This is a genomic window from Streptomyces sudanensis (assembly GCF_023614315.1).
Taxonomy (GTDB): Bacteria; Actinomycetota; Actinomycetes; order Streptomycetales; family Streptomycetaceae; genus Streptomyces; species Streptomyces sudanensis.
Genome location: NZ_CP095474.1, coordinates 3,416,102 through 3,473,772, shown reverse-complemented (window position 1 = coordinate 3,473,772; position 57,671 = coordinate 3,416,102). Strand labels below are relative to the sequence as shown.

Here is a 57,671-nt window from a genome sequence, read left to right as displayed (position 1 = left end):
CTTGACCTTGGTCTCGATGAAGTCCTCGATGTCGGGGTGGTCGACGTCGAGGATGACCATCTTGGCCGCGCGGCGCGTGGCGCCGCCGGACTTGATCGTCCCCGCGGAGGCGTCGGCACCGCGCATGAAGGAGACCGGGCCGGAGGCGTTGCCGCCGGAGGACAGCAGCTCCTTGGAGGAGCGGATGCGGGAGAGGTTCAGGCCGGCGCCGGAGCCGCCCTTGAAGATCATGCCCTCTTCCTTGTACCAGTCGAGGATCGACTCCATGGAGTCGTCGACGGACAGGATGAAGCAGGCGGAGACCTGCTGGGGCTGCGGCGTGCCCACGTTGAACCACACCGGCGAGTTGAAACTGAAGATCTGGTGCAGCAGGGCGTAGGCGAGTTCGTGCTCGAAGATCTCCGCGTCGGCGGGCGACGGGAAGTAGCCGTGCTCCTCGCCCGCCTTGCGGTAGGTCTTCACGATGCGGTCGATGAGCTGCTTCAGGCTCGTCTCGCGCTGCGGGGTGCCGACGGCACCGCGGAAGTACTTGCTGGTGACGATGTTGACCGCGTTCACCGACCAGAAGTCGGGGAACTCGACGCCACGCTGCTCGAAGTTGACCGAGCCGTCGCGCCAGTTGGTCATGACGACGTCTCGGCGCTCCCAGGCGACCTCGTCGTACGGGTGCACGCCGGGAGTCGTGTGGATGCGCTCGATGCGCAGGCCCTTGCTCGTCTTGGACCCCTTGGCGCGGGAGCCTCGTGCCGGGCCGCTCGTCGTCTCTGTCATGCCGCCTCCCATATATGGGCAAAAACGCCCTTATGTGCCCAAATCTTCCCAGAGCACGGTTTCTGTCTGCCGCCGCGGACGCCGTTCACGGCACCCGCGGCAGGTTCGATCGGCCGCCTCGACGGCCGGCGCCGGACCCCCGGTCCGGCCGGCCGCTCAGTCGGCGGCCGCTGCGGTCACCGGGTTCCCGGAAATCGCACCGGTGCCGCACTCCTCCACGGGGTTCCGCCGCTCGCGCAGCTCCGCGATGGCGGCCTCGAAGTCCTCCAGCGTGTCGAACGCCCGGTACACGGACGCGAAGCGCAGGTACGCGACGAGGTCGAGCTCCTGCAGCGGGCCGAGTATGGCGAGGCCGACGTCGTGCGTGGTGAGTTCCGCGCTGCCGGTCGCCCGGACGGCCTCCTCGACCCGCTGCCCGAGCTGCGCGAGGGCGTCCTCGGTGACGGGCCGCCCCTGGCAGGCCTTGCGCACGCCGTTGATGACCTTGGCCCGGCTGAACGGCTCGGTCACCCCGCTCCGCTTCACGACCATGAGGGAGCAGGTCTCCACCGTGGTGAAGCGGCGGGAGCAGCCGGGGCACTGGCGACGGCGCCGGATGGACGTCCCGTCGTCGGTTGTTCGACTGTCGACGACACGGCTGTCGGGGTGCCTGCAGAAGGGGCAGTGCACGGTCCGAACTCCTCCTTCACGGCACGACGGAACAGCCCCGGAAGGCCTCTTCCGGGCCCCTCGAAGCAGCCCTCAGCATAGGGGATGCCGACCGTCCTGCCGGACAGCGACCACAACCTCTGGGCGGCTGTCACCATACAGCCACTACATGTAGTGCTCGGTTCTCATTCACGGCGGGCCGCGTGTCGCGCCGCGCCCCGCCCTTGCACGCCCGCGGCGAGCCTACGGCACCGCCCGGCCCCGGGNCGCGAGGACCCGCCCCCGGCGGACCGCGCGCCGCGCCGCGCGGCGAGGGCGGGCCCCGCGGGGGCGGCCGCGGGCGGTACGGTGAGGAGCCCCGGCGCCCTCCCGGCGAAAGATCGCACATACACCCAGATGCGCGTACACGTAAGCCATTCTGCGCTTTTTCACTCGAACGTGTGTTTGGCGCAACCTTTCGAAAGCAACTACCGTTGAGCCAGCCAGGGAGACCATTCGAGAGGGGCCGACGTGACCACCACCGCAGACAGCGCCGCCATCACCGCCCAGGACCGCTCCCGGGGCCGATTCGATCCGGTACACGCCATGACCGGGAAGAACCCGGACGAGCCGGGCGCGGGCTCCGAGTCCGCCAAGTCCGCGCGCTCGCTCCCCGGCCGACCTCCCGGCATCCGGGCCGACAGCTCCGGTCTCACGGACCGGCAGCGCCGGGTCATCGAGGTCATCCGCGACTCGGTGCAGCGGCGGGGGTACCCACCGTCCATGCGGGAGATCGGCCAGGCGGTCGGCCTGTCCAGCACGTCGTCGGTGGCCCACCAGCTGATGGCCCTGGAGCGGAAGGGCTTCCTGCGGCGTGACCCGCACCGCCCGCGCGCGTACGAGGTGCGGGGCTCCGACCAGCCGAGCACGCAGCCCCAGGACACGGCCGGCAAGCCCGCGGCGTCGTACGTCCCGCTCGTCGGCCGGATCGCCGCCGGCGGGCCGATCCTGGCCGAGGAGTCGGTCGAGGACGTCTTCCCCCTCCCCCGGCAGCTGGTGGGCGACGGCGAGCTGTTCGTGCTGAAGGTCGTGGGGGACTCCATGATCGAGGCCGCGATCTGCGACGGGGACTGGGTCACGGTCCGCCGCCAGCCGGTCGCGGAGAACGGCGACATCGTGGCCGCCATGCTGGACGGCGAAGCCACGGTCAAGCGCTTCAAGCGGGAGGACGGCCATGTGTGGCTACTGCCGCACAACGCCGCCTACCAGCCCATCCCCGGCGACGAGGCGACCATCCTCGGCAAGGTGGTGGCGGTTCTGCGGCGGATCTGACACCCGCCGCCCCGACCGGGCCCCGGGACCCCTGCGCCGGTCCCGGGGCCCTGCCGCGCCCGCTCAGGCCCGGCCTTCGCCGCCCGGTCGATGGCCGCGAGGGAGCGGCGGACCTGATTGCGGTCCGTCGTGTACCAGAAGTCCGGCATCGAGGCGCGCAGGAAGCTCCCGTACCGGGCGTTCGCCAGGCGCGGGTCCAGGACCGCCACCACGCCGCGGTCGCCCGTCGCCCTCACCAGACGGCCCGCGCCCTGCGCCATGAGCAGCGCCGCATGGGTCGCGGCGACGGCCATGAAGCCGTTGCCGCCGGCCTCCTCCACCGCCTTCTGGCGCGCGCTCGTCAGCGGGTCGTCCGGACGCGGGAAGGGGATCCGGTCCATGACCACCAGCTGGCAGCTGGGCCCCGGGACGTCGACGCCCTGCCACAGGGAGAGCGTCCCGAACAGGCAGGTCTCGGGATCCCCGGCGAACGTCTTGATCAGCTCTCCCAGCGTGTCCTCGCCCTGGAGCAGTACGGGCTTGTCCAGCCGTCCCCGCAGCTCCTCCGCGGCGGCCTGCGCGGCCCGCATGGAGGAGAACAGGCCGAGCGTCCGGCCCCCGGCCGCCTCGATCAGCTCCGCCAGCTCGTCCAGCATGTCCGTGCGGCCGCCCTCCCGCCCCGGTGTCGCCAGATGGCGGGCCACGTAGAGGATGCCCTGCCGGGGGTAGTCGAACGGCGACCCGACGTCGATGCCCTTCCACACCGGGAGGTCCTCGCCCTCGACGCCCTCGGCGGCGAGGCCCAGCGAGGCCCCCACCCCGTTGAAGTCCCCGCCCAGCTTCAGGGTGGCGGACGTCAGGACGACCGACCGGTCCGCGAACAGCTTGTCGCGCAGCAGTCCCGACACGGACAGCGGCGCCACCCGCAGGGACGCGCCGAACCGGTCATGCCGCTCGTACCAGACCACGTCGTACTCGGAGCCGTTCGCGATGCGCTCCGCCACCGCGTGGACGTTCTCCACGGAGGCCATGGCCTGCTTGCGGACGGCGTCCTCGTCCTGGACGGACCGGTCCCGGGTGTTGCCCAGCGCCGTGATCACTGCGCGTGCGGCGTCCCGCAGGGCCATCAGCGCGTACGCGAGGTCCTCGGGAACCTCCTGGATGCGGCCGGGCAGAGCGAGCTCCATCAGCCTCTCGAACCCCTCCGCCGCGGTCTGGAGCCGGTCGGCGACCTTCTCGTCGACGAGCTTGGCCGCCCGCCGAACCGCCCGGTTGACCTGTCCGGGCGTGAGCTCGCCGGTGGCGACACCGGTCACCCGGGACACCAGCTCGTGCGCCTCGTCGACGATCAGCACCTCGTGCTCCGGCAGGACCGGGGCGCCCTCGATGGCGTCGATCGCGAGCAGCGCGTGGTTGGTCACCACCACGTCGGCGAGCTTGGCGCGCTCGCGCGCGGCCTCCGCGAAGCACTCGGCGCCGTACGCGCACCTGCTCGCTCCCAGGCACTCGCGCGACGAGACGGACACCTGTCCCCACGCCCGGTCGGAGACGCCCGGCGTCAGGTCGTCCCGGTCGCCCGTCTCCGTCTCGTCCGACCAGTCCCGCAGGCGCAGCAGGTCCTGCCCGAGCTTGCTGGTCGGGGCGGCCGCCTCGAACGGGTCGAACAGGCCGTCCTCCTCCTCCTCCTCCTGCGGCACGCCCTCGTGGATCCGGTGCAGGCACAGGTAGTTGGAACGGCCCTTGAGCATCGCGAACTCCGGGCGGCGGCGCAGCAGCGGGTGCAGCGCCTCGACCGTGCGGGGCAGGTCCCGTTCGACGAGCTGCCGTTGCAGGGCCAGGGTGGCCGTCGCCACGACGACGCGGTCCCCGTGCGCCAGGACGGGCACCAGGTAGCCGAGGGACTTGCCGGTGCCGGTGCCGGCTTGGACGAGGAGGTGCGTACCGTCGTCGATGGCTTGGGCGACGGCCTCGGCCATGGCGACCTGGCCTGGCCTTTCCACACCGCCGACGGCGGCTACGGCGGCGTGGAGGAGCTCGGGGAGGGATGGCTTCGTCATAGCCCGCCCACCTTACGGTGCCGCGCCGACAGCCGGGTCTCCCTCCGGACACATCCCGCCCGGTTCCGGCCGCCCGCCGGCGCGGCCGGAACCGGGCGGGGGCCGTGCGCCACCCGGGCCGGCGGCGGTGTCCGCGGGGATGCCCCGAGCGCCCCTCGCGCGGGGGAACCGCCGCCCTGCCGCACGCCGTCCCCAAGGGCACCGGCATAGTGGGGGGCCGCGCTCCGGCGCCCGGCACCGCCTTCGAGGGTTGCCGGAGCCGGGGCGTGGAATACGAGGTTCCGCATTCGAGGGCGCTTCCGCGGAGGCGCCCGGCTCACGAAGTCCCAGGGGGATCACTCATATGCGAACGATTCGTCCGCTGCTCGCGTCGGTCGCCGTCGCGGCGGCACTGGCGCTGACCGCCACGGGCTGCGGCCCGGAGGATCCGGCCGCCGCTCCCGGCGCCTCCGCGGCGCAGACACCCGGCGGGAACGGGAAGATCACCATCCCGGACGACCTGAAGAACCGGCTCAAGGAGCACGGGATCGACCTGGACAAGTGGCGGAACGGCGAGTGGCGGAACTGGGACCGGGACAAGTGGCTGCGTGAGGCGCAGGACTTCGTCAACCCGATCATCGAGGACCTCTGGAACCCGGACCGCATGCGGGAGGCGGAGCAGCCGGACCGGCCCGTCGAGGAGGCGGACATCCCCGGCGACGAGAGCGTGACGGACCCGACGCCCCGGCGGGTCGAGGCCGAGGAGGTGGAGCCGGAGTACCACGGCAGCGCGCCGGAGGCCGGCAAGCTCCTCTTCGACGGTCCCAAGGGCTCGATGGTGTGCTCCGCGACGGTCGTGAAGGATCCCGCGAACCCCGGCAGGTCGAACCTCGTGTGGACGGCCGGGCACTGCGTCCACGCCGGCAAGGACGGCGGCTGGTACCGGAACATCGCGTTCGTCCCGTCGTACAACGACAAGGGCCTGTCGGCCGCGGAGCTGGAGAACGCCTCCCGCGAGGACCTCGCCCCGTACGGCGTGTGGTGGGGCGACTGGGCCCAGACCTCCGAGCAGTGGATCGACCAGGGCGCGCCGGTGGGCGGCCAGGGGGCGCCGTACGACTTCGCGGTCGTCCACGTGACGCCGGAGAAGGGCAGCGGCGGGAAGTCGCTGGAGGAGACGGTCGGTTCGGCGCTTCCGGTCGAGTTCGGGGCACCCGCCGTACCGAAGATCGCGAGCATGGAGGCGACCGGTTACCCGGCGGCGCCGCCGTACGACGGCCAGCGGATGTTCCGGTGCGCGGACAAGCCGGGCCGGCTGTCGGTGAGGGCCGACCAGCCGACGATGTACCGCATCGGGTGCAGCATGACCGGTGGTTCGTCGGGCGGTGGCTGGGTCGCCGCGGGCGCGGACGGCAAGCCGGCGCTGGTGTCGAACACCTCGATCGGGCCGGTGCAGGCGGGCTGGCTCGCCGGGCCGCGGCTCGGTGCGGAGGCGAAGGGCGTGTTCACCTCGGTCAGTGAGAAGTTCGCGGGCCGGTAGACCGCGGGGCCGCCGCGACGGCGACGAAGCGGGGTCCCCGGCCGGATGCGGCCGGGGACCCCGCTTCGTCGTGCGCGTCAGGCGGTGACGGCGCCGAACGGGACGAGCAGCGCGGCGAGCTCGCTGTGCACCCGCGCCTTGAGCAGCGTGCCCTCCGGGGTGTGCTCCTCGGAGATCACCTCTCCCTCGGCGTGCACCCGCGAGACCAGTCCGCCCTGCGTGTACGGCACGAGCGCGTCGATCTCGACCTCGGGGCGGGGCAGCTCGGCGTCGATCATCGCGAGGAGTTCCGCGATGCCCTGGCCGGTCCGCGCCGAGACGGCGATCGAGTGCTTCTCGACCCGCAGCAGCCGCTGCAGGACCAGCGGGTCGGCCGCGTCCGCCTTGTTGATCACGACGATCTCGGGCACCTTGGTCGCACCCACGTCGCGGATCACCTCGCGCACGGCGGCCAGCTGCTCCTCCGGGGCCGGGTGCGCGCCGTCCACCACGTGCAGGATCAGGTCGGAGTCGCCGACCTCCTCCATGGTGGAGCGGAACGCCTCGACGAGGTGGTGCGGCAGGTGCCGGACGAAGCCGACCGTGTCGGCCAGCGTGTACAGGCGCCCACTGGGCGTCTCGGCCCGGCGGACCGTCGGGTCGAGGGTGGCGAACAGGGCGTTCTCCACCAGCACGCCGGCGCCGGTCAGCCGGTTGAGCAGGGACGACTTGCCCGCGTTGGTGTAGCCGGCGATGGCGACCGACGGCACCTTGTTGCGCCGCCGCTCCTGGCGCTTGATGTCGCGGCCCGTCTTCATCTCCGCGATCTCCCGGCGCATCTTCGCCATCTTCTCGCGGATCCGCCGCCGGTCCGTCTCGATCTTGGTCTCACCGGGGCCTCGGGTGGCCATGCCGCCACCGCCGCCGCCGCCCATCTGCCGGGACAGCGACTGGCCCCAACCGCGCAGACGCGGCAGCATGTACTGCATCTGGGCGAGCGCGACCTGCGCCTTGCCCTCGCGCGACTTGGCGTGCTGGGCGAAGATGTCGAGGATCAGGGCGGTCCGGTCGACCACCTTGACCTTGACGACGTCCTCCAGGTGGATCAGCTGGCCGGGGCTCAGCTCACCGTCGCAGACGACCGTGTCGGCGCCGGTCTCCAGCACGATGTCCCGCAGCTCGTCCGCCTTGCCCGAGCCGATGTACGTGGCCGGGTCGGGCTTGTCGCGGCGCTGGATGACGCCGTCCAGGACGAGCGCGCCCGCCGTCTCGGCGAGGGCGGCCAGCTCGGCCAGGGAGTTCTCGGCGTCCTGCACCGTCCCCGAGGTCCAGACGCCGACCAGCACGACGCGCTCCAGGCGCAGCTGGCGGTACTCGACCTCGGTGACGTCCTCGAGCTCGGTGGAGAGTCCGGCCACGCGGCGGAGCGCGGCACGCTCCTGGCGGTCGAACTGGTCGCCGTCCCGCTCTCCGTCGATCTCGTGGCTCCAGGCGACGTCCTCTTCCATCAGGGCATCGGCCCGAAGGCTCTCGGCGCGGTTCGACTCCACGAAGCTCGGCTTGTCCTGGGAAGGGGATGAAGAGGAGGTCATTGGATCCTTACGTCGGTGGAAAAGTCGATTCGTCAGCCACAACGCCCGCTCTCCCCGGAACATTCCCGGTGGGAGGCCGTGTCTTCCGGCGGTGCCGACACGACGATGGTCGCACGTGCCGGCGGGCCCGTCACGCCGGTTTTCCGCTCGCCGGGTTCCGGCGCCAGTCGGGGTGGCCGGGCATGGGCGGGGTCTTCCGGCCGTGGAGCCACCCGTGCAGGAAGCCCGTGAGGTCGCGGCCCGCGACGTCGGACGCGAGGCGGACGAAGTCGGCGGTGCCGGCGGTCGCGTGCGCGTGGCCGGTCACCCAGCGCCGCTGGAGCTCGCCGAAGGCGGCGGCACCGATCTCCTGGCGCAGGGCGTACAGGACGAGGGCGCTGCCGTCGTAGACGACCGGCCGGAAGAGGCCGGTCTTGTCGTCCGGCGCGGGCGGGCGGGGCGCCGCCGGGGGGCCTCCTTCGGCGCGCCACCGGTCGGACGCGGCGTACGCGGCGCGCATCCGGTCCTCCAGGGAGGCGTGTCCGGTCTCCTCGGCGTACAGCGCCTCGTACCAGGTGGCGTGGCCCTCGTTGATCCACAGGTCGGACCAGGCGCGGGGGGTGACGCTGTTGCCGAACCAGTGGTGGGCCAGCTCGTGGACCATGATCGACTCGATGTACCACGCGGGCAGGTCGGAACGGGTGAACAGCCCGCGCTCGAAGAGGGAGAGGGTCTGGGTCTCCAGTTGGAAGCCGGTGGCCGCGTCGGCGACCAGCAGGCCGTACGTGTCGAAGGGGTAGCGGCCGACCCTGGCCTCCATCCACCGCAGGTGGCCGGGGGTCTTCTCCAGCCAGGGCTCCATCAGCTCCCGGTCGGCGGCCGGGACGACGTCGCGCAGCGGCAGGCCGTGCGGGCCGGTGCGGCGGACCACGGCGGAGCGGCCGACGGAGACCTGGGCCAGCTCGGTCGCCATGGGGTGCGCGCCCCGGTACGTCCAGGTCGCGGCGGGGCCGGCGACGGTGCGGGCGACGGCCCGTCCGTTGGCGACGGCGACGAGGTCCTTCGGCGCGGTGACGCGGAAGGTGAAGCGCGCCTTGTCGGCGGGGTGGTCGTTGCAGGGGAAGACGCGGTGGGCGGCGTCGGCCTGGTTGGCCATGGCGAGGCCGTCGGAGGTGCGCACCCAGCCGCCCTTCGCGCCGGCGGCGACCGGGTCGCTGGTGTGGGCGACGGCGATCTCGAACCGCGCGCCGGCCTCGACGGGCCGGGCCGGTTCAAGGACCAGGTCCTCCCCCGCGCCGGCGAAGTCGGCGGGGCGGCCGTCGACGGTCACGGACCGGACGGTGCCGTGGGCGAAGTCGAGGTTGACGCGCTCCAGCCGGCCGGTGGCCCGTGCGTCGATCCTCGTCAGGGCGTCCAGGGGCTTGCGGTTGTCGCCGGTGTAGGTGAGGGCGATGTCGTACGCGAGGACGTCGTAGCCGGGGTTGCCCAGGTGAGGGAAGAGGGGGTCGCCGATTCCGAGCGGCCGGGGCGCCGGCAGGGCCGCCGCGACGAGCCCCGCGGAAGCGGCGGTGAGGAGGACGGCGCGCAGGCGCGGAGAGGTGAGGGACATGGGGCCACCGCTACCAGCGCGTCCGGCGCGCTCCGGGACGGCGCGCTCCCGCTCCACCCGAACGGGCGGCGTGCCCGGGCGTACGGCGGCCCGCGGGGCCCTACCGGGCGGAGGCGGGGTGCTGCCCGCGGCTCACGTCGTACACGCCGGGCACCTCGCGCATGGCGCGCATCAGGGCGGGCAGGCAGGCCGCGTCGGGGAGCCGCAGCGTGTACGTGTGGCGGACGCGCTGCTCGCTGGGGGGCTCGACGGTGGCCGCGACGATCGCGGCGCCCGTCGCGGCGATCACCTCGGTGAGGTCGGCCAGCAGCCGCGACCGGTCGAACGACTCGGCGACGAGCGTGACCCTGCAGGGCGCGGCGCCGCTCCAGCGCACGGTCACGGGCTGCCTGCCGGTGTTCTCCATCCGCCGTACGGTCGGGCACTCGGAGCGGTGGACGGTGACGACGCCGCCGCGTACGGCGAACCCGGTGACGGTGTCGGGCGGTACGGGCGTGCAGCAGCCGGCCAGGCGGACACCGGTGTGCGGCGCGTCGACGACGGCGTTGGGCGTGGGCCGGCGGCCGGTGACGACGGAGGCGGGCGGACGGGGGTCCGCGGCGGGCGTCCCGCCGTCGTGGGGGTGGGTGCTGAGCCAGTGGCCGATGGCGATGCGCGCGGCGGGGGTGCGGGCGTGCTCCAGCCAGTCGGGGGACGGGCCGGAGCCGGCGTCCTCGGCGAGCAGCGGCTGGACGGTGTCGCCGTCGCGCAGGACGGTGCCGAGGGCGGCGAGACGGCCGTTGACGCGTGCCCCGACACAGGCGTGGGCGGTCGTTCCGTACTGGGCGTACGCGGCGTCCACGCAGGTGGCGCCGGCGGGGAGGGCGAGCGTGCCCCCGTCGGGCAGGAAGACCGTGATCTCACCGTCCTGGGCGAGGTCCGCGCGCAGCGAGGTCCAGAACGTGTCGGGGTCGGGTGCGGACCGCTGCCAGTCGAGGAGGCGGGAGAGCCAGCCGGGGCGGGTGGGGTCGGCGCGCTCCCCGTCGTCGGCCGTGTCGGGGCCGTCGGCGGAGGCGGTGGCGTAGGGGTTGCCGAGGGCCACGACGCCCGCTTCCGCGACCCGGTGCATCCGGTGGGTGCGGATGAGGACTTCCGTGACGGCGCCGTCGGGCGCGGCGACGGCCGTGTGCAGCGACTGGTACAGGTTGAACTTGGGGGCGGCGATGAAGTCCTTGAACTCGGAGACCACCGGGGTGAAGCAGGTGTGCAGCTCGCCCAGCGCGGCGTAGCAGTCCGCGTCCTCCTCGACGAGGACGAGCAGCCGCCCGAAGTCGGTGCCGCGCAGCTCGCCGCGTTTGAGGCCGACCCGGTGCACGGAGACGAAGTGGCGCGGGCGGACGAGGACCTCGGCCGGGATCCCGGCGTCCCGCAAGGCGGCGCGCACGTCGGCGGCGACGGCCGCCAGGGTGTCGCCGGCGTCGGCGTTCTCCGCGATGAGGGCACGGGTCCGCTCGTACTCGGCGGGGTGGAGGATGGCGAAGACCAGGTCCTCGAGTTCGGTCTTGAGCGCCTGGACGCCGAGCCGCTCCGCGAGGGGGATGAGGACGTCGCGGGTGACCTTCGCGATGCGCGCCTGCTTCTCCGGGCGCATGACGCCGAGGGTGCGCATGTTGTGCAGCCGGTCCGCGAGCTTGATGGACATGACGCGGACGTCGTCGCCGGTGGCGACGAGCATCTTGCGGAACGTCTCGGACTCGGCGGCGGCGCCGTAGTCGACCTTCTCCAGCTTGGTGACGCCGTCGACCAGGTAGGCGACCTCCTCGCCGAACTGCTCGCGGACCTCGTCGAGGGTCACCTCGGTGTCCTCGACGGTGTCGTGGAGGAGGGAGGCGGTCAGGGTCGTGGTCTCCGCGCCGAGTTCGGCGAGGATCAGGGTGACGGCGAGGGGGTGGGTGATGTACGGCTCCCCGCTCTTGCGGAACTGGCCCCGGTGGGACGACTCCGCCAGTTCGTACGCCCGGCGCAGGACGTCCAGGTCGGCGTCGGGATGGTGGGCGCGGTGGGCGTCCGCGACGTGCCCGATGGCGTCGGGCAGCCGGTCCCGGCCGGCGGGGCCGAGCAGCGCGGCGCGGCCGAGTCTGCGCAGGTCGATCCTGGGACGGCCGCGCCTGCGGCCGGTGGTACTGGGATTGGTGGCCTCTGCGCTCATGGGCACCTCCGGCGGCGTCGACCGGCGGTGGACGGATACGGCGCGATCGCCCTGCCGGTGCTTGATGCTACCGAGCCCACCACGTGGCGCAGTCGCCCTCTCGCCCAGCGTGAACGGGATCACCCATTCGAGCGAGGCCGGCGCGCTCGCGGTTTCGCTCCGTGACCGCTTCGGGCGTTCAGACGGCCGCTTCGGAGAGCCAGGCGGGGTCGATGCGGCCCTCGGCGACGATCACGGCCGGGCCGGTCATCTCGATCCGCCCGTCGGGCAGCTCGGTGATCAGCAGCGTGCCGCCGGGGACGTCGACGGTGTACGTGACCGGCGTGCCGGTCACGGCCGGGTCGACGCCGTCGCGCCGGGCCGCGGCCACGGCGACGGCACACGCGCCCGTACCGCACGAGCGGGTCTCGCCGGAGCCGCGCTCGTGGACGCGCATCGCGACGTGCCGGGGGCCGCGGTCGGCGACGAACTCGATGTTGACGCCGTCCGGGTAGACGGCCGCCGGGGCGTGGAGGGGCTCGGTGTACAGGTCGCCCGCGTGGGCGAGGTCGTCGACGAAGGCGACCGCGTGGGGGTTGCCCATGTCGACGTTGCGCGCGGGCCAGCTGCGGCTCCCGACGGTGACCGTGACGCCGGCCTCCGGGAGGAGGGCGCGGCCCATGGAGACGGTGACGTCGCCGTTCTTCGCGAGGTGGGCCTGCTTGACGCCGGCGCGGGTGGCCACGGCGAGGTCGCCGGCCGTGACGTGGCCGGCGTGCTCCAGGTAGCGGGCGAAGACGCGGACGCCGTTGCCGCACATCTCGGCGACCGAGCCGTCGGCGTTGCGGTAGTCCATGAACCATTCGGCCTCGCCGGCCATGTGGCGGGCCTCGGGGTGGGCGGCGCTGCGGACGACGTGCAGCACCCCGTCGCCGCCGATCCCGGCGCGCCGGTCGCACACTCTGGCCACCAGGGCGGCGGGCAGGTCGAGGGCGTTGTCCGGGTCGGGCAGGATCACGAAGTCGTTCTCGGTGCCGTGGCCCTTGAGGAAGGCGAAGGGTGCGGTGCTCACGCGATCAATGGTACGGGGCCGGTGCGGCGGAGGCCGGGCGTCCGGCCGGTGGGCCGCGCCGGGCGGACCTCGTCAGCGGAGGCGGGCGACGCGCCAGACGGCGAGGGCGACCAGGAGGACGACCCCCGCGGCGTACAGGGCGGCCACGCGCCAGTCGGGGCGCTCGCCGGAACCCCGGGGGGGCAGTCCGGGCCAGGTGTAGCCGACGCGGCGGGCGGCCATCATGCCCCAGCCGGCCGTGCAGCCGCAGAGCAGCAGTCCGAGCATCGCGAGGACGGCGCCGCCGTCGCCCGACCCGAAGGCCAGGGGGAAGGCGAACATCAGGGAGCCGAGGGCGCCGAGTCCGACGATCGGGGCGAGCTGCCAGATGCGCAGGCGCCGCTGCGGGCGCAGCTCGACCTCGACCTCGTGGGGGCTGACGTCCTGCGTCCCGTCCTCGGTCAGCTCCGGGCCGTCCGGGCTGAGCCGCGGCGTCTGCGTCCGCGAGTCCTCGCCGTCCGGCGCCCCCGGCCGTTCTCTGTCGCGAGGGCCGGCCTCCATCGCCACGCGCCCTCCCCACTCGGATCCACTGGTCGATCGATGCTCGATGATGGCACGGTCCGGGCCGCCGGGATGACGGGCGGGGCCTCCCGATGCCATCACGTGATCAGGCTGTAACCGCCCGTTCGACGAACGTCAGCGCCCGGCGCGGGAGTTCCCCGAGGTCGGCGGCGGCTCCGCTGAGCCAGTGGACCCGCGGATCGCGGCGGAACCAGGAGTCCTGGCGGCGTGCGAAGCGCTTGGTGGCGCGCACGGTCTCGTCGCGCGCTTCCTGCTGGGTGCACTCCCCGGCGAGGGCGGCGAGAACCTGCTGGTACCCCAGGGCGCGGGAGGCCGTACGGCCCTCGCGCAGCCCCCGTTCCTCCAGCGCGCGCACCTCGTCGACCAGGCCGGCCTCCCACATCCGGTCCACGCGCGCGGTGATGCGCGCGTCCAGTTCGGGACGGTCGACGTCGACGCCGATCTGGATCGTGTCGTAGACCGAGTCGTGGCCCGGGAGGTTGGCGGTGAAGGGCCTGCCGGTGATCTCGATGACCTCCAGGGCCCGTACGACGCGGCGTCCGTTGCCGGGGAGGATGGCGCGTCGTACGGGCNGNGGCGGGGTCGGCGGCGGCGAGCCGGGCGTGCAGGGCGCCGGAGCCCGACTCCTCCAGCTCCGCCTCCAGGCGGGCTCGGACCACGGGGTCGGTGCCGGGGAACTCCAGGGCGTCGATGGCGCCGCGCACGTACAGCCCGGACCCTCCGACGAGGACGGGGGTGCGGCCCTCGGCGAGCAGCCGGTCGATCTCCGCGCGGGCCAGGCGCTGGTACTCGGCGACGCTGGCGGTCTCGGTGACGTCCCAGACGTCGAGGAGGTGGTGGGGGATCCCGCCGCGCTCCTCGTGGGTCAACTTGGCGGTGCCGATGTCCATCCCCTGGTACAACTGCATGGAGTCGGCGTTGACGACCTCGCCGCCGAGTTCCCGTGCCAGGTGGACGCCCAGATCGGACTTTCCGGCTGCGGTGGGGCCGACGACGGCGATGACGCGGGGGGCGGGGGGTGTGCTGCTCACGTCCCCAGTCTCGCAAACGCCGGGGGGTGCACCCGAACGGGTTACGTAACGGGGGGCGTTCGGCGTCGTTCCCAGGTGCGAGGTCTCCGCACGCCGGTTCACGGGCCGGCTCCGCCGGGTGACGCGACGAGGCGCTCCGGGCAGCGCGGGATTTCACCCGCACGAGTACGCTATGGAGTTGATATGGGAGTTTTCGCGTGGTTTCGCCGGAAGGGTGAGAAGACCGCCGAAGCCGCTACCGGGGCGGCGGACACCACGGCGGCGGCCGGGCCGGAGGAACGCACCGGTGAGAGCGCGGAGGCCGGCGGTACGGAGGTCCGGGAGCGTCCCGAGGAGGCCGCTGAGGCGGCGACCGCGGAAACGGCGCCCGGGGAGCCGGACGCCGCGGAGCCGGCGGGGAAGTCCGCCGACGGGGAGGCCTCCGAGGAGTCGGCCGACGGCGTGGAGATCCCGAGGCAGCAGTCGGCTGGGGACGCGGTGGACAACGGGGCCGGCGAGGGCGCCCGCGCGTAGGCGCGGCCGGCGGAAGCGGTCCGCCCGGTGGCGCCCGTACGGACCGGCCGGTTCGAAGGAGGGCGGGCCATGGGGCTCCTGGACGTGTTGAGGACCAAGCTCTCCCCGGCCAGGGAGAAGGTCGCGGACCTCGCCCGGCGACACGGCGGCGGGATCGACCACGGCATTGAGAGCGCCGCGCGGATGGTCGACCGGAGGACCGGGGGCAGGTTCGGCGACAGGATCGAGTCCGGCACGGCCAGGGCCCGGCACGCCGTGGACCGGATCGCCCGCCGGGACGACGACGGCGGCGCCCCGCCGGCGTCGCCGTCCTGACCCGGATCGGAGCGCGCACGGCGGCGGGCGGCAGCGGGACACGGGGTCCCGCTGCCGCCCGCCGTCGTGCTCAGGACCAGGCGGCGACCAGGTAGCCCACGCCGTAGGGGGCGCCCTCGTAGAGCAGCCGGCCCTCCGGGGACGCGGTGTGCGCGGCCCCCGCGAGGACCTGCCACGGCGCGCGGCCGGCCGCCTTCAGCTCCTCCGCGAGGGAGGCGTCCAGCGCCTCCAGGGCGGCGGTGTCGGCGGCCCCCAGGGCGCGGGCGGCCCGCTCGTCGAAACCGGCGGCGCGCTCGTCGAGGTAGCCGGGTGCCCTGACGGTACGGCAGGCGCTGCCGTCGCCCATCACCAGCAGGGCGACCCGCGGGGCCCGCGCGGCGAGTTCCCGGCCGACGGCCGAGCAGCGTTCGGGCGCCAGCCGCCCGGCGACGCCGACGCCCTCCACGGGCGCGGCCGCCCAGCGGGTGCGCCGGAGCAGCCAGGCGGCGACGGCCAGCGACGGCGGCAGCGCACGGGCCGCGGCGGCGTCCTCCGGCCCGCCGTCCCCGAGCCGCACGTCGAGGTCCACGCCGAATCCGCGGAAACCGCCCCCGGAGCCCTCCGGGTACGCCGCGGTGCCGCCCGCGCCGGGATCGGCCTGCGGATCGGGGCCGACGACCACGAGCCGGTCGGGGCGCGCGGCGGCCAGCACGCCGATCGCGTCGAGGCAGGCCGCGCGCACGCCGTCGAGTTCGGGCGCGGCACCGGCGGCGACGGCGGGGACGAGGAGCGGCGGGCAGGGGCAGACGGCTGCGGCGACAAGCATGGGCCGCAGCGTAACGCGGGACGCGCCGGCCGGACCGGGACGGGNCCNGNCCCGGTCCGGCCGCGGTCTCAGCCGGCCGCGCAGCCGTCCGCGGCCGGGGGCAGCGGGGCGGGGACGCCGACCCGGGGCAGGCCGAGCATGACGCCCGCGGGCTTGGGCGCCCCCGCGGCGTTGCGCCTCTCCCAGGCGTCGCCCGCGCGGGTGCGGCGGACCGCCGCGACGGGCCCCTCCGCGAGGAGGTGGTGCGGGGCCGCGTAGGTGATCTCGACGGTCACCACGTCGCCCGGGCGCACCTCCTCGTCCGGCCTGGTGAAGTGGACGAGGCGGTTGTCGGGGGCGCGGCCGGAGAGGCGGCGGGTGGCGTCGTCCTTGCGGCCCTCGCCCTCCGCGACCATGACCTCCAGCGTGCGGCCGACCTGCTTCTTGTTCTCCTCCCAGGAGATCTCCTCCTGGAGCGCGACCAGCCGCTCGTAGCGGGCCTGCACGACCTCCTTGGGAACCTGGCCCTCCATCTCGGCCGCGGGCGTGCCGGGGCGCTTGGAGTACTGGAAGGTGAACGCCTGCGCGAAGCGGGCCTCGCGGACGACGTGCAGCGTCTGCTCGAAGTCCTCCTCGGTCTCGCCGGGGAAGCCCACGATGATGTCGGTGGAGATCGCGGCGTGCGGGATGGCGGCGCGGACCTTCTCGATGATGCCGAGGAAGCGCTCCTGGCGGTACGAGCGGCGCATCGCCTTCAGGACGGTGTCGGAGCCGGACTGGAGCGGCATGTGGAGCTGCGGCATCACGTTGGGCGTCTCGGCCATCGCCGCGATGACGTCGTCGGTGAAGTCGCGCGGGTGCGGCGAGGTGAAGCGGACGCGCTCCAGGCCCTCGATCCCCCCGCAGGCGCGCAGGAGCTTGCCGAACGCCTCGCGGTCGCCGATGTCGGAGCCGTAGGCGTTGACGTTCTGGCCGAGGAGGGTGATCTCCGAGACGCCCTCGGCGACGAGCGCCTCGACCTCGGCGAGGATGTCGCCGGGACGGCGGTCCTTCTCCTTGCCCCGGAGCGCCGGGACGATGCAGAAGGTGCAGGTGTTGTTGCAGCCGACGGAGATCGACACCCACGCGGCGTACGCGGACTCGCGGCGGGTGGGCAGGGTGGAGGGGAACGCCTCCAGCGACTCGGCGATCTCGACCTGCGCCTCCTCGCGGACGCGGGCGCGCTCCAGCAGCACCGGCAGCCTGCCGATGTTGTGGGTGCCGAAGACGACGTCGACCCAGGGCGCCCGCTTGACGATGGTGTCGCGGTCCTTCTGGGCGAGGCAGCCGCCGACGGCGATCTGCATGCCGGGCCTGCGGGCCTTCGCCGGGGCGAGGCGGCCGAGGTTGCCGTAGAGCTTGTTGTCGGCGTTCTCGCGCACCGCGCAGGTGTTGAAGACCACCACGTCGGCCTCGTCGGCGCCTTCGGGGGCGCGTACGTATCCGGCGTCCTCCAGCAGGCCGGAGAGACGCTCGGAGTCGTGGACGTTCATCTGGCACCCGTAGGTGCGAACTGCATAGGTACGCGTGGCGTCCACTGTCTGGCTCCGGTCGCTGCTGGTCATGGGACAAGGGTAGGCGGTGCCAAAGACGCCCCGGTTCCGGGACGGGGTCCCGGGCCCCCTCCGCGCGGGCTCCGTGCGGACCGGTGGGGAGGGCGGTTCCCCCCGGCGGGGCGGGCTGGCAGGATCGCGCCATGTCCTCCCCGCCGTTCCCGCCGTCCCGCCCCCCGCTGCGCCGGGCGGCGCGGGCCGGCGCCGTGCTGCTGGTGGTGTCGGCGGTGCTGGCCTGGTGGCTCTGGCCGGCCGGGGACACCGGACCGCGCGGGAGGGTCACGTTCAGCACGGGCGTGCCGAGCGGCGTCTACCAGCGGTACGGCGAGCTGCTGCGGGAGGCGCTGCGGCGGGACCTGCCCGGGGTGGGCGTGGAGCTGCGCGACAGCGAGGGCTCCCGGCAGAACCTCGCCCGCCTGGCGTCCGGCGAGGCGGACTTCACCGTCGCCACGGCCGACGCCGTCGCGGCGTACGTCCAGGAGAGGCGGCCCGGCTGGGAGCGCCTGCGCGGCTGCGTCCGGCTGTACGACGACTACGTCCAGCTGGTGGTCCCCCGGGGGTCGCCGGTCGGTTCGGTGCGCGACCTGCGCGGCCTGCGCGTGGGCGTCGGGCAGGCCGGATCGGGGGTGCGGCTGCTCGCGGACCGGCTGCTGACCGCGGCGGGGCTGGATCCGGCCACGGGTGTGCGCGCGGTCCCGGCCGGGATCGACACCATGCCGGGGCTGATGGAGAGCGGGCGGCTCGACGCGTTCTTCTGGTCCGGGGGCCTGCCGACCAGCGCCGTCCTGCGGCTCTCGGAGCGGTTCGCGATCCGGCTGGTCCCCCTGGACGCCGCCCTGCTCGACGCGGTGCACGGGGCGGGCACCGGACGCGGCGGGGACGGCCCCGGCAGCCACTACCGCTCCGCCGCGATCCCCGCGGACGCCTATCCCCAGGTCCCCGGCCGCGAGCCGGTGCGGACCGTGGCGGTGGCGAACCTGCTGGTCACCACGGACCGGACGGGCGACGCGCTCACCGAGGCCGTCACCCGGACGGTGATCGGCAACCGGGACCGCATCGGCCGCGTGGTCCACCCGGCGCAGCTGGTGGACCTGCGTACGGCGATCTACACCGATCCGCTGCCCCTCCACGACGGGGCCCGCCGCTACTACGAGTCGGTCAAGCCGTAGCCGGGCCGCCGGCACTCCCTCACCGGGGCGGCTGCGGTCCGGTCCCCTCGGGCGCCGTGCGCGGCAGCGCGAGGGTGACGCGCAGGCCGTGCGGGTCGTTGTGGGCGAAGGTGATCGATCCCCCGCCGGCGGTGAGCAGCGACCGGCAGATGGACAGTCCCAGGCCCGATCCCTTGACGTTCTGGTGGCGGCCGCTGCGCCAGAAGCGGTCGCCGACCCGGTCGAGTTCCTCGTCGGTGAGTCCCGGCCCGCGGTCGGCCACGACGATCGTCGACGTGTCGCCGCTCGCCGCCGCCCCGACGGTCACCGCCTCGCCCGCGGGGGTGAACTTGAGGGCGTTGTCGATCACCGCGTCCAGGGCGCTGGAGAGTGCCACCGGGTCCGCCCAGGCGGTGACGGCGGCGGGCCCGCAGCCGGTCAGGCGCACGCCCCGCTCCTCGGCGAGCGGGCGCCAGGCCGCGACGCGTTCGGCCGCCAGCTCCCCGACGTCCGTCAGCCGCAGGTCCGCGGAGGCGTGTTCGGCCAGGGCCAGGTCCAGCAGGTCGTCGAGGACCCGCGCGAGGCGCTTGCCCTCCGTGCGGACGGAGGCGACCTCCTCGTTCCCCTCGGGAAGCTCCAGCGCGAGGAGCTCGATGCGCAGCAGCAGGGCGGCGAGCGGGTTGCGGAGCTGGTGCGAGGCGTCGGCGACGAACGCGCGCTGCTGCTCCAGCACCTCCTCGACGTGGTCCGCCATCTCGTTGAACGACCGTGCCAGGCGCCGCAGTTCCGGGGGGCCGCCCGACGCGGCGACCCGCGAGGTGAGCCGACCCGTCGCGATGTCGTGGGCGGCGGCGTCCAGGACGCGGACCGGCTTCAGCACCCAGCCGGTGAGCCGGAACGCGAGGCCGACGGCCAGCAGCATCGCCGCGCCCTCCCCCGCCGCGATCAGCAGCCAGCCGTGCAGGATGCGGGAGCGCAGCCGTCCGGTCGGCGAGTCGGTGACCACCACGGCGACCACGTCGCCGTCCCGCACCACGGGCGAGGCGACGGCCAGCCGGGGGTCGTCCTGCCAGGGCCAGACCTGCGGCGGATCGTGCGACCTGCGGCCGAGCAGGGCCTCGCCGAACACCCGGCGCAGTTCCCCCTCCCCCGGCACGGCCCACCTGCCGGGCGCGGCGGCCATGGCCGTGCCGTCGCGGTGGTACACGCCCGCCCGGATGCCGTACACGTCGTGGTAGCGGACGAGTTCGCTCTGGAGGGTCGCCCGCCGCTCGCCGCTGCCGGGGCCGGACTCGGTGACGTACTGGGCCAGGGCGGCGAAGCGCGCCGTGTCGTCGATCCGGTCGACGACCACCGCCTGCTGGCGGGCGGCGGCGAGGCTCCCCGCGAGGGGGAAGCCGAGCGCGAGGAGCACACCCGCCAGGAGCACGATGAGCAGCGGGAGAAGACGCGTACGCACGGGTCGCCGGCCGTTTCGTCGGGCGCCGGCCCTACCGGGCCGCCGCCGGGGCGGCGGGGGCGACCAGGCGGTACCCGACGCCGCGCACGGTCTCGATCAGGGACGGCAGCCCCAGCTTGGCCCGCAGCGACGCGACGTGGACCTCCAGCGTGCGGCCCGTCCCCTCCCAGCTGGTGCGCCACACCTCGCTGATGATCTGCTCGCGGCGGAAGACCACGCCGGGCCGCTGGGCGAGCAGCGCGAGCAGGTCGAACTCCTTGCGGGTGAGCTGTACGGCCGCGCCGTCCATGCTGACCCGGCGGGTGGGCAGCTCGATGACGACCGGGCCCAGCCGCAGGGGTCCCGTCCCCGGACCGGGCAGCGGCGCGGACCCGGTGTCCTCCGGGTCGCCGCCGGCGGCGCGGCGGCTGACGGCGTGGATGCGGGCGAGCAGTTCGCCCGTGTCGTACGGCTTGACGACGTAGTCGTCGGCGCCGAGGTTCAGCCCGTGTATGCGGGAGCGGACGTCCGACCTGGCCGTCACCATGATCACGGGAGTGCAGGTGAGCTTGCGGAGCTTCCCGCAGACCTGGTAGCCGTCCTGGTCGGGGAGGCCGAGATCGAGCAGGATCACACCGAAGGGCGCCCTGCCCGCGTCACCGCGGGGCAGCACCGCCCTGAGGGCCTCCTCGCCGTTCCTGGCGTGCGTGACGGCGAATCCGTGCTTCCTGAGCACGGCGGAGAGGGCCGCTGCGACGTGGTCGTCGTCCTCGACGAGGAGAAGTCTCATGGCCTCCCTCCGGTGGTACGCCGATCACCTCGGCGACATCCTGACGTCATGCATCACGGCATCCATGCCGATGGCGGGCATCTCAGTCAAGGGGGTGGGGGCCGGTACCGCGGTTCCGTTACCCACCCGTACCCGGGCCGGCGACCTCGTTCACGCAGCGTACCGGCCCGCGGCCGGATCGTTATGCTCAATTTCCGCTCAGATGTGCTGACGCTGGTCTCGGGCCGTGGCTAAGGTCCTGCCCAACCGACGAGGACGGAGCATGATGAGCGGAGTGTCAGTGACCAAGGCCAGTGACGGCGCCGCGGCGGCGGCAGACGGCCTGGTGGTGCTGAGCAACGTCAACAAGCACTTCGGCGCGTTGCACGTGCTCCAGGACATCGACCTGACCATCGCGCGAGGCGAGGTCGTGGTCGTCATCGGTCCCTCCGGATCCGGCAAGTCCACCCTGTGCCGCACGATCAACCGGCTGGAGACCATCGACTCCGGCACGATCACGATCGACGGGAAGCCGCTCCCGGCGGAGGGCCGCGAACTCGCCCGGTTGCGTGCCGACGTCGGGATGGTCTTCCAGTCCTTCAACCTGTTCGCGCACAAGACGGTCCTGGAGAACGTCGTGCTCGGCCAGGTGAAGGTCCGCAGGACGGACCGGGAGACGGCGGAGGCGAAGGCCCGGCAGCTGCTCGACCGGGTGGGGGTGGCCACCCAGGCGGACAAGTACCCGGCCCAGCTCTCCGGCGGCCAGCAGCAGCGGGTGGCGATCGCCCGTGCCCTGGCGATGGACCCCAAGGTGATCCTCTTCGACGAGCCGACCTCGGCTCTCGACCCGGAGATGATCAACGAGGTGCTGGAGGTCATGCAGCAGCTCGCCCGCGAGGGGATGACCATGGTCGTCGTCACCCACGAGATGGGCTTCGCCCGGTCGGCCGCCAACCGGGTGGTCTTCATGGCGGACGGCAGGATCGTCGAGGAGGCCACGCCCGACCGGTTCTTCAGCAACCCGCGCAGCGACCGCGCCAAGGACTTCCTCTCGAAGATCCTGCACCACTGACGAGTACGCACCAACGACGTGAGGGATGTTCACATGAAGCTCCGCAAGGTCTCCGCCGCCGCAGCGGCGGCCCTCGTCCTCGCGCTGACCGCCACGGCGTGCGGCGGCAAGGAGGGCTCCGCCGGTGACCCGCAGTCCGTCAAGCCGGGGCAGTCCGGTGCGCCGGAGCTGCCGAAGTACACCGTCGCCCAGGACGTCGCGCTGGACTCGCCGACGTTCCAGAAGGCCAAGCAGCGCGGCAAGCTGATCATCGGGTCGAAGGCGGACCAGCCGTACCTCGGTTTCGAGGACCAGGCCACCAAGAAGCGCTCCGGTTTCGACATCGAGATCGCCAAGATGATCGCCGCGGACCTGGGCTTCGGCGAGGACAAGATCGAGTGGAAGACCGTGGACTCGGGCGTCCGCGAGACGGCGATCTCCAAGGGCCAGGTCGACTACTACGTCGGCACCTACACGATCAACGACAAGCGCAAGCAGCTCGTCGGTTTCGCCGGGCCCTACTACAAGGCCGGCGCCGACCTCCTCGTGCGCAAGGACGAGAAGGCCATCACGGGACCGGAGACCGTCAAGGGCAAGAAGGTCTGCTCCATCGTGGGCTCCACCCCGCTGCAGGAGATCAAGAAGCCCCAGTACGGCGCGCAGACCACCGAGCTGGCCAAGTACTCCGACTGCGTGCAGCAGCTCCTGACCGGCCAGGTGGACGCCGTCACGACGGACGACTCGATCCTCAAGGGGTACGCCGCGGCGAACCCGGGGAAGCTGAAGGTCGTCGGCAAGCCCTTCACCGAGGAGCCCTACGGCATCGGCATGGACAAGGGCGACAAGGCCCTGCGGGACTTCGTCAACGACTCGCTGGAGAAGCGCGTCAAGGACGGCACGTACAAGAAGATCTACGAGGCCACGCTGGGCCTGTCGGGGTCGCCCTTCGTCGAGCCGCCGGCCGTCCAGCGCTACTGATCCCGCCCTCGGCGAGCGCCCCGCACGCGAGACGTGCGGGGCGCGCCGCCCNGCCCTCCCGCCCCTGCCGCCGCCGACGCGGAGACCTCATGAATGTACTGTTCGACCACTTCTCGGCTTTCCGTGCCGGCTTCCTGGGAACGCTGTCGATCACCGTCCTGAGCAGCGTGCTCGCTCTGCTGCTGGGCGTCCTGATCGCCGCGTTCCGCGTCTCGCCGGTGCCTCCCCTGCGGTTCTTCGGCGCAGTGTGGGTGACCCTGCTGCGGAACACGCCGCTGACGCTGCTCTTCCTCGTCTCGTTCTTCGTCGTGCCGGAGATCCTCTTCCCCGGCATGAGCACCTTCCTCCTGGGGACGCTCGCGCTGGGCCTCTACACCTCGGCCTTCGTCGCCGAGGCGGTCAGGTCCGGTGTGAGCACGGTTCCGCTGGGCCAGGCGGAGGCGGCGCGTTCGCTCGGCATGTCGTTCGGCCAGACCCTGCGGCTCGTCATCCTTCCGCAGGCCACCCGGACGGTCCTCCCGCCGCTCAGCTCCATCTTCATCGCGCTGACGAAGAACTCGGCGATCGCCGGAGCGTTCAGCGTCACGGAGCTGTTCGGCTGGCAGAAGCTGCTGAGCGACCAGGGCTACGACATCGTGTCCCTCTTCTTCTGGGTGGCGCTCGGCTACCTGGTCATCACGTTCACCATCAGCGGCGTCTTCCGTCTGCTGGAGCGACGTCTGGAGGTCGCACGATGAGTGCCAGTGTCCTGTACGACGCCCCCGGACCCAAGGCGATCGCACGCAACCGCGTCTACGCCGTGGTCGGCACGCTCGCCGTGCTGGGCGTGATCGGCGTCAGCATCGCCCGCCTCGCGCAGAAGGGGCACTTCGCCCCCGAGATGTGGGACATCTTCAACTACGCGGGCATCCGGCAGAGCATCGCCGAAGGCGTGATCTCGACGCTCAAGGCCTTCGCCATCGCCGCCGTGGGCTCCCTGGTGCTGGGCGTGATCCTGGCGGTGGGGCGGCTGTCCGAGCACAAACCGGTCCGGTGGCTGGCGACGACCTTCATCGAGGTCTTCCGCTCCATCCCCCTCCTCATCACCATCTACGCGGTGTGGGTCGGCTTCCTCACCGACCACTCCATGTGGGCGCTCGCCCTGGGCCTGTCCCTGTACAACGGGTGCGTCCAGGCGGAGGTGCTGCGCGCCGGCATCAACTCGGTGCCGCGCGGCCAGCGGGAGGCGGCGTACGCACTGGGGCTGCGCAAGACCCAGGTGATGACCAGCGTGCTCATGCCGCAGGCGGTGCGGGCGATGATGCCGACGATCATCAGCCAGCTCGTGGTGACGCTGAAGGACACCTCGCTCGGCTTCATCATCCTGTACCCGGAGCTGCTGTACGCGGCCCGCCTCATCGCGAGCAACACGCAGGTCAACGGGCAGTACCCGTACGTCTCGACCATCATCGTGATCGGCGTGATCTACGTCGCGATGTGCCTGGCGCTCTCCGCCCTCGCCAACTGGATCGAGCGGCGCGGCCGCAGGGCGAAGACCGGGATCGGCACGGCCGCCGCGGCCGAGCCGGAGGAGGCGCCGGGTGTCCTGGGCGGGACGGGGACGCCCTCCGACGAACTCGGACCCCACATCGCCGAAGGCTCCCACGTCACCAAGGACCCCCGCGCCTGAGGGACCCGGCGGGCGGCCGGACGGCCGGCGGGGTCCGGCGGGGTCCGGCGGACGGCTCTCGGCCGCCGGCCGGGCTCCGGCGGGTTCTCCGGTCCCCGGCCGGGCCTCCCTCACTCCGCCGGGGCCTCCGCCGGGCCGCCCTCACGCCCGTCTCCGGGCCGCCTTCGCGTCCGCCGCTGGGCCGCCTTTCCCTCGAACCGCCTTCCGGCCGGGGCGCCGCGCTCCCCGTGAGCCCTCCCGAGTACGGCCGCGGCGGTTCGGAACCCGGCCCGGGCGGAGGCCCGGGGCCTCCACGCGGGGCGGTACGGAACCGGCCGCCGCACTCGTACGGAAGCGACCCGCCCGCAGGGCGGCGGTCGCGTCTCCCGGAGCACACGGCGGCGGCGCCCCGCGCGCTCCGCCGTCACTTGACGCAAACACGTGCAGTGGGTTGCATACGTTCTGTGATCATTCCCCGGGTACCAGTCGTACATCCACATGTTTCCCCCGCTCACCCCAGGCCCCTTCGGATCGCGGGAGTCACGGGAGTCACGACATGGACCCGGTGATCATCGTCGGGGCGGGACCGGTCGGGCTCGCGCTGGCCCTCGCGCTCGCCGTCCAGGAGGTGCCGTCGGTGATCCTGGACGAGGGGACGGGCGACGAGGAGCACCGGCCCGCCCGGACCGTGGTGCTGCGGGCCGACACCGCCGCGTTCGTGGAGCGGCTGGGCTGCGCCGGGGCGCTGCGGGACGAGGGCGCCCGGTGGACCGGGTGGCGGTCGATGCGGCGCGGGCAGCTCGTGCGGCACCTGTCGTTCTCGGACGTACCGGCCGGCGGGGCGGTGGACGGGGACGGCAGGGCGGGGCCCGCCAAGGCGGGATCCGGTGGAACGGGGCCCGGCGAGGGGATCGCGGCGCCGCTGCACGTTCCGCAGCACGCGCTGGCGGGAGCGCTGCGCGAAGCCCTCGCCTCGCCCCTCGCGGCCGGACTGGTGCAGGTCGCCACCGGTTGCCGCCTGGACGCGCTGGAACAGGACGACAGCAGGATCGCGGCGCACACCCGCGGGGCCGGCTCGACGTGGTGGCGGGGAAGCCACCTGGTGGGGTGCGACGGCGCGCGGTCCACGGTGCGCAAGCTGCTGGGCGTCCGCTTCCCGGGCCGTACGGCGGTGGAGCGCCACGCTGTCGCGACGCTCCGCACCGAACTGCCGTGGCCGGACGAGGGTGTGCTGCACCGCCGGCCGCCGTGGCGGGGCGGCGGCGGCGAGGTGACGGCACGCCCGCTCCGGGACGGGTGCTGGCGGCTGGACTGGCTGCTGCCGCCGCGCGGGGACCTGGTGACGCCGGAGGCCCTGGTGCGGCGGATCCGGGAGACCCTGTCGGGGTGGTGCGGGGAGACACCCCCGTACGAGCTGATCGACACCGGTGTGTACACGGTGCACCACCGGCTCGCGCGGCGCTGGCGGACCGGGCGGGCCTTCCTGGCCGGTGACGCCGCGCACCTGCTGGGCGCGCTGGGCACGCAGGGCTTGGACGAGGGACTGAGGGACGTGGAGAACCTGGCCTGGAAACTGGCACGGGCGTGGCACGACGGCGGTGCTCCGGAGGTGCTGCTCGACAGCTACCAGGCGGAACGGCGCGCCGCGGTGGCCGCGCGGTTGCGGACGGCGGATCAGGCGCTCCCGGCGCTGCGGGGCGAGGGCGGGCTGCGGACGTACCTGCGGGGCGGCTCACGCGGGTACGACGCGCTGCTGGCCGACGGGCACCTGGGGCTCGGAGCGCTGGGCGGCCCGCCCGCCTACCTCCACTCGCCGCTCACTCCGGTGGACGTGGAGGACGGGGTGGCGGTCGGTACCGCCCCGGGAGCGCCGGTCGCCGACGTGTCGGTGACCGCACCGGACGGGACGGAGGGGCGGCTGCGGGACCGGCTGGGGCGGGGGCTGCTGGTGGTGCTGGTCGCCCCGGGGACCGGGGTGTGGGACCGGCGGCACTGGGTCAGCGCCGGGGTGATGCCCCGGCTGGCCGAGACGGTGCGGACCCTGCCCGTACCGGGTGAGCTGCTGGTCACGGAGGCGTACCCGGGTGCGGCGGCGCACACGGTGTTGCTGATACGCCCCGACGGCCATCTCGCCGCGGCCTTCGCCGGCGTCCGGCCGAGGACCCTCCGCGCGGCGGCGCGGGTCGTGCTGGGGGCGGCGCCGGGGCCGGCGGCCGAAGCGGAGGAGGAGGCAGCCGACGCCCCCTGACCTTCGGGGCGGGGGACGAGAGCCGGTCGGGGTTCTCCGCGGGGACGGGCCGCCGTCAGGGGGCGTCGAGGTCCAGGCCCCCGGTGTCCTCGCCCTCCTCCTCCAGTGCCCGGCGGACGACCCGGAGGGCGAGGCCCTCGGGGTATCCCTTGCGGGCGAGCATGCCGGCGAGGCGGCGGAGCCGGCGGTCGCGGTCCAGGCCGCGGGTGGTGCGCAGTTTGCGCCGGACGAGTTCGCGGGCCGTCTCCTCCTCCTGCTCGGCGTCGAGCCGGCCGACCGCCTCCTCGATCAGGGAGAAGTCCACGCCCTTGGTACGCAGTTCCCTGGCGAGAGCGCGGCGGGCCAGGCCGCGGCCGTGGTGCCGGGACTCCACCCACGCCCCGGCGAACGCGGCGTCGTCGATCAGGCCGGCCTCCTCGAACCGTGAGAGGACGTCGTCGGCGATCTCCTCGGGAACGCCCCGCTTGTGCAGCGCGTCCGCGAGTTGCCTGCGGGTGCGCGGCATCCCGGTGAGCAGACGCAGGCAGATCGCCCGCGCCTGCTCAGCCGGGTCCCGCGGCGGCGGCTCCTCCTCGGCCCTCGACGAGTCGGTGCCGCCGCCCGGCCGTTCGGTGCGCCGGGCCACGGGTCACCCCTTGGCCGCTGCGGTCCGGGGCGCCTTGGCGGCCTTCACCGCCGGTGCGGGGACCTGCTTCACGGCCTCGCCCGGGGCGTCCGCCGCACCCGGCGCGTCCGGGGCCGGCTCCGTCACCGCGGTGTCCGGCCGGACACCGACGCCCAGCTTCTCCTTGATCTTCTTCTCGATCTCGTTGGCGAGGTCGGGGTTGTCCTTGAGGAAGTTGCGGGCGTTCTCCTTGCCCTGGCCGAGCTGGTCGCCCTCGTACGTGTACCAGGCACCGGCCTTGCGGATGAAGCCGTGCTCGACGCCCATGTCGATCAGGCCGCCCTCGCGGCTGATGCCCTGGCCGTAGAGGATGTCGAACTCCGCCTGCTTGAACGGCGGGGCGACCTTGTTCTTGACGACCTTGCAGCGCGTGCGGTTGCCCACCGCGTCCGTGCCGTCCTTGAGCGTCTCGATGCGGCGGATGTCGATGCGCACCGACGCGTAGAACTTCAGCGCGCGGCCACCGGTGGTGGTCTCGGGCGAGCCGAACATCACGCCGATCTTCTCGCGGAGCTGGTTGATGAAGATCGCCGTGGTCTTGGACTGGTTGAGCGCGCTGGTGATCTTCCGGAGCGCCTGGCTCATCAGGCGGGCCTGCAGGCCCACGTGCGAGTCGCCCATCTCGCCCTCGATCTCCGCGCGCGGCACGAGCGCGGCGACGGAGTCGATGACGATCAGGTCGAGCGCACCGGAGCGGACGAGCATGTCCACGATCTCCAGGGCCTGCTCGCCGTTGTCCGGCTGGGAGAGGATGAGGTTGTCGATGTCGACGCCGAGCTTCTGGGCGTACTCGGGGTCGAGCGCGTGCTCCGCGTCGACGAAGGCGACCTGGCCGCCGGCCTTCTGCGCGTTGGCCACGGCGTGCAGGGTGAGGGTCGTCTTGCCGGAGGACTCCGGGCCGTAGATCTCCACCACACGGCCGCGCGGCAGGCCGCCGACGCCGAGTGCCACGTCGAGCGCGGTGGAGCCGGTCGGGATGACCTCGATGGGCTCCCTCGACCGCTCGCCCATGCGCATCACGGCGCCCTTGCCGAATTGCCGTTCAATCTGTGCGAGCGCGGCGTCGAGCGCCTTCTCGCGGTCGGTTCCTGCCATGGGTTCCACCCGGTTTGCTTGAGTCGATCGCTTCACGTCAAAGACGCTAACCCCTGCCACTGACAACGCGCCTCGGCGTGCCTCCCGGCCTGTGGAAAACCGCCGTTTCGGCACGTAGAGCCCCAGGCCACCCTCTCATAAGAATAGATGTTCGATTTTTGTGTCAAGCGAGCCGCGCCGCCGTGCGGCACCCTGGCGCGGGCGTCGCGGTCCGCGCGCCGAGGAGCGGCGCACGCAGGGAGGCCGGCGCCGGACGGGGCCGTACGGCACCGCTCCCGCCTGCCCGCGCGGCGCCGGCGCGAACCGCGCGGACCCCGCCCTCCGGCCCGNNNCNNNGGGACTGACCGCCCCGCCCTTCCCCGCCTCCTCCCCGACGGCTCCGGGGCGGCGCGGTCAGTCCCCTGCCGCGGGCGGCACCTGGTCGCGACCGGTGCGCAGCGCCCGCTGGAGCCTGGCCAGCACCATCTCGCCGTGCCGCCGGTGACCGTGCACGCGCGGGTCCTCCGTCACCGCGTACCGCTTCACGTACGCGCCGAGGAACGCCTGGAGCGTGGCCACCGCGGGGATCGATATCAGCGCGCCGACCGCGCCGAGCAGCGCGGTGCCCGCGACGACCGAGCCGAAGGCCACCGCCGGGTGGATGTCCACGGTCCGCGCCGTGAGCTTGGGCTGGAGCAGGTAGTTCTCGAACTGCTGGTACACGACGACGAAGGCCAGCACCCACAGCGCGTACCAGGGGGCGACGGTGAACGCGATCAGCATGGGCAGCGCACCGGCCAGGTAGGTGCCGATGGTGGGCAGGAACTGCGAGACGAGGCCGACCCACACGGCGAGCGCGGGCGCGTAGGGAACGCGCAGGAACTCCAGCAGGACGAAGTGCGCCGCGCCGGAGGTCAGGGCCATCAGGCCGCGCGAGTAGAGGTAGCCACCGGTCTTGTCGACCGCGATCTCCCAGGCCCGCAGCACCTCCGCCTGCTTCGCCGGGGGGAGGACGGAGCACAGGGCCCGGCGCAGGCGTGGTCCGTCCGCGGCGAAGTAGAACGAGAAGAGGAAGATCGTCAGGAGCTTGAAGAGCCCGCCGAGCACGGTGGCGGAGACGTCGAGCACGCCGCTCGCACTGTTCTCCACGTACTTCCTGAGCCAGTCGGAGCGCAGCAGGCTGTCCTGGACCGCGACCCGGGAGAGTTCGGTGTCGAAGGTGTGGTTGATCCAGTTGATCAGCGAGTCGAGGTACTTGGGCAGGTCCTCGACCATGTCGACGATCTGGCCGGCGAGCATCGACCCCAGCAGGAGGACGAAGCCGACGCCCACGACGAAGACCCCCAGGAACACCAGGAAGGTCGCGAGGCCCCGGCGCATCCCCCGGGCGGCCATCCGGCCGACCACGGGCTCGACGGCGAGGGCGAGGAAGAACGCGATCAGGATGTTGATCAGCAGCCCGGTGAGCTGGTGGAAGGCCCAGCTTCCCAGCTGGAAGCAGGCGTAGAGGGCCAGGGCGAGCGCCATCGCCTTCGGCAGCCAGCGCGGCATCCGGGCGGCGCCCGCGGGCACCGGGGCCGGACCGCCGGCCGGGGCCGCGGGCGNNGCNCGGANGNGNTCGGCGGGCNGGCCGGCCCGGTCGCCACGCCGGTCGACGAAGCGGCCGGTGCACCGGCCGGCTCGGAGTCGGGGACGGGGTTCTGGGTCTCGTCAGTCGGGGCCACGGGGCAAGTGTCGCGTACGGCGGCGACACCGCGCCCGGCCCTGTGGACGACCCGGGCGCGGTACCCGGCCGGACCCCGGGTCAGCGCTTGTCGGCGGGGACGTCGACGGCCGCGCACACGGCGCGCCACACGTCCTTCGCCTCCCATCCGGCGTCGAACGCCTCGTACACCGTCCGCCCGCCCAGCTCGGACATCACGTGGTCCCGGGCGAAGGACTCGGCATAGGACCCGCCGAAGTGGCCCGCCATGCGTTCCCAGAAAGTCGTCAACCGCATGCGCCCAGTATCGCGCCCCCCGCGCACGGACCGTCCCCGGGCCGTGCGCGGGGCTCCCCCGGCCCCGGGGAGCACGACCTCGCGGAACTGTCCGCCCCGGCCGTATCCGGCTCCCCCCTCACGGGCGGACCGGTGCCGTCCGGTTCACCGCCCGCGTTCCCGGGCGAGGCCGTTTTGCGTGCCGCCTCCCGGCGGCGGCACCGGCCGGGCGCACGGCCGCCCCGCGGGCCGACCGCCCGCTCCCGTCCCGCGCGGGTCAGCCGCCCAGGGCCCGCACCCCGGCCGTGACCGCCACGGCCGCGGTGACGACCACCAGGAACGGCGCGCGGAACACCAGGGCGAGGGCCGCCGCGGCGAGCCCCGCCCCGCGGGCGTCCAGCACGAGCGCGCCGCCCGCGCCGAACGTCTGCTGCGCGGTGAGGGCGGCGAGCAGTGCGACCGGCAGCAGCGCCGCGAGACGCCGTACGAGGGGCTGCTCCAGGGCCCTGGCCGGCACCAGCAGGCCGCCGAGTTTCAGCAGGTAGCAGCCGACGGTGGTCAGGCCGATCGCGACCCAGACGGCGGTGGCGCTCATCGCCGGGCCTCCTTGCGCCCCAGCGACCACAGGACGGCGGGTGCGGCCAGCGCCGCGACGAGCACCGGCACGCCGGCGGGCAGCACCGGCAGGAACCCGAGCCCCAGGACGACCGCCAGCGCGGCGACGGCCCGCTCGGTCGCGGAACGCAGCATGGGGGCGAGCAGGGCGAGGAACACGGCGGGCCCCGCCGCGTCGAGACCCCAGGCACCGGTGTCGCCGACGGCCTCCGCCCCCAGGGCGCCGGCGAAGGTGGTGAGGTTCCACAGCACGTAGAGGGTGAGGCCGGTGACGGTGAAGCCGATCCTGGCGGCGCGGCGCGTGGGCTGCGCGAGGGCCACCGCCGCGGTCTCGTCGATGACCCACTGGGCGGCGGCGGGGCGCACCGCGCGCGGGAGGGCCAGCAGCTGGGACAGGCGCAGCCCGTAGAAGGCGTTGCGGGTGCCGAGGAAGAAGGCGCCCGCGGCGGCGGTGAAGGGACTGCCGCCCGCGGCGAGCGCGCCGACCAGCGCGAACTGCGAGGCTCCGGTGAAGACGAGCAGGCTGAGCGCGCAGGTCTGGAGGAGGTCCAGGCCGGCACCGACCGAGGTGACGCCGAAGGCGAAACCGGAGAGGCCGACCGCGACGCCGACGCCGAGGGAGTCGCGCACGACGGCCCGGTCGGGCTTCGCCGGGCCGGGGCGGACCGCCGGCGTGCTCCGCTCCGCGTCGTCCGCGCGCGCGGGGCGCGCCACCGCGGGCGCACTGGGGGGTGTTGACCGTTCTGCCACGTCCGGAACGCTACGGCCGGCCCCCGCCGCCGGTCTTGTACGTTCTTGCGCGTTCCCGCTGGTAGGCGCCGGGCGGGACGCCGACGATCCGGGTGAAGTGGCGGTTGAGGTGCGGCTGGTCGGTGAAGCCGACCGCCACGGCCGCGTCGCCGGGCGGGGTGCCGGACTCCAGGAGGCGGCGGGCGGCCCGTACGCGCGCGTCGGTGAGCCAGGTGTGGGGCGGCATCCCGTACGCCGCCTTGAAGGCGCGCAGCAGGGCGAACGGGCCGGTGCCGAGTTCCCGGGCGAGCTGCTCCAGGGACGGCGGCCCGGCCATGCGGTCGAGGAGCACCTCGCGCGCGGCGGCGGCCGTGCGGGCGCCGGCGGTACGCGGGGTGCTCGGGGGGAGGGACCGGCCGTGGCGGCGCAGCAGCCGGGCGACGGCGATCCGCAGGAAGCTGTCGGCGGCGAGGGCGTCGCCCTGCTCGGCGGCGCGGTGCACGGCGGCGATCAGCCGGGCGGTCCCCTCGTCCTCGACGAGCGCCTCGCCGAAGGAGACCGTGCCGCGCAGGCCGGCCTCCTCCTCCGCGATCCCGGCGACCAGCCCCGATGAGGGGTAGAGCGTGGTGTACGACCAGCCCTCGGGCACGCCGGCGTGCGCGGAGTGCGGCACCTCGGGGTCGATCATGACGACGGTGCCGGGGCCGGCGCTGATCGTCCCCTGGGGCAGGACGACCTCCTCGACGCCGCGGTGGACGGCGCACAGCACGTACCCCTCGTGGCTGTGGCGGGAGAAGGAGTGGCGGACGTAGCGGGCGCGCAGCAGGTCGAGGCCGGGCACCTCCGGGTACCGCCAGTGCCTGGCCCACTCGTCGGGACGCTTGCCGTCCGGGGTGGTCGCCACGCCTCCATTCTGGCCCGCCGGCACCCCCGCCGACCTGCGCGTCCACGGGGCGGACGCCGGTTGTCGGTGGCGGGGTGCACGATGGGGGGCATGGCCGGAACCGCGCTCGACTCCTTCTCCCCCGCCACCCGCGGTTGGTTCACGGGGGCGTTCAGTGCGCCCACCGCCGCCCAGGAGGGGGCGTGGCGGGCGATCGGCGCGGGGTCGGACGTGCTGGTCGTGGCGCCGACGGGGTCCGGCAAGACCCTGGCGGCGTTCCTCGCCGCCCTCGACCGGCTGGCGTCGGAGCCGCCGCCCGCCGACGCGAGGAAGCGCTGCCGGGTGCTGTACGTGTCGCCGTTGAAGGCGCTCGCGGTCGACGTGGAGCGGAACCTCCGCAGTCCGCTGACGGGCATCCGCCAGGAAGCGGTGCGCCTGGGGCTGCCGGAGCCGGAGGTGCGGGTCGGGGTCCGCTCGGGCGACACTCCGGCCGCCGAGCGGCGCGCACTGGCGACGCGCCCGCCGGACATCCTCATCACCACCCCGGAGTCGCTGTTCCTGATGCTGACCTCCGCCGCGCGGGACGCGCTGGCGGGCGTGGAGACGGTGATCCTCGACGAGGTGCACGCCGTCGCGGGCACCAAGCGCGGCGCGCACCTGGCGCTGTCGCTGGAGCGTCTGGACGAGCTGCTGCCGCGCCCCGCCCGCAGGATCGGCCTGTCGGCGACGGTCCGGCCGGTGGACGAGGTGGCCCGGTTCCTCTCGCCGCGGCGGAGGGTGGAGGTGGTCCAGCCCCCGTCCGGCAAGGAGTTCGACCTGTCGGTGGTGGTGCCCGTCGAGGACCTGGGCGAGCTGGGGGGCTCGCCGGCCGCCGACGCGGGTACCGGCCCCGCCGAGAAGCCGTCGATCTGGCCGCACGTGGAGGAGCGGATCGCGGACCTGGTGCAGGAGCACCGGTCGACGATCGTCTTCGCCAACTCGCGGCGCCTGGCCGAGCGGCTGTGCAACCGGCTGAACGAGATCGCCTACGAGCGGGCCACCGGGGAGGAGCTGCCCGACGACGCCTCCCCCGCGGAGCTGATGGCCCAGTCGGGCGCCGCCAGGGGCGCCCCGCCGCTGCTGGCGCGGGCGCACCACGGCTCGGTCTCCAAGGAGCAGCGCGCCCTGGTCGAGGAGGACCTGAAGGCCGGCCGCCTGCCGGCGGTGGTCGCCACGTCCAGTCTGGAGCTGGGCATCGACATGGGCGCGGTCGACCTGGTCGTCCAGGTCGAGTCGCCGCCGTCCGTGGCGTCCGGGCTCCAGCGCGTGGGCCGCGCGGGGCACCAGGTGGGCGCCGTGTCGCGGGGCGTGGTGTTCCCCAAGTACCGGGGCGACCTGGTGCAGGCGGCGGTGGTGACGGAGCGGATGCGGCAGGGCGCCATCGAGTCGCTGCGCGTCCCGGCCAACCCGCTGGACGTGCTGGCCCAGCAGCTCGTCGCCATGGTCGCGCTCGACACGTGGAACTACGACGACCTGCTGGCGCTGGTGCGGCGGGCGGCGCCGTTCGCGTCGCTGCCGGAGTCGGCGTTCACGGCCGTGCTGGACATGCTCGCCGGGCGCTATCCGTCGGACGCGTTCGCGGGGCTGCGCCCGCGTGTCGTGTGGGACCGGGTCACCGGGGCGGTGACGGGGCGCCCCGGCGCCCAGCGCCTGGCCGTCACCTCGGGCGGCACGATCCCCGACCGGGGCCTGTTCGGCGTCTTCCTGGCGGGCGCCGACCCGAAGCGCGGCGGGGGCCGGGTCGGCGAGCTCGACGAGGAGATGGTGTACGAGTCGCGCGTCGGCGACGTGTTCACCCTCGGCACCTCGTCGTGGCGGATCGAGGACATCACCCGCGACCGGGTCCTGGTGTCGCCCGCGCCCGGCGTGCCGGGCCGGCTGCCGTTCTGGAAGGGCGACCAGCTGGGCCGCCCGCTGGAACTGGGCCGGGCCGTCGGGGCGTTCCTGCGGGAGGTCGGCTCGCTGCCGCCCGACGGGGCGCGGGCGCGGCTGGCCGCGGCGGGGCTGGACGCGCGGGCGGCCGACAACGTCCTGGCGTACCTGGACGAGCAGCGCCGCGCCTGCGGGCACGTACCGGACGACCGGACGATCCTCGTGGAGCGGTTCCGCGACGAGCTGGGCGACTGGCGCGTGGTGGTCCACTCGCCGTTCGGCGCGCAGGTGCACGCCCCGTGGGCGCTCGCCCTGGGCGCCCGGCTCGCGGAGCGGTACGGCGTGGACGCCCAGGTCATGCACGCCGACGACGGCATCGTCCTGCGCCTGCCGGACGCCGACCTGATGGGCCTGGACCTGATGGACCCGGACCCGGCGGGCCCGGACCCGCTGGACCGGCAGCCGGCCGCGGGATACGACGGCGAGCAGGCCCCGGTCGGCGCCGCCGACGTCGCGTTCGACAGGGGCGAGGTCGGCCGGATCGTCACCGAGCAGGTCGGCGGTTCGGCGCTGTTCGCGTCCCGCTTCCGGGAGTGCGCCGCCCGCGCGCTGCTGCTCCCCAGGCGCGACCCGGGCAAGCGCACGCCGCTGTGGCAGCAGCGTCAGCGCGCGTCGCAGCTCCTCCAGGTGGCGAGCGAGTTCGGTTCGTTCCCGATCGTCCTGGAGGCGGTCCGCGAGTGCCTCCAGGACGTGTTCGACGTACCGGGGCTCCAGGAGCTGATGGGGGACGTCGAGGCGCGCCGCGTCCGACTGGTGGAGGTCACCACACCGGAGCCCTCGCCGTTCGCCCGCTCACTGCTGTTCGGGTACGTCGCCCAGTTCCTGTACGAGGGGGACTCGCCGCTCGCCGAGCGCCGCGCGGCCGCGCTGTCGCTGGACTCGCGGCTGCTGGCGGAGCTGCTGGGCCAGGCGGAGCTGCGCGAGCTGCTCGACCCGGAGGTGCTGGCCGAACTGGAGCGCGAGCTGCAGTGGCGCACCGACGAGCGCCGGGTGAAGGACGTCGAGGGCGTCGCCGACGCGCTGCGCGTGCTGGGCCCGCTCACCGACGCCGAGTTGGTGGAGCGGGGCGCCGATCCGGTCTGGCCGAGGGAGCTGGCGGCCGCCCGCCGGGCGATCCCGGTCCGCGTCGCGGGCGCCGACCACTGGGCGGCGATCGAGGATGCCGGCCGCCTCCGCGACGCGCTGGGCACCGCCCTGCCGGTCGGTGTCCCCGAGGCGTTCACGGAGCCCGTGAAGGACCCCCTCGGCGACCTCCTGGCGCGGTACGCGCGCACCCGCGGCCCGTTCACGTCCGCGCGGGCCGCCGCCCGGTTCGGTCTCGGCACGGCCGTCGCGGAGGGGGCGCTGCACCGCCTCGCCGCGGCCGGCCGCGTCGTCCAGGGCGAGTTCCACCCGTCGGGCATCGGCCAGGAGTGGTGCGACGCCGCCGTACTGCGCCGGTTGCGGCGCCGCTCCCTGGCCGCGCTGCGCCAGGAGCTCGAACCGGTTCCCCCGGCCGCGCTCGCCACGTTCCTGCCGCAGTGGCAGTACGTGGGAGGCGGCGGGCTGCGCGGCGTCGACGGCCTGGCCCGCGCTGTCGAGCAGCTCCAGGGCGCGCCCGTCCCCGCGTCGGCGCTGGAGCGGCTGGTCCTGCCCTCCCGGGTCCGCGACTACGACCCCCGGCTCCTCGACGAACTCACCACCGCCGGCGAGGTCGTGTGGGCGGGTGCGGGCGCCCTGCCCGGCAAGGACGGCTGGGTGTCGCTGTACCTCGCCGACGCCGCCCCCCTGCTGCTCCCCCGCCCCGCCCGCTGGANNNNGCCGACGCCCCTTCACGAGTCGGTCCTCGCGGCCCTGTCGGGCGGGTACGGGCTGTTCTTCCGCCAGATCGCCGATCAGGTCCGGGCGACCGCCCACCCCGGCGTGACGGACCCTCAGCTCGCCGACGCCCTGTGGGACCTCGCCTGGTCCGGCCGGCTCACCAACGACGCCCTCGCGCCGCTGCGCGCCGTGCTCGGCTCCGGCCGTACGGCGGGTTCCACGGCGCACCGGGCCAGGCGCTCCGTCCCGCGCGGCCGGTACGGCACGCCGTCGGTCGCCGCCCGCCCCGCCTCCCGCTCCGGCCCGCCCACGGTGAGCGGCCGCTGGTCCCTGCTGCCGACCGCCGAGCCCGACCCCACGCACCGCGCCCACGCCCTGGCCCGGACGCTGCTGGACCGGCACGGCGTGGTCACGCGCGGGGCGGTGGCCGCCGAGGGCGTCGAGGGCGGCTTCTCCGCCGTCTACCGGGTCCTGTCCGCGTTCGAGGACAGCGGCCAGGCCCGTCGCGGTTATGTCGTGGAGGGCCTGGGCGCGGCCCAGTTCGCGATGGACGGGGCCGTGGACCGGCTGCGGGCCGCGGCGTCGGCCCGGGAGCGCGCCGAGGGGTCGGCTGCCCCGGAGGCCGTCGTCCTGGCCGCCGCCGACCCCGCCAACGCGTACGGCGCGGCACTGCCCTGGCCGGAGTCCCCGCTCGGCGCGGGCCACAAGCCCGGCCGCAAGGCGGGTTCGCTGGTGGTCCTGGTGGACGGCGAGCTGACGCTGTACGTGGAGCGCGGCGGCAGGACGCTGCTGTCGTGGTCCCTCGATCCGCAGGCCCCGGCCCTGCGGGCCGCCGCGGACGCCCTGGCCGCGGCGGCCCGCTCGGGCGCGCTGGGCACGGTCACGGTCGAGCGCGTCAACGGCGCGGCCGCCCTGACCTCGCCCCTGTCGCAGGCTTTGGAGGCGGCGGGCTTCCACGCCACCCCGAGGGGGCTGCGGCTGCGCGCGTGACACCCCCGGCCGGGCCTTCGCACACGGGCCCGCCGCGGGACCGGCCTCGCGGGCGCATCATGGGTGCCATGCCCGAAGGAGACACGGTCTGGCGGACCGCCCACCACCTCCACGGCGCGCTCGCCGGCCGGCTGCTGACCCGGTCGGACCTGCGCGTCCCCAAGCTCGCCACCGTCGACCTGACCGGCCGGGCGGTCGTCGGCGTCGTCCCGCGCGGCAAGCACCTGCTCACGCGGATCGAGGGGGGCCTCACTCTCCACTCGCACCTGAGGATGGACGGCGCCTGGCGCGTGTACGCGGCGGACGAGCGCTGGAGCGGCGGGCCCGGGCACCAGATCCGGGCGGTCCTCGGCACCTGCGAGCACGACGCGGTCGGCTACCGGCTGCCCGTGCTGGACCTGCTGCGCACGGCCGAGGAGCCGACCGTGGTGGGCCACCTGGGTCCGGACCTGCTCGGCCCCGACTGGGATTTCGACGAGGCCGTGCGCCGCGTCCTCGCCGACCCGGCCCGCCCGCTCGGCGAGGCCCTGCTCGACCAGCGGAACCTGGCCGGCCTCGGCAACGTCTACAAGTGCGAACTGGCGTTCCTGGCCCGGGTCACGCCGTGGCTGCCGGTCGGCGACCTGCCCGCAGGGGTGCCGGAACGGCTGGTCGCGACGGCCCGGCGCCTGCTGGAGGAGAACAAGACCCGCTTCACGCGCCGCACGGTGCCCGGCGGCCGGACCGACCGCCGTCTCTACGTGTACGGGCGCCTCCACCGGCCCTGCTACCGCTGCGGCGCCCCGATCCGCCGCCACGGCGGGGACGACGCCGGCGAGCGCGTCTCCTACTGGTGCCCCGGCTGCCAGGCCGGCCCGGCGCCCGCCGCGCCGTGACACCGCCGGCCTCCCGGGCCGTACGGGGGACCGCGCCGGCCGGACGTGCGCCCTCACCCGCCGGCACCGCTTCCGCCGCCGGGCCGGCGCGGCCTCCCGCGACCGCAGGCCCGTACGAGGTCCCACACGAGGTTCCGCAGCGGCTCGGGAAACGAGTCGCGTACCGCGGTGAGCCACCGGGGGCGCCGCCCGCCGGGCCGCCCCGGCCCGCGCGCCGACGCGACGTGCACCGGGAGCAGACTCAGCCCCCAGCCGCTCGCCGCCGCGACCCCTTCGACCAGCCCGGCACGATCGGGCACCAGCGCCAGGCGCAGCACCGCCCACCACCACAGCCCGCCCACCACGAGCGCCGACAACAGCGCCGGCAGGGGAGTCCGTCGCCGCACCATGCCGCCTCCTCCGGCCGACGCTAGACCGGCCCGATCACCGGACGGCAGGGCGCACCGGGGCAGTCGCAGGCGCGTCCGCCGCCCGTCCCGCACCCGTCCGGGAACCCGAAGGGCCCCGGGCCCGCCGGGTCCGAAGACCGCGGGCCCGGGGCGGAGAGTCCTCGCACTCCCGGAGCGCCATGAGCGGACGTGCCGGGGCTCCGGGGCCTCTCCATCTTCCAGAAACGTTCCGCCCGTCCTCCGGTTTCCGCCTTTCCCCGGCAGGTCCACGGAGCCTCGTGAGACTTCGGGAGGGAATCCGCCGCAGGTCGGGAGGGGTACGTTCCCGAACGGCTCAGACGTTCTCCGCCTGGAACATCCACGCGTGCTTCTCGAGTTCGGCGGTGAGCCCGATGAGCAGGTCCTGGGTGACCGGGTCCGGCTCGTCGGTGACCGCGACGCGCTCCCGCATCCGCTCGATCACCGAGACCAGCGCGTCCACCATGATCCGTACGGCGTCCCGGTCCTGGATCCAGCCGGTCGGCACCTCGCCGATGGCACTTCCGGACGCCACGGTCGCGGCACGGCCGTCCGGGTTGACGCCGATGGCCGAGGCGCGCTCCGCCACCACGTCGGAGTGGGTGCGGGCGGTGGTGACGACCTCGTCGAGCTGCAGGTGTATGGACCGGAAGCGCGGTCCGACCACGTTCCAGTGGACCTGCTTGGCCACCAGGGACAGGTCGATCAGGTCCACGAGGGCCCCCTGCAGGGCCTCGCCGACCACCTTGAGATCGGCGTCGGACAGCGAGCTCTTGACGACAGCCATGCGAATCCTCCATTCCGTGCGCACGTTCCACCATGGCACACAGCGGGCAAAACAGGCATTCGACCAAAAGCGAAAGCCCCGGTCGGCACCTCGGGTACCCGGCCGGGGCTCGGCCCAAAACGCCGGTTCCGGCGGCCCGCGGCGAACGGGGCGCGGAACCGCGGAGGGTCAGGCGGCGACGACGTCCACCGCTTCCGCGGGCGCCTTGATGGTCACCCGCTCCGTCGGCACGCCCGCCACCGACGTCACGGACACGGAATTGAGCATCGGGCGCATCGGCGCGGGCACCGGCTCGCTCGCCGCTGCCGACTCCGCCAGTTCCGCCAGCGAGAGCTCGTCGCTCACTTCCCGCATGAGCTCGGACATCCGTACGTCCAGCGCGTCGCAGATCGCGGAGAGCAGTTCGGAGGACGCCTCCTTCTGCCCCCGCTCCACCTCGGAGAGATAGCCGAGCGATACTCGGGCGGACGAGGAGACTTCGCGCAGAGTACGGCCCTGACGCTGGCGCTGCCGACGCAGCACGTCACCCAGCAGGCGACGGAGCAGAATCATCGGTGGCTCCCTCCTCGGACCGCGTAGCCGCATCCTTCACGCCCCACCGTACCGCCTCGCGCTGCGGCCGTGCGGGGAGCGATGTCGTGTTCACTCAGGGCTGCAAACATCCATCCCCACCGTTCCGTTCCGTATCCTTTGCCCGCGCATTCCCCGAGAGTTCGCCCGCGAGCAGTTCCAGCACGCTCCGTACGCTCTCCCTACGGATTTCCGCGCGGTCGCCGTTCAACCCCAGGGCGGCCACCCTCCCCGCCGCCGCGGCGGCGCCGGGCGGCCCCCACACGGCCACGTAGACCGTCCCCACCGGCTGCCCGTCCTGCGGATCGGGACCCGCCCCCCCGTCGTCGCGGCCCCCCACGCGGCGCCCAGCCGACTCCGCACACCCCGCGCCATCTGCAGCGCGACCTCCGCGTCGACCGCTCCGCGCCGCTCCAGCAGGTCCCCGTCGACCCCCAGCAGCTCCCGCTTCAGCGACGTGGCGTACGCGGTGACGGAACCCCGGAAGACCCTGGACGCGCCGGGCACGGACGTCAACTCGGCGGCGACCAGGCCACCCGTGAGCGACTCCGCCACGGCCAGCGTCTGGTCACGCTCCGCGAGCAGGCGCAGGACGCGCGCCGCCGGCCCCGCGCCGGGCCGCTCCTGCGGGCCCGTCGGTCCGTCCTGCCGAGCCGTCCCTCTCACCGGGGCGGTTCCAGGGTGGCCCGGGCGGCCCGGGCGGACCGTTCCGCGGCGAGCCCCCGACGGCGCAGCACGACGGCCTGCCGTACGTAGTCGAGTCCCGTGACGACCGTCAGGACCACCGCCAGCGCCATCACCCACCACCGCAGGGTGGCCAGCGGCCCGGTCAGCGCCAGCACGTACATGCCCACGGCCGTGCCCTGGGCGAGCGTCTTCATCTTGCCGCCGCGGCTGGCCGGGATCACCCCGTGGCGGATCACCCAGAACCGCATGAGCGTGACACCGAGCTCGCGGGAGAGGATGACGCCCGTCACCCACCACGGCAGGTCGCCGAGGGCGGACAGGCAGACCAGGCCGGCGGCCATGATCGCCTTGTCGGCGATCGGGTCGGCGACCTTCCCGAAGTCGGTGACGAGGTTGTACGTCCGCGCCAGATGCCCGTCGAAGATGTCCGTGATCATGGCGACGGCGAACGCCGCCCACGCCCAGGCCCGCCAGGCGGGGTCGTAACCGCCGTCCTGGAGCAGCAGCACCACGAACGCCGGGACGAGCACCAGGCGCACCATGGTCAGGATGTTGGCGATGTTCCACAGGCTGGCCTGGCTCACGGCCGCCGCTCCCAGCTTCCCGCCGGGCGCCCTCCTCCCCGTGCCGCCCGAAGCGGACGCCGGGACTCCGGTCATCTGCCCGCCTCCTCGAGTACCTCGGCCACCAGGTCGACGCCTTCCGTGCCCACGACCTTCGCCCTGACCATACGGCCGACGGCCAGCCCGGCGCCCGTCGTGAACAGCACCTGCCCGTCGGTCTCCGGCGCCTGGTGGGCCGCACGGCCGGCGGCGGCGTACTCGTCGTCGTCGAGGTCGTCGCCCTCGACGGACTCGACCAGTACCTCCAGGGTCTCCCCCAGGCGCTCCTCCGCACGCTGGGCGGTCAGCTCCTCGGCGAGCCGCGACAGGTGGGCGAGGCGCGCGTCGACGACCTCCTGGTCGAGTTTGGCCTCGTACGTGGCGGCCTCGGTGCCCTCCTCGTCGGAGTACCCGAACACGCCGACGGCGTCGAGCCGGGCGTGGACCAGGAAGCGCTCCAGCTCGGCGAAGTCCTCCTCGGTCTCGCCGGGGAAGCCGACGATGAAGTTGGACCGCACGCCGGCCTGCGGCGCCTTGGCGCGGATGGTGTCCAGCAGCTCCAGGAACCGGTCGGTGTCGCCGAAGCGGCGCATGGCGCGCAGCACGGGGGGCGCGGAGTGCTGGAACGACAGGTCGAAGTACGGCGCGACCTTCTCCGTGGACGTCAGGACGTCGATCAGGCCGGGCCGCATCTCGGCGGGCTGGAGGTAGCTGACCCGGACGCGCTCGACGCCGTCGATAGCGGCCAGCTCCGGCAGGAGCGTCTCCAGCAGGCGGATGTCGCCGAGGTCCTTGCCGTAGGAGGTGTTGTTCTCGGAGACCAGCATGATCTCCTTCACGCCCTGCTCGGCCAGCCAGCGCGCCTCGCCCAGCACGTCGCCGGGGCGGCGGGACACGAAGGAGCCGCGGAAGGACGGGATGGCGCAGAACGAGCAGCGCCGGTCGCAGCCCGAGGCCAGCTTCACCGAGGCGACCGGGCTGGTGTCCAGGCGCCGGCGCAGCGGGGCGCGCGGGCCGGAGGCCGGTGCGACGCCCTCGGGCAGGTCGGCGGGGGCGGGAGCGGGCTCCTGCGCGTGGCCCGGCAGCGCGACCTCGGCGGCCGCGTCCTGGCGCCGCACCGGGCTGAGGGGCAGCAGCTTGCGCCGGTCGCGCGGGGTGTGGGCCTCCACGCTGCCACCGGCGAGGATGGTCCGCAGGCGGTCGGAGATGTCGGCGTAGTCGTCGAAGCCGAGCACGCCGTCGGCCTCCGGCAGGGCCTCGGCGAGCTCCTTGCCGTAGCGCTCGGCCATGCACCCCACGGCGACGACGGCCTGGGTGCGGCCGTGGTCCTTCAGGTCGTTCGCTTCGAGGAGGGCGTCGACGGAGTCCTTCTTGGCGGCCTCGACGAAGCCGCAGGTGTTGACGACGGCGACATCGGCGTCGGAGGCGTCCTCGACGAGCTCCCAGCCGTCCGCCGCCAGGCGGCCTGCGAGCTCCTCCGAGTCCACCTCGTTACGGGCGCAGCCAAGAGTGACAAGGGCGACGGTACGGCGTTCGGGCATGGGCTCAAGACTACTTCGTCTCCGGCAGCCCTCCGGCGTGCAGGTCCGCCGCCCCCTCCCCGACCGCCGCAGGCCCCGGCCGGGGGGGGCGGTCGGGGCCTGCGGAGCGCGGCCTCACGGGACGCGGGGGCGGGAGCCGGGCGGTCAGCCGACCTGCGGGTCGCCCTTGGTGTACGTCAGCCGCTCGACCTGGCCGGGGGCGAACTCGTCCTCGACCTTCCTGCCGTTCACGAACAGCTCGATCGCCCCGGCGTTGCCGAGGACGAGGTCGAGCCGCTCGTCGTCCCGGAAGGTCCTGGAGTCGCCCTTCGCGAGCAGGCCGTCGAAGAGGCGCTTGCCGTCGCGGGCCTTCACCGAGATCCAGCTCTCGCCGCCGGTCGCGGTGAGCTTCACCGTGACCTCGTCCTGCGGGACGGCCGCGATCGCGCTCTCCGAGGCGATCGGCGCGGGCTTGGAGGGCGCCGGCTTGGGCGCCTGGCTCGGGGTGCCGGCCGCGGTGGCGCTCCCGGAGCCGGTGCCGGCGTCGTTCTGCCCGAAGAGGGTGAAGCCGGCGAAGCCGACCACCGCGACGATCGCGGCGACCATGGCGGCGGTCCAGTTGGGCCGGCGCCGTTCCGGGCGGATCCGCTCCGCCTCGAACACGGGCGCGGCGGAGGTGGGGGCGGGGCGGCCGCCGTGCTCGGCGTCGTACTGCCCGACCAGGGCCTCCGGATCGAGACCCACGACCCGCGCGAGCGCCCGCACGTGCCCGCGGGCGTACACGTCGCCGCCGCACCGCGAGAAGTCGTCCTCCTCGATCGCGCGCACGATGGGGGTGCGCACGCGGGTGGAGGCGCTGACCTGTTCGACGGTCAGGTTCGCGGCGACGCGCGCGTCGCGCAGCGCACGGCCGATGGAGGGCCGGTCGGCCTCGGGGAGCGGGGGCCGGCCGTCTTCGGGGGAGTTGCCGTCGGGGGCGTTGCCGATGGACACGAGAGCGCCTTTCGAGCGTGTAACCACCTGCCGGAGGTTCAGTCTACGGGGGGTGCGAAAGGGTGGGGCAACCGGACGGGCGAAGGGTGTACGCCATCGGAATGGCCGCCGTCCGCGGTGCGGGGGACCATCATTCTCCGCTCCCTCCTCCAACTTGACGTGCAGCACGGGACAACGATTGCTCACGGTTGCCTTACGGGTCGGACACGACCGGGTCAGGAATCGCTCCCACCGCGGATCGAGGCGAGCACCCCGTCCAGATCGTCCGGTTTCACCAGGACGTCCCGCGCCTTGGAGCCCTCGCTGGGGCCGACGATGTTCCGCGACTCCATCAGGTCCATGAGCCTGCCCGCCTTGGCGAAGCCGACACGCAGTTTCCGCTGGAGCATCGAGGTGGAGCCGAACTGGGTGGAGACGACCAGCTCCGCCGCCTGGCACAGCAGGTCCAGGTCGTCGCCGATCTCCTCGTCGATCTCCTTCTTCTGCTTCGTCCCGGCCGTGACGTCGTCGCGGAAGACCGGCTCCATCTGCTCCTTGCAGTGGCGCACGACGGCCGCGACCTCCTCCTCCGTGACGAAGGCCCCCTGGAGGCGCACCGGCTTGTTCGCGCCCATCGGCAGGAACAGGCCGTCGCCCTTGCCGATGAGCTTCTCGGCCCCCGGCTGGTCGAGGATGACGCGGCTGTCGGCGAGGGAGGAGGTGGCGAAGGCCAGACGGGAGGGGACGTTGGCCTTGATGAGACCGGTGACGACATCGACGGAGGGCCGCTGCGTGGCGAGCACCAGATGGATGCCCGCGGCGCGGGCCAGCTGCGTGATGCGGACGATGGAGTCCTCGACGTCGCGCGGCGCGACCATCATCAGGTCGGCCAACTCGTCCACGATGACCAGCAGGTACGGGTAGGGCTGGAGCTCCCGTTCGCTGTCCGGCGGCGTCTTCAGCTTGCCGCTGCGCACCGCGGCGTTGAAGTCGTCGATGTGCCGGTACCCGAAGGCCGCCAGGTCGTCGTACCGCAGGTCCATCTCCCGCACGACCCACTGGAGCGCCTCGGCGGCCCGCTTGGGGTTGGTGATGATCGGCGTGATCAGGTGCGGGATGCCCTCGTACGCGGTCAGCTCGACCCGCTTGGGGTCGACGAGCACCATCCGGACGTCCTCCGGGGTGGCCCTGGTCATCACCGACGTGATCAGGCAGTTGATGCACGACGACTTGCCGGACCCGGTGGCCCCGGCGACCAGCACGTGCGGCATCGTCGCCAGGTTGGCCATGACGTAGCCGCCCTCGACGTCCTTGCCCAGCGCCACCAGCATCGGGTGGGCGTCCCCGGCGGCGTCGGCGAGCCGCAGCACGTCGCCGAGCTTGACCATCTCGCGGTCGGTGTTGGGGATCTCGATGCCGACGGCGGACTTGCCGGGGATCGGCGAGATGATCCGCACGTCGGGGCTGGCCACCGCGTACGCGATGTTCTTCGTCAGCGCCGTGACCCGCTCGACCTTCACGGCCGGGCCGAGCTCCACCTCGTAGCGGGTGACGGTCGGGCCGCGGGTGAAGCCCGTGACGTCGGCGTCCACCTTGAACTCGGAGAAGACGTTCCGCAGGGCCGCGACGACGGCGTCGTTGGCGGCGCTGCGCGTCTTGCCCGGACCGCCCCGCTCCAGCAGGTCCAGGGACGGCAGGGTGTAGGTGACGTCCCCGGCGAACTGGAGCTGCTCGGCCCGCGCGGGCAGCGGCTCCACCGCGTCCCGTACGGGGGCGGGCTTGGTCAGGTCCGGTACGGCCCCGCCGTCCGCCTCCTCCCGCGCCGGGGGCACGGCCGGAGGGGCACCGTCCGCCCCGGCCCGTCCCGCGCCGCGGTCGGGCGCGCCGGTGCCGGCCCGGTCGTGGTCGGCGGTGACGTCCCGGGTCAGGTCGGCCACGAGGGGGGAGGGCGGCATGCCGTTCAGCACGGCGCCGTCGAGGTCGGCCGCGGCGGCCGCGGCGATGTCGACGGGGTCCGGCGAGCGCCCGGGCCCGGCGGTGTCCGGCGCCCGGCGGGCACGCGACCGCCGGGGCCGGGCGGGCGCGTCCTCCTCGGCCGCGGGGCCGCGGCCCCGCGGCGGGGCGGGCAGGGCCTCGCGCCACTGCTCGTCGTACCGCTGGTCGTCCTCGCCCCACTCCCCGTACGGCTCGATGACGCCGAGCCGCTCGCCGAGCGCCCGCAGCCGGCGCGGGATGGCGTTGACGGGGGTGGCGGTGACGACCAGCAGGCCGAAGACCGTCAGCAGGACGAGCAGCGGGACGGCGAGCACCTCGCCCGTCATGAAGATCAGCGGGGTCGACGCGGCCCAGCCGACGAGGCCGCCCGCGTCCTGCATGACCTGGGCCCCCTCGTCGCGGCCCGGCGAACCGCAGGCGATGTGGACCTGGCCGAGGACACCGACGACCAGGGCGGACAGGCCGATGACGATGCGCCCGTTCGCCTCGGGCTTCTCGGGATGGAGGATCAGCCGGACGGCCATGGTGCCGATGAGGAGCGGCACGAGCAGGTCGAGCCGGCCGAACGCGCCGGTGACGAGCATGTCGACGAGATCGCCGACCGGGCCCTGGAGGTTGGCCCAGGTGCCGGCCGCGACGACGAGGGAGAGACCGAGCAGCAGCAGGGCCAGCCCGTCCTTGCGGTGCGCGGGGTCCAGCCCCTTCGCACCGCGCCCCACGCCCCGCAGCAGCGCCCCGACGGCGTGGGCGAGCCCGAGCCACAGGGCCCGGACGACCCGGTAGACACCGGCCGTGGGGGACGGCGCCGCCTTGGGCACCGGTCTGGCGGCCGCCTTCTTCGCGGTCCTCCTGGCAGGCGCCTTCTTCGCCGCGGCCTTCCGGGCGGGGGCGGGCTTCCTGGCGGGCGGCTTGCCGGGCACCGCCTTCTGCGCGGCACCCCCCGTACGGCCCGCGGCGCGCGGCTTCCCGGTGCCCGCCGTGCCGTGGGGACCTTTGCCGGACGTACGTGAGGCCATGGGGGTGAGATTACCGGTGCGGGCACCGCGGGACACGCGTCCGAGCCCTTCACCCGTTCGTGTCGCCCCGGCGGTGCGTGAGGGGTGACGGGCTCTCACGCCCGGCGCCGGACGCGAGGGGGGCGGTCAGACCGGAAGGTTGGAGCCGCTGCCTCCGGTACCGGGCTCCAACGCGTCCAGCGCCCGCCGCAGCCCGGTCAGCTTCCGCTCCAGATGCGCGGCGGTGGCGACGGCCGCCGTGTCGGCGGACTCGTCGTCGAGCTGCTTGGACAGCGCCTCGGCCTGCTCCTCGACGGCGGCGAGCCGGGCCGACAGTTCGGCGAGGAGGCCCACCGACTCCCGCGCTTCGGTCCCGCCCCGGGCACCGTCGCCCCCTTCGAGCTGGAGGCGCAGCAGGGCCGCCTGTTCACGCAGTTGACAGTTCTTCATGTACAACTCGACGAACACGGAGACCTTGGCGCGCAGGACCCACGGGTCGAACGGCTTGGAAATGTAGTCGACCGCACCGGCCGCGTACCCCCGGAACGTGTGGTGGGGGCCGTGGTTGATGGCGGTCAGGAAGATGATCGGGATGTCGCGCGTGCGCTCCCGCCGCTTGATGTGGGCGGCCGTCTCGAAACCGTCCATGCCCGGCATCTGGACATCCAGAAGGATGACCGCGAAATCGTCCGTCAGCAGCGCCTTGAGCGCTTCCTCCCCTGACGATGCCCGCACCAGCGTCTGATCGAGCGCGGAGAGGATGGCCTCCAGCGCCAGCAGATTCTCCGGCCGGTCATCGACCAGGAGGATCTTGGCCTTCTGCACCATGGCCCGTCCTCCTCGCCCCGGCAGTTGGCCGGGCGCCGCCCCAGGGGACGACTCCCTTGCGCCGTCCGTCCTTGTGCCGGTCATGGTAGCCGCACCCCGCTTGTCACCACACCCTGTCACCGCGATGTCACTGTGCACACAACGGAAACGTGGCGGGCGACCAGAAGGTTCCCCGGGCAGGCCCCCCTCACACGCCTCCGGCAACTGCCGATTGGCGCGATACCGACAGCCTCCCGGCCCGGCTCACTCCTCGTACATCCACCGCTCCATCACCCCGAGCAGGTGGTCGGGGTCGACCGGCTTGGTGACGTAGTCCGACGCCCCGGACTCGATCGCCTTCTCCCGGTCGCCCTTCATCGCCTTCGCGGTCAGCGCGATGATCGGCAGCCCCGCGAACTGCGGCATCCGGCGGATCGCCGTCGTCGTGGCGTACCCGTCCATCTCCGGCATCATGATGTCCATCAGGACGACGGCCACGTCGTCGTGCTGCTCCAGGACCTCGATGCCCTCCCGGCCGTTCTCCGCGTACAGCACCGACAGCCCGTACTGCTCCAGCACGCTGGTGAGCGCGAAGACGTTGCGGATGTCGTCGTCGACGATCAGCACCTTCTCGCCGTCGAACCGGAACGTCCGGCGCTCCTCGGCCGCCTCCCCGGCCTGTCCGCCGGCCTGCCGGTCCTCCTGCTCGGCCCGCATGCGCGCCTCCGCCGCGGCCGCCGCCATGCGGCGGTGCCGGAACAGCGCGCTCGCACCCGTCTGCCGGTCGTCCGCGAACGGACCGGAGGCGGGCCCGGCCGGCAGCGCGGCGGGCACGGCGCCCGTCCCGCCGGCCGCCGCCTCGTCGGCCGTCCGGGCGTGCGGGTCCTGCAAGGCGTCCGCGGCGGAGCCGTGGCCGTGCGGCGACAGCTCGTCGACGTGGAGCGGCAGGTACAGCGTGAACGTCGAACCGCGGCCCGGCTCGCTCGCCGCGTGGATCTCGCCGCCCAGCAGCCGCGCGATCTCGCGGCTGATGGACAACCCCAGGCCCGTACCTCCGTACTTGCGGCTCGTCGTGCCGTCCGCCTGCTTGAACGCCTCGAAGATGACCCGCATCTTGCTCGCGGCGATCCCGATGCCGGTGTCGGTCACCGAGAACGCGATCAGGTCGGCGTCCGGATCGCGCAGCGAACCCGCCTCCAGGAGCTGCTCCCGGATCGACGGCGGCACGTCCGCCCTCGCCGGGCGGATGACCAGCTCGACCGCGCCGGTGTCAGTGAACTTCACCGCGTTGGACAGCAGGTTGCGCAGCACCTGCAGCAGCCGCTGCTCGTCGGTGTGGAGCGTCGCCGGCAACTCCGGGGAGACTCGTACGGAGAAGTCGAGGCCCTTCTCCACGGTCAGCGGCCGGAACGTCGCCTCCACGTAGTCGACCAGCTGCACCAGCGCGATCCGGGTCGGGCTGACGTCCATCTTGCCCGCCTCGACCTTCGACAGGTCCAGGATGTCGTTGATCAGCTGAAGCAGGTCGGAGCCCGCGCCGTGGATGGTCTCGGCGAACTCCACCTGCTTCGGCGACAGGTTGCCCTCCACGTTGTCGGCGAGCAGCTTGGCGAGGATCAGCAGCGAGTTGAGCGGGGTGCGCAGCTCGTGCGACATGTTCGCCAGGAACTCGGACTTGTAGCGCATGGAGACGGCGAGCTGCTCGGCCCGCTCCTCCAGCACCTGCCGCGCCTCCTCGATCTCGGTGTTCTTCACCTCGATGTCGCGGTTCTGCCGCGCCAGCAGCTCGGCCTTCTCCTCCAGCTCGGCGTTGGAGTCCTGCAGCGCCTTCTGCCGGCTCTCCAGCTCCGCCGACCGCTCCCGCAGCTGCTCGGTCAGCTCCTGCGACTGCTTCAGCAGCACCTCCGTCTTGGAGTTGACGCTGATGGTGTTGACACTCGTCGCGATCATCTCGGCGATCTGGTTGAGGAAGTCCCGCTGGATCTGCGTGAACGGCTGGAACGACGCCAGCTCGATCACCCCGAGGACCTTCCCCTCGAACAGCACCGGAAGCACGATCACATGCGCCGGCGCGGCCTCCCCGAGCCCCGACGAGATCTTCAGGTAGCCCGGCGGGACGTGCACCTGGATCGTCCGCTTCTCCTCGGCCGCCGTCCCGATCAGCGTCTCGCCCGGCCGGAACGACGTCGGCATCGACCCTGCCGAGTAGCCGTACCCGGCGCGCATCCGCAACTCGTACGAGCCGTCGTCCCCGCCGCCGGGCTCCACCGTCCCGCCACCGGTCGGAACGGCCAGGAAGAACGCGCCGTGCTGGGCCGACACCACCGGCGTCAGCTCGCTCATGATGAGCGACGCGACGTCGTCCAGGTCCCGGCGGCCCTGCATCAGACCGGAGATCCGGGCGAGGTTGCCCTTCAGCCAGTCCTGCTCCTCGTTGGCGAGGGTCGTGTCGCGCAGGTTGGCGATCATGGTGTTGATGTTGTCCTGGAGGACCTGGATCTCCCCGGACGCGTCCACGTCGATCTTCAGGTTCAGATCGCCGCGGGTCACCGCCGTGGCGACGGCGGCGATGGCACGCACCTGCCGGGTGAGGTTCCCGGCCATCTCGTTCACCGACTCGGTGAGGTCCCGCCACGTGCCGTCGACGTCCCGCACCCGGGCCTGGCCGCCCAGGATGCCCTCCGTACCGACCTCCCGCGCGACGCGGGTGACCTCCTCCGCGAACGACGAGAGCTGGTCGACCATCGTGTTGATGGTGTTCTTCAGCTCCAGGATCTCCCCGCGCGCGTCGATGTCGATCTTCTTGGTGAGGTCGCCCTTGGCGATGGCGGTCGTGACGGCCGCGATCTGCCGCACCTGACCGGTCAGGTTGGACGCCATCGAGTTCACCGACTCGGTGAGGTCCTTCCACGTACCGGACACCCCCGGCACCCGCGCCTGGCCGCCCAGCTCGCCCTCGGTACCCACCTCGCGCGCGACGCGGGTGACCTCGTCGGCGAACGACGACAGCGTCGTCACCATCGTGTTGACCGTGTCGGCCAGCTCGGCGACCTCGCCGCGCGCCTCGACCGTCACCTTCTTCGTCAGGTCGCCGTTGGCGACCGCCGACGACACCCGGGCGATGTTGCGGACCTGCGAGGTGAGATTGTTCGCCATCACGTTGACGTTGTCGCTGAGGTCCTTCCAGATGCCGGTCACCCCGCGCACCCGCGCCTGGCCGCCGAGGATGCCCTCCGTACCGACCTCGCGCGCCACCCGCGTCACCTCGTCCGCGAAGTTCGACAGCTGGTCCACCATCGTGTTGACGGTGGTGACCAGGTCGAGGATCTCGCCCCGCGCGTCCACGGTGATCTTCTTGGACAGGTCCCCCCTCGCGACCGCCGTCGTCACCTGGGCGATCTGCCGCACCTGCGAGGTGAGGTTGGACGCCATGAAGTTGACCGACTGCGTCAGGTCCTTCCAGGTGCCCGAGACGCCCTGCACCTCCGCCTGGCCGCCGAGGATGCCCTCCGTACCGACCTCGCGCGCCACCCGCGTCACCTCGGAACCGAACGCGGACAGCTGGTCCACCATCGTGTTGAGGGTGTTCTTCAGCTCCAGGATCTCGCCCCGGGCGTCCACGTCGATCTTCTGCGACAGGTCGCCCCGCGCCACCGCCGTGGCCACCTGGGCGATGTTGCGGACCTGCGCGGTGAGGTTCCCCGCCATCCCGTTGACGGAGTCCGTCAGGTCACGCCACACCCCGGCCACACCGGGCACCTGCGCCTGACCGCCGAGCCGCCCCTCGGTGCCCACCTCGCGGGCGACCCGGGTGACCTGCTCGGCGAACGCGGACAACTGGTCGACCATCGTGTTGATGGTGTTCTTCAGCTCCAGGATCTCGCCCCGGGCGTCCACGTCGATCTTCTGCGACAGGTCGCCCCGCGCCACCGCCGTCGTCACCTGCGCGATCTGCCGCACCTGCGAGGTGAGGTTGCCGGCCATGAAGTTGACGGAGTCGGTGAGCTCCTTCCACGTACCGGACACCCCCGGCACCCGCGCCTGACCGCCGAGCCGGCCCTCCGTACCCACGTCACGGGCCATGCGCGTCACCTGGTCGGCGAACGACGACAACTGCGCCACCATCGTGTTGACGGTGTTCTTCAGCTCCAGCATCTCCCCGGCCACGTCGACCGTGACCTTCTGCGACAGGTCGCCGTTGGCGACCGCCGTCGTCACCTGCGCGATGTCCCGCACCTGACCCGTCAGGTTCCGGAACGCCGTGTTGACCGAGTCCGTCAGGTCCTTCCACCGGCCCGCCGCGCCCGGCACCTGCGCCTGGCCGCCGAGCAGCCCCTCGACACCGACCTCCCGCGCCACCCGCGTCACCTCGGAGCCGAACGCGGACAGCTGGTCCACCATCGTGTTGACGGTGTTCTTCAGCTCCAGCATCTCCCCGGCCACGTCGACCGTGACCTTCTGCGACAGGTCGCCGTTGGCGACCGCCGTGGTGACCTCCGCGATGCCGCGCACCTGGGAGGTGAGGTTCCCCGCCATCGTGTTGACGGAGTCGGTGAGGTCCTTCCACACACCGGCGACGCCGGGCACCTCCGCCTGACCGCCGAGCTCGCCCTCCGTGCCGACCTCCCGCGCGACGCGGGTCACCTCGGAGGAGAACGACGACAGCTGATCCACCATCGTGTTGACGGTGTTCTTCAGCTCCAGCATCTCCCCGGCCACGTGCACGGTGACCTTGCGCGACAGATCGCCCTTGGCGACCGCCGTGGTGACCAGGGCGATGTCCCGGACCTGCGCGGTCAGCCGGTACGCCATCGTGTTGACCGAGTCCGTGAGGTCCTTCCACGAACCGGACACCCCGCGCACCTGCGCCTGACCGCCGAGCTTGCCCTCCGTACCGACCTCGAGGGCGACCCGCGTCACCTCGTCGGTGAACGACGACAACTGGTCGACGAGGTTGTTGACCGTCCGGGCGACCTTCAGGAACTCGCCGCGCAGCGGCCGCCCCGCCCCGTCGGCCCCCTCGGACCGCAGCTCCATCCGCTGCTCCAGGTCGCCGTCCGCGACCGCGGACAGCACCCGGCCGACTTCGGAGACGGGCCGGGTCAGGTCGTCGACGAGCGCGTTGGCCGCCTCGATCGCGGTGGCCCAGGCGCCCTCGCTGGCACCGACCTCCAGCCGCTCCGACAGCTTGCCCTCGCGGCCGACGACCCGGCGCACCCGCGCCAGCTCGCCGGTCAGGTGCAGCTTGCGGTCGGCCACCTCGTTGAAGACGGCGGCGATCTCCGCCATCGTCCCCTCACCGGTGACGGTGAGCCGCTTGCGGAAGTTGCCGTCGCGCATCGCGGTCAGAGCCCCCAGCAGCCGCTCCAGTGCGGCCGCGTCCACCTCGACGGTCCCACTGCTCCGGGACCGTCCGCCCTTCGCGCGCGTGCTACCGCCCCGCGCCGCCACGCCAGACTCCACCGTGTCCCTCCCGCAGGGGTCGACCTTGTTCCTCGGGCTCGCGTCCGGGCGTCCCTCCGGCCGCGGCCCTCGCGACGGCTGACGCCGGACGCCCTCCCAGTCTTCCACCGCGAGCGGGCCGGGCCATAACGGCTTCGACAGCTTCGCATAACGTCCCCGCCCGCTGGGGACGGAAACAACCGTGACCGCCCGCCCGGACTGCGAAGGTAAGTAACCTGGCATCCGGCTGTCCAACCGCCCCGGTCCGCCCGGCGGGGGCGGTGTGGCCGTACGACCAGGGGGTACCGGGAGGGGCGGGGCCGACCATGGCGGAGCCGGGCGTCGAGACGCGTACGAGGAGTTCTGTGATCACCGCGCGGGCGGCTGCCACCTTCGAACCCGTGGCGCGGGCGGTCGCGACCGCCCGCGCCTTCGTCCGGGACACCCTGCAAGGCTGGGGGTACTCCGACGTCGTCGACGACGCCGTCGTCCTGACCAGCGAACTCGTCACCAACGCGGTGATCCACGCCGGCACGGCGGCGGACGTCCTGTGCCTGCGCACGGAACACGGCGTACGGGTCGAGGTCGCGGACCGCTACCCGGAGCGCGAGGTGCCCCTGCAGGGCACCGGCCGGCCCGCCCCGGCACCGGACCGGGAGAACGGCCGCGGACTGCTCCTGTGCGCCGCCCTGGCCGCCCGCTGGGGAGTGGAGTACTCCCCCACCCACAAGCACGTCTGGTTCCAGCTGGACCTCCCGGAACGCCCGGTCGGCACCCGCCACGCGGGCCCCGCCCTCCCCGCCGACCTGCTGCCCGTCGCCGACGAGCGCGTCCGGGTCGCGGTCGTCCAGATCGACCGCTCGGGCGCCATCACCGCCTGGAACGGCGACGCGGAACACCTCTTCGGGTACCCCGCCGACCAGACCGTCGGCAAGCAACTCGGCGACTTCGCCGCCTGGCCCCACACCCCGGGCACGGGCACGGGCCTGGCGGAGGCCCTGCAACTGTCCCGCTGGGAGGGCAGCTACGGCATCCGCGGCACACACGGCCGCGTGATCCCCGTGTACGCCTCCCACCTGCGGGTCCGCGACACGCACGGTGAACCGTCGACGGTGTGCCTGCTGGTGCGCGACCACGAGCGCGCCGTCCTGCAGACCCCGCCCCGCGCGACGGGCGGCGAACCGGCGGGCGAGGGGCGCACGGCGGACCCGTTCGAGGTGTTCATCGGCTCCCCCGCCCCTGACGACCTGGACGGCCTCCTCCAGCGCACGGTGGAGCGCGCCCGCGACATGCTCGACGGGGACGCGGCGTTCCTGCTCCTGGCGACGGACGACGAGACGGAACTGGAGGTGCGCGCCACCACCGGGCTCCCCTCCGCCCGCCAGCGCTTCGCACGCGTCCCCGTGGAGGCGGGGACCGGCCGGTACGCCTCGGCCCGCATGCCGACCGTGCACGAGGACCTGCTGGCGGTACCGGGCGCGGTCCCGCTGCTGAACGGCACGGGCATGCGTTCGGTCGTGACGGTCCCCCTCAAGGTGGAGGGCCGGCTGACGGGCTCCCTGGGAGTGGCGGCCGAGGCGGCGGGCCGTTACGCGAACGAGGAGGCCCTGCGACTGCAGTTCGCCGCCGACCGGATCGCCCTGGCCGTCGAGTCGGCCCGGCTGGGCGAGCTGGAGCGGCTGCGCCGCGGTTCCCTGAGCTTCCTGGTGGAGGCGTCGGACCTGCTGGCGGGCACGCTGGACCGGGACCAGACACTGGCGCTGATGGCCCAGATGACGGTCCCGACGCTGGCCACCTGGTGTGCCGTCTACACGATCGCCGACCAGGCGGCGGAGCCGGACCTGTCGTACGTGCTCCACGAGGACGAGGAGCGCATCGACGGACTGAAGGAGCTGCTGTCGGGCGTCACCCCGCCGGCCCCCGGACCCGACACCGGGCGCCCGTCCGTGGGGCGCGCCCGGGGAGGCGGCCCAGCGGGCGGCGCTGGAGGCGTCGCGCCGGCAGCTGGGCATGACGTCGTCGCCCTTGTCCTCCGGGATCGGTACGACGCTGGCGACGGCGGCCGCGGTAGGCGGCGAGACGGTGGTGCTCCCCCTGGTGGCCCGCAACCGGGTGATCGGCATGCTGACGCTGGGCAGGCCGTCGGACGACCACTTCCGCCAGGAGATCCTGGAGCTCGCCGAGGACCTGTCCCGTCGTGCGGCCCTGGCCCTGGACAACGCGCGGCTGTACAGCGAGCGGACGGCGATCAGCCAGTCCTTGCAGCGCAGCCTCCTCCCGCCGGGACTGCCGCGAATCCCCGGGGTCGAGGTGGACGTCATCTACCGGGCGGCCGGCGAGGGCAACGAGGTGGGCGGCGACTTCTACGACCTGTTCCCGATCCGGGACGGGGCGTACGGCCTCGCGATCGGCGATGTGTGCGGCACGGGACCGGAGGCCGCCGCGGTGACGGGCCTGGCCCGTCACGCGCTGCGGCTGCTGGCCCGCGAGGGCTTGGGCGGCCCCGCGGTCCTGGAGCGGCTGAACGCGGCGATCCTCGACGAGGGCCCCAGAAGCCGCTTCCTGACGCTGCTGTACGGGGAGTTGTGCCCGCAGGAGGACGGCAGCGCGCTGCTGAAGGTGGTGTGCGCGGGACATCCGCTGCCGTTGCGGTTGCGCCAGGACGGCACCGTGGAGCCGGCCGCGGAGCCCCAGCCGCTGCTGGGCGTGATGGACGAAGTGGAGTTGTACGAGCAGACGGTGGTGCTGGCTCCGGGAGATGTCCTGCTGTGCGTCACCGACGGCGTCACGGAGCGGCGCGAAGGCACGCGGATGCTGGGTGACGACGGCCTGGCGGAGGTGCTGCGGACGTGTACGGGCCTGACGGCCGGCGCGGTCGCGGCGCGTGTGCTGCGTGCCGTGGAGAGGTTCGCCGCAGAGCCGGCGTCGGACGACATGGCGATCCTGACCCTGCGCATTCCGGAGCCGCCCCGGCAGTGACGGGGTGGGAAACGGAGAAACGCGGAAGGCCCCTCGCCTTGTGGCGAGGGGCCTTCCGCTCTGAGCCCCCAAACGGAATCGAACCGTTGACCTTCTCCTTACCATGGAGACGCTCTGCCGACTGAGCTATAGGGGCCTGTCGCTTTCGGGATTTCCCCTGTGGCGACGAGAAAACTATACCCCGCACGGGACCCGAACGCCTAATCGGCTGTTCCGGCCCACCGGATTCGGCACTCCGGGAAACGCAAAAAAGTCCCGGTTTCGGGGGACGATGCCCCCGAAACCGGGACTGAAGAATTGTTCGGCGGTGTCCTACTCTCCCACAGGGTCCCCCCTGCAGTACCATCGGCGCTGAAAGGCTTAGCTTCCGGGTTCGGAATGTAACCGGGCGTTTCCCTAACGCTATGACCACCGAAACACTATGAAGATATGAACTCGACCGGCCCACACAAGGGGGGAGTTCGTTACTTCAGAACTGACACAGTGGACGCGAGCAACTGAGGACAAGCCCTCGGCCTATTAGTACCGGTCAACTCCACCCATCACTGGGCTTCCATATCCGGCCTATCAACCCAGTCGTCTACTGGGAGCCTTACCCTCTCAAAGGAGGTGGGAACACTCATCTCGAAGCAGGCTTCCCGCTTAGATGCTTTCAGCGGTTATCCCTCCCGAACGTAGCCAACCAGCCATGCCCTTGGCAGGACAACTGGCACACCAGAGGTTCGTCCGTCCCGGTCCTCTCGTACTAGGGACAGCCCTTCTCAATATTCCTACGCGCACAGCGGATAGGGACCGAACTGTCTCACGACGTTCTAAACCCAGCTCGCGTACCGCTTTAATGGGCGAACAGCCCAACCCTTGGGACCGACTCCAGCCCCAGGATGCGACGAGCCGACATCGAGGTGCCAAACCATCCCGTCGATATGGACTCTTGGGGAAGATCAGCCTGTTATCCCCGGGGTACCTTTTATCCGTTGAGCGACGGCGCTTCCACAAGCCACCGCCGGATCACTAGTCCCGACTTTCGTCCCTGCTCGACCCGTCGGTCTCACAGTCAAGCTCCCTTGTGCACTTACACTCAACACCTGATTGCCAACCAGGCTGAGGGAACCTTTGGGCGCCTCCGTTACCCTTTAGGAGGCAACCGCCCCAGTTAAACTACCCATCAGACACTGTCCCTGATCCGGATCACGGACCCAGGTTAGACATCCAGCACGACCAGAGTGGTATTTCAACGGCGACTCCACCATGACTGGCGTCACGGCTTCACAGTCTCCCACCTATCCTACACAAGCCGAACCGAACACCAATATCAAACTGTAGTAAAGGTCCCGGGGTCTTTCCGTCCTGCTGCGCGAAACGAGCATCTTTACTCGTAGTGCAATTTCACCGGGCCTATGGTTGAGACAGTCGAGAAGTCGTTACGCCATTCGTGCAGGTCGGAACTTACCCGACAAGGAATTTCGCTACCTTAGGATGGTTATAGTTACCACCGCCGTTTACTGGCGCTTAAGTTCTCAGCTTCGCCCGGACGAATCCAGGCTAACCGGTCCCCTTAACGTTCCAGCAC

At 73.2% G+C, this 57,671-nt stretch carries 41 protein-coding genes, 1 tRNA gene, 2 rRNA genes and 4 pseudogenes (2 of these 48 running past the window's edge); 14 read left to right on the top strand and 34 right to left on the bottom strand.

Features of this window, described 5'->3' with window-relative positions; genetic code table 11:
* On the bottom strand, nucleotides 1–771 hold the start of the coding sequence (locus MW084_RS16175; protein WP_010469405.1) for a vitamin B12-dependent ribonucleotide reductase. The gene continues 2,118 nt to the left of window position 1, outside the view; 771 of the gene's 2,889 nt are visible here — the first part of the coding sequence; its start codon is at nucleotides 769–771; its stop codon lies beyond the left edge, outside the window.
* Nucleotides 772–927: 156 nt separating this feature from the next.
* Complete coding sequence (gene nrdR / locus MW084_RS16170; RefSeq protein WP_029553367.1) at nucleotides 928–1,440, bottom strand: transcriptional regulator NrdR; 513 nt, start codon at nucleotides 1,438–1,440, stop codon at nucleotides 928–930.
* Between the two features lie 489 nt (nucleotides 1,441–1,929).
* Here nrdR and lexA point away from each other — a divergent pair, with 489 nt between their 5' ends.
* Nucleotides 1,930–2,730 (top strand): transcriptional repressor LexA, encoded by an 801-nt coding sequence (lexA, locus tag MW084_RS16165; protein ID WP_010469403.1) that lies wholly within the window; start codon nucleotides 1,930–1,932, stop codon nucleotides 2,728–2,730.
* Here the strand turns inward: lexA and MW084_RS16160 are convergent.
* The gene (locus MW084_RS16160) at nucleotides 2,661–4,766 is read right to left on the bottom strand and encodes an ATP-dependent DNA helicase (protein ID WP_010469402.1); all 2,106 of its coding nucleotides are present in this window, start codon (nucleotides 4,764–4,766) and stop codon (nucleotides 2,661–2,663) included. The genes lexA and MW084_RS16160 overlap by 70 nt on opposite strands.
* Before the next feature lie 343 nt (nucleotides 4,767–5,109).
* Between MW084_RS16160 and MW084_RS16155 the strand changes: the two genes are divergently transcribed.
* Nucleotides 5,110–6,285 (top strand): trypsin-like serine peptidase, encoded by a 1,176-nt coding sequence (locus tag MW084_RS16155; RefSeq protein WP_010469400.1) that lies wholly within the window; start codon nucleotides 5,110–5,112, stop codon nucleotides 6,283–6,285.
* 77 nt (nucleotides 6,286–6,362) lie between these two features.
* Here the strand turns inward: MW084_RS16155 and hflX are convergent, their stop codons facing one another.
* From hflX to MW084_RS16120, 7 genes and pseudogenes are all read right to left on the bottom strand, one after another.
* Nucleotides 6,363–7,856 carry a GTPase HflX gene (gene hflX, locus MW084_RS16150; RefSeq protein ID WP_029553366.1) on the bottom strand — a complete coding sequence of 498 codons (1,494 nt, stop codon included), beginning with the start codon at nucleotides 7,854–7,856 and terminating at the stop codon, nucleotides 6,363–6,365.
* A 130-nt stretch (nucleotides 7,857–7,986) separates the two neighbouring features.
* Complete coding sequence (locus tag MW084_RS16145) at nucleotides 7,987–9,444, bottom strand: M1 family metallopeptidase (RefSeq protein WP_010469398.1); 1,458 nt, start codon at nucleotides 9,442–9,444, stop codon at nucleotides 7,987–7,989.
* A gap of 100 nt (nucleotides 9,445–9,544) precedes the next feature.
* Entirely contained in the window at nucleotides 9,545–11,632 is a 2,088-nt protein-coding gene (locus MW084_RS16140; RefSeq protein WP_010469396.1) for a RelA/SpoT family protein, read from the bottom strand.
* 178 nt (nucleotides 11,633–11,810) lie between these two features.
* The gene (gene dapF, locus MW084_RS16135) at nucleotides 11,811–12,683 is read right to left on the bottom strand and encodes a diaminopimelate epimerase (RefSeq protein ID WP_010469393.1); all 873 of its coding nucleotides are present in this window, start codon (nucleotides 12,681–12,683) and stop codon (nucleotides 11,811–11,813) included.
* Nucleotides 12,684–12,755: 72 nt separating this feature from the next.
* The gene (locus tag MW084_RS16130) at nucleotides 12,756–13,223 is read right to left on the bottom strand and encodes a hypothetical protein (protein WP_029553365.1); all 468 of its coding nucleotides are present in this window, start codon (nucleotides 13,221–13,223) and stop codon (nucleotides 12,756–12,758) included.
* Between the two features lie 106 nt (nucleotides 13,224–13,329).
* Nucleotides 13,330–13,816, bottom strand: a pseudogene (locus tag MW084_RS16125) (tRNA (adenosine(37)-N6)-dimethylallyltransferase); the annotation flags it as partial.
* 3 nt (nucleotides 13,817–13,819) lie between these two features.
* A partial coding sequence (locus MW084_RS16120; protein ID WP_275563648.1) for a tRNA (adenosine(37)-N6)-dimethylallyltransferase occupies nucleotides 13,820–14,275 on the bottom strand: 456 nt, incomplete at its 3' end.
* Nucleotides 14,276–14,458: 183 nt separating this feature from the next.
* Here MW084_RS16120 and MW084_RS16115 point away from each other — a divergent pair.
* Together MW084_RS16115 and MW084_RS16110 are read left to right on the top strand one after the other, a co-directional pair.
* The gene (locus MW084_RS16115) at nucleotides 14,459–14,788 is read left to right on the top strand and encodes a hypothetical protein (RefSeq protein WP_010469389.1); all 330 of its coding nucleotides are present in this window, start codon (nucleotides 14,459–14,461) and stop codon (nucleotides 14,786–14,788) included.
* 69 nt (nucleotides 14,789–14,857) lie between these two features.
* Nucleotides 14,858–15,103, top strand: coding sequence for an antitoxin (locus tag MW084_RS16110; protein ID WP_010469383.1), 246 nt, complete (start codon nucleotides 14,858–14,860; stop codon nucleotides 15,101–15,103).
* 70 nt (nucleotides 15,104–15,173) lie between these two features.
* Here the strand turns inward: MW084_RS16110 and MW084_RS16105 are convergent, their stop codons facing one another.
* The gene (locus MW084_RS16105; protein WP_010469381.1) at nucleotides 15,174–15,908 is read right to left on the bottom strand and encodes a class III extradiol dioxygenase subunit B-like domain-containing protein; all 735 of its coding nucleotides are present in this window, start codon (nucleotides 15,906–15,908) and stop codon (nucleotides 15,174–15,176) included.
* A gap of 68 nt (nucleotides 15,909–15,976) precedes the next feature.
* On the bottom strand, nucleotides 15,977–17,491 hold the full coding sequence (miaB, locus tag MW084_RS16100) for a tRNA (N6-isopentenyl adenosine(37)-C2)-methylthiotransferase MiaB (RefSeq protein ID WP_029553364.1): 1,515 nt from the start codon (nucleotides 17,489–17,491) through the stop codon (nucleotides 15,977–15,979).
* A gap of 131 nt (nucleotides 17,492–17,622) precedes the next feature.
* Here miaB and MW084_RS16095 point away from each other — a divergent pair, with 131 nt between their 5' ends.
* A complete protein-coding gene (locus MW084_RS16095; protein ID WP_010469377.1) occupies nucleotides 17,623–18,648 on the top strand; it encodes a TAXI family TRAP transporter solute-binding subunit in 1,026 nt (341 codons plus the stop codon).
* 19 nt (nucleotides 18,649–18,667) lie between these two features.
* On the opposite strand, the gene MW084_RS16090 is transcribed toward MW084_RS16095, so the two are convergent.
* Nucleotides 18,668–20,086 (bottom strand): sensor histidine kinase, encoded by a 1,419-nt coding sequence (locus MW084_RS16090; protein ID WP_010469374.1) that lies wholly within the window; start codon nucleotides 20,084–20,086, stop codon nucleotides 18,668–18,670.
* A 31-nt stretch (nucleotides 20,087–20,117) separates the two neighbouring features.
* Nucleotides 20,118–20,855, bottom strand: a complete 738-nt coding sequence (locus MW084_RS16085; RefSeq protein WP_010469372.1) for a response regulator transcription factor — start codon at nucleotides 20,853–20,855, stop codon at nucleotides 20,118–20,120.
* Nucleotides 20,856–21,120: 265 nt separating this feature from the next.
* Here MW084_RS16085 and MW084_RS16080 point away from each other — a divergent pair, with 265 nt between their 5' ends.
* The 5 genes from MW084_RS16080 (at nucleotide 21,121) to MW084_RS16060 (ending at nucleotide 26,759) form a co-directional block, all read left to right on the top strand.
* The gene (locus tag MW084_RS16080; protein WP_039828926.1) at nucleotides 21,121–21,906 is read left to right on the top strand and encodes an amino acid ABC transporter ATP-binding protein; all 786 of its coding nucleotides are present in this window, start codon (nucleotides 21,121–21,123) and stop codon (nucleotides 21,904–21,906) included.
* A gap of 33 nt (nucleotides 21,907–21,939) precedes the next feature.
* On the top strand, nucleotides 21,940–22,863 hold the full coding sequence (locus MW084_RS16075; RefSeq protein WP_010469367.1) for a glutamate ABC transporter substrate-binding protein: 924 nt from the start codon (nucleotides 21,940–21,942) through the stop codon (nucleotides 22,861–22,863).
* An 89-nt stretch (nucleotides 22,864–22,952) separates the two neighbouring features.
* Nucleotides 22,953–23,600 carry an amino acid ABC transporter permease gene (locus MW084_RS16070; RefSeq protein WP_010469361.1) on the top strand — a complete coding sequence of 216 codons (648 nt, stop codon included), beginning with the start codon at nucleotides 22,953–22,955 and terminating at the stop codon, nucleotides 23,598–23,600.
* Nucleotides 23,597–24,532, top strand: a complete 936-nt coding sequence (locus MW084_RS16065; RefSeq protein ID WP_010469360.1) for an amino acid ABC transporter permease — start codon at nucleotides 23,597–23,599, stop codon at nucleotides 24,530–24,532. Before MW084_RS16070 ends, MW084_RS16065 begins: the two co-directional genes overlap by 4 nt.
* 535 nt (nucleotides 24,533–25,067) lie before the next feature.
* Nucleotides 25,068–26,759 carry an FAD-dependent monooxygenase gene (locus MW084_RS16060; RefSeq protein WP_010469359.1) on the top strand — a complete coding sequence of 564 codons (1,692 nt, stop codon included), beginning with the start codon at nucleotides 25,068–25,070 and terminating at the stop codon, nucleotides 26,757–26,759.
* A gap of 55 nt (nucleotides 26,760–26,814) precedes the next feature.
* On the opposite strand, the gene recX is transcribed toward MW084_RS16060, so the two are convergent.
* The 7 genes from recX to MW084_RS16025 all read right to left on the bottom strand — a co-directional run bounded on the left by recX (nucleotide 26,815) and on the right by MW084_RS16025 (nucleotide 32,723).
* Nucleotides 26,815–27,384, bottom strand: coding sequence for a recombination regulator RecX (gene recX, locus MW084_RS16055; RefSeq protein WP_010469358.1), 570 nt, complete (start codon nucleotides 27,382–27,384; stop codon nucleotides 26,815–26,817).
* A 3-nt stretch (nucleotides 27,385–27,387) separates the two neighbouring features.
* A complete protein-coding gene (gene recA / locus MW084_RS16050; protein WP_010469357.1) occupies nucleotides 27,388–28,518 on the bottom strand; it encodes a recombinase RecA in 1,131 nt (376 codons plus the stop codon).
* A 393-nt stretch (nucleotides 28,519–28,911) separates the two neighbouring features.
* Nucleotides 28,912–30,069: an AI-2E family transporter gene (locus MW084_RS16045; protein WP_255116089.1), complete on the bottom strand. Its 1,158-nt coding sequence runs from the start codon at nucleotides 30,067–30,069 to the stop codon at nucleotides 28,912–28,914.
* A gap of 232 nt (nucleotides 30,070–30,301) precedes the next feature.
* A complete protein-coding gene (locus tag MW084_RS16040; protein WP_010469355.1) occupies nucleotides 30,302–30,496 on the bottom strand; it encodes a DUF3046 domain-containing protein in 195 nt (64 codons plus the stop codon).
* Between the two features lie 256 nt (nucleotides 30,497–30,752).
* Nucleotides 30,753–31,070, bottom strand: a complete 318-nt coding sequence (locus MW084_RS16035) for an AzlD domain-containing protein (RefSeq protein ID WP_010469353.1) — start codon at nucleotides 31,068–31,070, stop codon at nucleotides 30,753–30,755.
* Nucleotides 31,067–31,804: an AzlC family ABC transporter permease gene (locus MW084_RS16030; RefSeq protein WP_010469351.1), complete on the bottom strand. Its 738-nt coding sequence runs from the start codon at nucleotides 31,802–31,804 to the stop codon at nucleotides 31,067–31,069. The genes MW084_RS16035 and MW084_RS16030 overlap by 4 nt, the downstream gene beginning before the upstream one ends.
* Nucleotides 31,805–31,850: 46 nt before the next feature.
* Nucleotides 31,851–32,723, bottom strand: a complete 873-nt coding sequence (locus MW084_RS16025) for a helix-turn-helix transcriptional regulator (RefSeq protein WP_010469350.1) — start codon at nucleotides 32,721–32,723, stop codon at nucleotides 31,851–31,853.
* A gap of 90 nt (nucleotides 32,724–32,813) precedes the next feature.
* Between MW084_RS16025 and MW084_RS16020 the strand changes: the two are divergent.
* The 3 genes and pseudogenes from MW084_RS16020 to MW084_RS16010 form a co-directional block, all read left to right on the top strand.
* Nucleotides 32,814–36,468 (top strand): annotated as a pseudogene (locus MW084_RS16020) (Lhr family ATP-dependent helicase); the annotation flags it as partial.
* A 4-nt stretch (nucleotides 36,469–36,472) separates the two neighbouring features.
* Nucleotides 36,473–37,463 (top strand): Lhr family helicase (locus tag MW084_RS16015; RefSeq protein ID WP_420833744.1); only part of this gene is annotated, 991 nt, incomplete at its 5' end.
* A gap of 68 nt (nucleotides 37,464–37,531) precedes the next feature.
* Nucleotides 37,532–38,338, top strand: a complete 807-nt coding sequence (locus MW084_RS16010) for an Fpg/Nei family DNA glycosylase (protein WP_010469348.1) — start codon at nucleotides 37,532–37,534, stop codon at nucleotides 38,336–38,338.
* A gap of 53 nt (nucleotides 38,339–38,391) precedes the next feature.
* Here the strand turns inward: MW084_RS16010 and MW084_RS16005 are convergent, their stop codons facing one another.
* From MW084_RS16005 to MW084_RS15960, 10 genes and pseudogenes are all read right to left on the bottom strand, one after another.
* Nucleotides 38,392–38,727, bottom strand: coding sequence for a hypothetical protein (locus tag MW084_RS16005; RefSeq protein ID WP_010469347.1), 336 nt, complete (start codon nucleotides 38,725–38,727; stop codon nucleotides 38,392–38,394).
* Between the two features lie 334 nt (nucleotides 38,728–39,061).
* Nucleotides 39,062–39,532: a Dps family protein gene (locus MW084_RS16000; protein ID WP_010469346.1), complete on the bottom strand. Its 471-nt coding sequence runs from the start codon at nucleotides 39,530–39,532 to the stop codon at nucleotides 39,062–39,064.
* 168 nt (nucleotides 39,533–39,700) lie between these two features.
* Nucleotides 39,701–40,084, bottom strand: a complete 384-nt coding sequence (locus tag MW084_RS15995; RefSeq protein WP_010469345.1) for a helix-turn-helix domain-containing protein — start codon at nucleotides 40,082–40,084, stop codon at nucleotides 39,701–39,703.
* A 94-nt stretch (nucleotides 40,085–40,178) separates the two neighbouring features.
* Nucleotides 40,179–40,693 (bottom strand): annotated as a pseudogene (locus tag MW084_RS15990) (CinA family protein).
* A gap of 71 nt (nucleotides 40,694–40,764) precedes the next feature.
* Nucleotides 40,765–41,448 carry a CDP-diacylglycerol--glycerol-3-phosphate 3-phosphatidyltransferase gene (gene pgsA / locus MW084_RS15985; protein ID WP_010469343.1) on the bottom strand — a complete coding sequence of 228 codons (684 nt, stop codon included), beginning with the start codon at nucleotides 41,446–41,448 and terminating at the stop codon, nucleotides 40,765–40,767.
* Nucleotides 41,445–42,932 carry a 30S ribosomal protein S12 methylthiotransferase RimO gene (rimO, locus tag MW084_RS15980; protein WP_039828911.1) on the bottom strand — a complete coding sequence of 496 codons (1,488 nt, stop codon included), beginning with the start codon at nucleotides 42,930–42,932 and terminating at the stop codon, nucleotides 41,445–41,447. The genes pgsA and rimO overlap by 4 nt, the downstream gene beginning before the upstream one ends.
* Before the next feature lie 144 nt (nucleotides 42,933–43,076).
* The gene (locus MW084_RS15975; RefSeq protein WP_010469340.1) at nucleotides 43,077–43,904 is read right to left on the bottom strand and encodes a helix-turn-helix domain-containing protein; all 828 of its coding nucleotides are present in this window, start codon (nucleotides 43,902–43,904) and stop codon (nucleotides 43,077–43,079) included.
* Nucleotides 43,905–44,119: 215 nt separating this feature from the next.
* Nucleotides 44,120–46,894: a DNA translocase FtsK gene (locus MW084_RS15970; protein WP_275563647.1), complete on the bottom strand. Its 2,775-nt coding sequence runs from the start codon at nucleotides 46,892–46,894 to the stop codon at nucleotides 44,120–44,122.
* Nucleotides 46,895–47,020: 126 nt separating this feature from the next.
* Nucleotides 47,021–47,701, bottom strand: coding sequence for a response regulator (locus MW084_RS15965; RefSeq protein ID WP_010475443.1), 681 nt, complete (start codon nucleotides 47,699–47,701; stop codon nucleotides 47,021–47,023).
* A gap of 243 nt (nucleotides 47,702–47,944) precedes the next feature.
* Nucleotides 47,945–53,065 (bottom strand): HAMP domain-containing protein, encoded by a 5,121-nt coding sequence (locus MW084_RS15960; protein ID WP_010475441.1) that lies wholly within the window; start codon nucleotides 53,063–53,065, stop codon nucleotides 47,945–47,947.
* A gap of 383 nt (nucleotides 53,066–53,448) precedes the next feature.
* Here MW084_RS15960 and MW084_RS15955 point away from each other — a divergent pair.
* A pseudogene (locus tag MW084_RS15955) lies at nucleotides 53,449–56,101 on the top strand (SpoIIE family protein phosphatase).
* Nucleotides 56,102–56,164: 63 nt separating this feature from the next.
* On the opposite strand, the gene MW084_RS15950 reads toward MW084_RS15955, so the two are convergent.
* The 3 genes from MW084_RS15950 to MW084_RS15940 all read right to left on the bottom strand — a co-directional run.
* A tRNA-Thr gene (locus tag MW084_RS15950) sits at nucleotides 56,165–56,237 on the bottom strand.
* A 163-nt stretch (nucleotides 56,238–56,400) separates the two neighbouring features.
* Nucleotides 56,401–56,517 (bottom strand): 5S ribosomal RNA (gene rrf / locus MW084_RS15945).
* A gap of 83 nt (nucleotides 56,518–56,600) precedes the next feature.
* Nucleotides 56,601–57,671 (bottom strand): 23S ribosomal RNA (locus MW084_RS15940) (it continues 1,869 nt past the right edge of the window).

Excerpts from the sequence above, each read along its gene's own strand:
- MW084_RS16160 (WP_010469402.1), bottom strand. The coding sequence starts at position 4,766 with ATGACGAAGCCATCCCTCCCCGAGCTCCTCCACGCCGCCGTAGCCGCC.
- MW084_RS16155 (WP_010469400.1), top strand. The coding sequence starts at position 5,110 with ATGCGAACGATTCGTCCGCTGCTCGCGTCGGTCGCCGTCGCGGCGGCA.
- hflX (WP_029553366.1), bottom strand. The coding sequence starts at position 7,856 with ATGACCTCCTCTTCATCCCCTTCCCAGGACAAGCCGAGCTTCGTGGAG.
- MW084_RS16145 (WP_010469398.1), bottom strand. The coding sequence starts at position 9,444 with ATGTCCCTCACCTCTCCGCGCCTGCGCGCCGTCCTCCTCACCGCCGCT.
- MW084_RS16140 (WP_010469396.1), bottom strand. The coding sequence starts at position 11,632 with ATGAGCGCAGAGGCCACCAATCCCAGTACCACCGGCCGCAGGCGCGGC.
- MW084_RS16130 (WP_029553365.1), bottom strand. The coding sequence starts at position 13,223 with ATGGAGGCCGGCCCTCGCGACAGAGAACGGCCGGGGGCGCCGGACGGC.
- MW084_RS16115 (WP_010469389.1), top strand. The coding sequence starts at position 14,459 with ATGGGAGTTTTCGCGTGGTTTCGCCGGAAGGGTGAGAAGACCGCCGAA.
- MW084_RS16110 (WP_010469383.1), top strand. The coding sequence starts at position 14,858 with ATGGGGCTCCTGGACGTGTTGAGGACCAAGCTCTCCCCGGCCAGGGAG.
- MW084_RS16105 (WP_010469381.1), bottom strand. The coding sequence starts at position 15,908 with ATGCTTGTCGCCGCAGCCGTCTGCCCCTGCCCGCCGCTCCTCGTCCCC.
- miaB (WP_029553364.1), bottom strand. The coding sequence starts at position 17,491 with ATGACCAGCAGCGACCGGAGCCAGACAGTGGACGCCACGCGTACCTAT.
- MW084_RS16095 (WP_010469377.1), top strand. The coding sequence starts at position 17,623 with ATGTCCTCCCCGCCGTTCCCGCCGTCCCGCCCCCCGCTGCGCCGGGCG.
- MW084_RS16085 (WP_010469372.1), bottom strand. The coding sequence starts at position 20,855 with ATGAGACTTCTCCTCGTCGAGGACGACGACCACGTCGCAGCGGCCCTC.
- MW084_RS16080 (WP_039828926.1), top strand. The coding sequence starts at position 21,121 with ATGAGCGGAGTGTCAGTGACCAAGGCCAGTGACGGCGCCGCGGCGGCG.
- MW084_RS16075 (WP_010469367.1), top strand. The coding sequence starts at position 21,940 with ATGAAGCTCCGCAAGGTCTCCGCCGCCGCAGCGGCGGCCCTCGTCCTC.
- MW084_RS16070 (WP_010469361.1), top strand. The coding sequence starts at position 22,953 with ATGAATGTACTGTTCGACCACTTCTCGGCTTTCCGTGCCGGCTTCCTG.
- MW084_RS16065 (WP_010469360.1), top strand. The coding sequence starts at position 23,597 with ATGAGTGCCAGTGTCCTGTACGACGCCCCCGGACCCAAGGCGATCGCA.
- MW084_RS16060 (WP_010469359.1), top strand. The coding sequence starts at position 25,068 with ATGGACCCGGTGATCATCGTCGGGGCGGGACCGGTCGGGCTCGCGCTG.
- recA (WP_010469357.1), bottom strand. The coding sequence starts at position 28,518 with ATGGCAGGAACCGACCGCGAGAAGGCGCTCGACGCCGCGCTCGCACAG.
- MW084_RS16040 (WP_010469355.1), bottom strand. The coding sequence starts at position 30,496 with ATGCGGTTGACGACTTTCTGGGAACGCATGGCGGGCCACTTCGGCGGG.
- MW084_RS16035 (WP_010469353.1), bottom strand. The coding sequence starts at position 31,070 with ATGAGCGCCACCGCCGTCTGGGTCGCGATCGGCCTGACCACCGTCGGC.
- MW084_RS16010 (WP_010469348.1), top strand. The coding sequence starts at position 37,532 with ATGCCCGAAGGAGACACGGTCTGGCGGACCGCCCACCACCTCCACGGC.
- MW084_RS16005 (WP_010469347.1), bottom strand. The coding sequence starts at position 38,727 with ATGGTGCGGCGACGGACTCCCCTGCCGGCGCTGTTGTCGGCGCTCGTG.
- MW084_RS16000 (WP_010469346.1), bottom strand. The coding sequence starts at position 39,532 with ATGGCTGTCGTCAAGAGCTCGCTGTCCGACGCCGATCTCAAGGTGGTC.
- MW084_RS15995 (WP_010469345.1), bottom strand. The coding sequence starts at position 40,084 with ATGATTCTGCTCCGTCGCCTGCTGGGTGACGTGCTGCGTCGGCAGCGC.
- pgsA (WP_010469343.1), bottom strand. The coding sequence starts at position 41,448 with ATGACCGGAGTCCCGGCGTCCGCTTCGGGCGGCACGGGGAGGAGGGCG.
- rimO (WP_039828911.1), bottom strand. The coding sequence starts at position 42,932 with ATGCCCGAACGCCGTACCGTCGCCCTTGTCACTCTTGGCTGCGCCCGT.
- MW084_RS15970 (WP_275563647.1), bottom strand. The coding sequence starts at position 46,894 with ATGGCCTCACGTACGTCCGGCAAAGGTCCCCACGGCACGGCGGGCACC.
- MW084_RS15965 (WP_010475443.1), bottom strand. The coding sequence starts at position 47,701 with ATGGTGCAGAAGGCCAAGATCCTCCTGGTCGATGACCGGCCGGAGAAT.